This is a genomic window from Peribacillus sp. 05N428 (genome assembly GCF_056397085.1).
On sequence record NZ_JBFTMS010000001.1, the window covers coordinates 57672 to 115342 of the forward strand.

Annotated in this window: 49 protein-coding genes and 3 pseudogenes (1 of these 52 only partly in view); 40 read left to right on the plus strand and 12 right to left on the minus strand. The window is 39.2% G+C overall.

Translation table 11 applies throughout. The features are described from left to right. Positions 1-15: 15 nt before the first annotated feature. The 8 genes and pseudogenes from AC1DIV_RS00245 to AC1DIV_RS00280 all read left to right on the plus strand — a co-directional run. Positions 16-249 (plus strand): annotated as a pseudogene (locus AC1DIV_RS00245) (electron transfer flavoprotein subunit alpha/FixB family protein); the annotation flags it as partial. A gap of 116 nt (positions 250-365) precedes the next feature. After that, positions 366-1721, plus strand: a complete 1356-nt coding sequence (accC, locus tag AC1DIV_RS00250; RefSeq protein WP_340876126.1) for an acetyl-CoA carboxylase biotin carboxylase subunit — start codon at positions 366-368, stop codon at positions 1719-1721. A 175-nt stretch (positions 1722-1896) separates the two neighbouring features. Beyond that, positions 1897-2388, plus strand: a complete 492-nt coding sequence (gene accB / locus AC1DIV_RS00255; protein WP_340876127.1) for an acetyl-CoA carboxylase biotin carboxyl carrier protein — start codon at positions 1897-1899, stop codon at positions 2386-2388. Between the two features lie 38 nt (positions 2389-2426). Next, positions 2427-3977 (plus strand): acyl-CoA carboxylase subunit beta, encoded by a 1551-nt coding sequence (locus tag AC1DIV_RS00260; protein WP_340876128.1) that lies wholly within the window; start codon positions 2427-2429, stop codon positions 3975-3977. Between the two features lie 143 nt (positions 3978-4120). Then, positions 4121-6217 (plus strand): methylmalonyl-CoA mutase family protein, encoded by a 2097-nt coding sequence (locus AC1DIV_RS00265; protein ID WP_477575595.1) that lies wholly within the window; start codon positions 4121-4123, stop codon positions 6215-6217. Next, positions 6214-8343: a methylmalonyl-CoA mutase gene (scpA, locus tag AC1DIV_RS00270; protein WP_445670116.1), complete on the plus strand. Its 2130-nt coding sequence runs from the start codon at positions 6214-6216 to the stop codon at positions 8341-8343. The genes AC1DIV_RS00265 and scpA overlap by 4 nt, the downstream gene beginning before the upstream one ends. A 38-nt stretch (positions 8344-8381) precedes the next feature. Beyond that, positions 8382-9416, plus strand: a pseudogene (gene meaB, locus AC1DIV_RS00275) (methylmalonyl Co-A mutase-associated GTPase MeaB). A gap of 215 nt (positions 9417-9631) precedes the next feature. Beyond that, entirely contained in the window at positions 9632-10816 is a 1185-nt protein-coding gene (locus tag AC1DIV_RS00280) for an acetyl-CoA C-acetyltransferase (RefSeq protein WP_340876131.1), read from the plus strand. 474 nt (positions 10817-11290) lie between these two features. Here AC1DIV_RS00280 and AC1DIV_RS00285 read toward each other — a convergent pair whose 3' ends face one another. Beyond that, a complete protein-coding gene (locus AC1DIV_RS00285; RefSeq protein ID WP_158226102.1) occupies positions 11291-11467 on the minus strand; it encodes a hypothetical protein in 177 nt (58 codons plus the stop codon). Between the two features lie 383 nt (positions 11468-11850). Continuing rightward, positions 11851-12891, minus strand: coding sequence for a YeiH family protein (locus AC1DIV_RS00290; protein WP_445670117.1), 1041 nt, complete (start codon positions 12889-12891; stop codon positions 11851-11853). 119 nt (positions 12892-13010) lie between these two features. Here AC1DIV_RS00290 and AC1DIV_RS00295 point away from each other — a divergent pair, with 119 nt between their 5' ends. From AC1DIV_RS00295 to AC1DIV_RS00310, 4 genes are all read left to right on the plus strand, one after another. Further along, positions 13011-13907, plus strand: a complete 897-nt coding sequence (locus AC1DIV_RS00295) for a LysR family transcriptional regulator (protein ID WP_340876133.1) — start codon at positions 13011-13013, stop codon at positions 13905-13907. Positions 13908-14314: 407 nt separating this feature from the next. Next, entirely contained in the window at positions 14315-14653 is a 339-nt protein-coding gene (locus AC1DIV_RS00300) for a metal-sensitive transcriptional regulator (protein WP_340878505.1), read from the plus strand. Positions 14654-14669: 16 nt separating this feature from the next. Next, complete coding sequence (gene copZ / locus AC1DIV_RS00305; protein ID WP_230156554.1) at positions 14670-14876, plus strand: copper chaperone CopZ; 207 nt, start codon at positions 14670-14672, stop codon at positions 14874-14876. Positions 14877-14951: 75 nt separating this feature from the next. Further along, positions 14952-17366, plus strand: a complete 2415-nt coding sequence (locus AC1DIV_RS00310; protein WP_340876136.1) for a heavy metal translocating P-type ATPase — start codon at positions 14952-14954, stop codon at positions 17364-17366. Between the two features lie 157 nt (positions 17367-17523). Here AC1DIV_RS00310 and AC1DIV_RS00315 read toward each other — a convergent pair whose 3' ends face one another. Beyond that, positions 17524-18027, minus strand: a complete 504-nt coding sequence (locus AC1DIV_RS00315) for a DinB family protein (protein WP_340876137.1) — start codon at positions 18025-18027, stop codon at positions 17524-17526. A gap of 249 nt (positions 18028-18276) precedes the next feature. Here AC1DIV_RS00315 and AC1DIV_RS00320 point away from each other — a divergent pair, with 249 nt between their 5' ends. From AC1DIV_RS00320 to AC1DIV_RS00330, 3 genes are all read left to right on the plus strand, one after another. Continuing rightward, complete coding sequence (locus AC1DIV_RS00320) at positions 18277-19197, plus strand: patatin-like phospholipase family protein (RefSeq protein ID WP_340876140.1); 921 nt, start codon at positions 18277-18279, stop codon at positions 19195-19197. A 708-nt stretch (positions 19198-19905) separates the two neighbouring features. Continuing rightward, positions 19906-20487: a hypothetical protein gene (locus AC1DIV_RS00325; RefSeq protein WP_340876142.1), complete on the plus strand. Its 582-nt coding sequence runs from the start codon at positions 19906-19908 to the stop codon at positions 20485-20487. 24 nt (positions 20488-20511) lie between these two features. Next, a complete protein-coding gene (locus AC1DIV_RS00330) occupies positions 20512-20868 on the plus strand; it encodes a hypothetical protein (RefSeq protein ID WP_340876144.1) in 357 nt (118 codons plus the stop codon). Here the strand turns inward: AC1DIV_RS00330 and AC1DIV_RS00335 are convergent. The 3 genes and pseudogenes from AC1DIV_RS00335 to AC1DIV_RS00345 all read right to left on the minus strand — a co-directional run bounded on the left by AC1DIV_RS00335 (position 20771) and on the right by AC1DIV_RS00345 (position 21873). Then, complete coding sequence (locus AC1DIV_RS00335) at positions 20771-21067, minus strand: Spo0E family sporulation regulatory protein-aspartic acid phosphatase (RefSeq protein ID WP_445670118.1); 297 nt, start codon at positions 21065-21067, stop codon at positions 20771-20773. The two genes, AC1DIV_RS00330 and AC1DIV_RS00335, sit on opposite strands and share 98 nt — an antisense overlap. Positions 21068-21072: 5 nt before the next feature. After that, positions 21073-21228: pseudogene (locus tag AC1DIV_RS00340) on the minus strand (transposase); the annotation flags it as partial. Between the two features lie 477 nt (positions 21229-21705). Then, entirely contained in the window at positions 21706-21873 is a 168-nt protein-coding gene (locus tag AC1DIV_RS00345) for an aspartyl-phosphate phosphatase Spo0E family protein (protein WP_340878506.1), read from the minus strand. Positions 21874-22414: 541 nt separating this feature from the next. Here AC1DIV_RS00345 and AC1DIV_RS00350 point away from each other — a divergent pair. From AC1DIV_RS00350 to AC1DIV_RS00405, 12 genes are all read left to right on the plus strand, one after another. Continuing rightward, positions 22415-24157, plus strand: a complete 1743-nt coding sequence (locus AC1DIV_RS00350; protein WP_340876145.1) for an alkaline phosphatase D family protein — start codon at positions 22415-22417, stop codon at positions 24155-24157. Positions 24158-24227: 70 nt separating this feature from the next. Continuing rightward, the gene (locus AC1DIV_RS00355) at positions 24228-24440 is read left to right on the plus strand and encodes a twin-arginine translocase TatA/TatE family subunit (protein ID WP_034312740.1); all 213 of its coding nucleotides are present in this window, start codon (positions 24228-24230) and stop codon (positions 24438-24440) included. Between the two features lie 148 nt (positions 24441-24588). Then, entirely contained in the window at positions 24589-25290 is a 702-nt protein-coding gene (tatC, locus tag AC1DIV_RS00360; RefSeq protein WP_439126777.1) for a twin-arginine translocase subunit TatC, read from the plus strand. 544 nt (positions 25291-25834) lie between these two features. After that, on the plus strand, positions 25835-26467 hold the full coding sequence (locus tag AC1DIV_RS00365) for a YitT family protein (RefSeq protein ID WP_318290944.1): 633 nt from the start codon (positions 25835-25837) through the stop codon (positions 26465-26467). A gap of 368 nt (positions 26468-26835) precedes the next feature. Next, a complete protein-coding gene (locus AC1DIV_RS00370; RefSeq protein WP_034312733.1) occupies positions 26836-28248 on the plus strand; it encodes an amino acid permease in 1413 nt (470 codons plus the stop codon). A gap of 167 nt (positions 28249-28415) precedes the next feature. Continuing rightward, entirely contained in the window at positions 28416-28871 is a 456-nt protein-coding gene (locus AC1DIV_RS00375; protein ID WP_477575597.1) for a hypothetical protein, read from the plus strand. Between the two features lie 69 nt (positions 28872-28940). Next, positions 28941-29771, plus strand: coding sequence for a phosphonoacetaldehyde hydrolase (gene phnX / locus AC1DIV_RS00380; RefSeq protein ID WP_340876148.1), 831 nt, complete (start codon positions 28941-28943; stop codon positions 29769-29771). Between the two features lie 174 nt (positions 29772-29945). Further along, positions 29946-31709 (plus strand): sulfoacetaldehyde acetyltransferase, encoded by a 1764-nt coding sequence (gene xsc, locus AC1DIV_RS00385; protein ID WP_054396365.1) that lies wholly within the window; start codon positions 29946-29948, stop codon positions 31707-31709. A 144-nt stretch (positions 31710-31853) separates the two neighbouring features. Then, positions 31854-33206, plus strand: a complete 1353-nt coding sequence (locus tag AC1DIV_RS00390; RefSeq protein ID WP_268564840.1) for an aminotransferase — start codon at positions 31854-31856, stop codon at positions 33204-33206. A 152-nt stretch (positions 33207-33358) separates the two neighbouring features. Next, on the plus strand, positions 33359-34108 hold the full coding sequence (locus AC1DIV_RS00395) for a PIG-L family deacetylase (RefSeq protein WP_340876150.1): 750 nt from the start codon (positions 33359-33361) through the stop codon (positions 34106-34108). 33 nt (positions 34109-34141) lie between these two features. Continuing rightward, on the plus strand, positions 34142-35194 hold the full coding sequence (locus tag AC1DIV_RS00400; protein WP_340876151.1) for a YeiH family protein: 1053 nt from the start codon (positions 34142-34144) through the stop codon (positions 35192-35194). 251 nt (positions 35195-35445) lie between these two features. Further along, positions 35446-36153 (plus strand): GntR family transcriptional regulator, encoded by a 708-nt coding sequence (locus AC1DIV_RS00405; protein WP_034312712.1) that lies wholly within the window; start codon positions 35446-35448, stop codon positions 36151-36153. Positions 36154-36355: 202 nt separating this feature from the next. Here AC1DIV_RS00405 and AC1DIV_RS00410 read toward each other — a convergent pair whose 3' ends face one another. Further along, positions 36356-36844, minus strand: a complete 489-nt coding sequence (locus tag AC1DIV_RS00410) for a divergent PAP2 family protein (protein WP_134782410.1) — start codon at positions 36842-36844, stop codon at positions 36356-36358. A gap of 304 nt (positions 36845-37148) precedes the next feature. Here AC1DIV_RS00410 and AC1DIV_RS00415 point away from each other — a divergent pair, with 304 nt between their 5' ends. Further along, positions 37149-37502 carry a hypothetical protein gene (locus AC1DIV_RS00415; protein ID WP_323598157.1) on the plus strand — a complete coding sequence of 118 codons (354 nt, stop codon included), beginning with the start codon at positions 37149-37151 and terminating at the stop codon, positions 37500-37502. A 29-nt stretch (positions 37503-37531) separates the two neighbouring features. Further along, positions 37532-38800, plus strand: a complete 1269-nt coding sequence (locus AC1DIV_RS00420; protein ID WP_340876152.1) for an erythromycin esterase family protein — start codon at positions 37532-37534, stop codon at positions 38798-38800. Between the two features lie 345 nt (positions 38801-39145). Here the strand turns inward: AC1DIV_RS00420 and AC1DIV_RS00425 are convergent, their stop codons facing one another. Beyond that, the gene (locus tag AC1DIV_RS00425; protein WP_340876153.1) at positions 39146-39586 is read right to left on the minus strand and encodes a GNAT family N-acetyltransferase; all 441 of its coding nucleotides are present in this window, start codon (positions 39584-39586) and stop codon (positions 39146-39148) included. A 122-nt stretch (positions 39587-39708) separates the two neighbouring features. Here AC1DIV_RS00425 and AC1DIV_RS00430 point away from each other — a divergent pair, with 122 nt between their 5' ends. Continuing rightward, the gene (locus tag AC1DIV_RS00430) at positions 39709-40161 is read left to right on the plus strand and encodes a MarR family winged helix-turn-helix transcriptional regulator (RefSeq protein ID WP_048682413.1); all 453 of its coding nucleotides are present in this window, start codon (positions 39709-39711) and stop codon (positions 40159-40161) included. Positions 40162-40213: 52 nt separating this feature from the next. Here the strand turns inward: AC1DIV_RS00430 and AC1DIV_RS00435 are convergent, their stop codons facing one another. Genes AC1DIV_RS00435 through AC1DIV_RS00445 form a run of 3 tightly spaced genes read right to left on the minus strand, consistent with a single transcriptional unit; the run spans position 40214 to position 44270 of the window. Then, positions 40214-42073, minus strand: coding sequence for an ABC transporter ATP-binding protein (locus tag AC1DIV_RS00435; RefSeq protein ID WP_340876154.1), 1860 nt, complete (start codon positions 42071-42073; stop codon positions 40214-40216). Continuing rightward, positions 42070-43794, minus strand: coding sequence for an ABC transporter ATP-binding protein (locus AC1DIV_RS00440; RefSeq protein WP_340876155.1), 1725 nt, complete (start codon positions 43792-43794; stop codon positions 42070-42072). Before AC1DIV_RS00440 ends, AC1DIV_RS00435 begins: the two co-directional genes overlap by 4 nt. Beyond that, the gene (locus AC1DIV_RS00445; protein ID WP_202310400.1) at positions 43791-44270 is read right to left on the minus strand and encodes a MarR family winged helix-turn-helix transcriptional regulator; all 480 of its coding nucleotides are present in this window, start codon (positions 44268-44270) and stop codon (positions 43791-43793) included. Before AC1DIV_RS00445 ends, AC1DIV_RS00440 begins: the two co-directional genes overlap by 4 nt. A 531-nt stretch (positions 44271-44801) precedes the next feature. Here AC1DIV_RS00445 and AC1DIV_RS00450 point away from each other — a divergent pair. From AC1DIV_RS00450 to AC1DIV_RS00495, 10 genes are all read left to right on the plus strand, one after another. Beyond that, positions 44802-45797, plus strand: a complete 996-nt coding sequence (locus AC1DIV_RS00450; protein WP_072272874.1) for a thiamine pyrophosphate-dependent dehydrogenase E1 component subunit alpha — start codon at positions 44802-44804, stop codon at positions 45795-45797. Positions 45798-45809: 12 nt separating this feature from the next. After that, positions 45810-46793, plus strand: coding sequence for an alpha-ketoacid dehydrogenase subunit beta (locus AC1DIV_RS00455; RefSeq protein ID WP_048682397.1), 984 nt, complete (start codon positions 45810-45812; stop codon positions 46791-46793). A gap of 273 nt (positions 46794-47066) precedes the next feature. Then, positions 47067-48437, plus strand: a complete 1371-nt coding sequence (locus tag AC1DIV_RS00460; protein ID WP_477575598.1) for a sigma-54 interaction domain-containing protein — start codon at positions 47067-47069, stop codon at positions 48435-48437. A 361-nt stretch (positions 48438-48798) separates the two neighbouring features. Then, entirely contained in the window at positions 48799-50352 is a 1554-nt protein-coding gene (locus tag AC1DIV_RS00465; protein WP_477575599.1) for an AMP-binding protein, read from the plus strand. A 187-nt stretch (positions 50353-50539) separates the two neighbouring features. Further along, on the plus strand, positions 50540-51334 hold the full coding sequence (locus tag AC1DIV_RS00470) for an enoyl-CoA hydratase/isomerase family protein (RefSeq protein ID WP_336862552.1): 795 nt from the start codon (positions 50540-50542) through the stop codon (positions 51332-51334). A 249-nt stretch (positions 51335-51583) separates the two neighbouring features. Beyond that, positions 51584-53050: a GntP family permease gene (locus AC1DIV_RS00475; RefSeq protein ID WP_406594511.1), complete on the plus strand. Its 1467-nt coding sequence runs from the start codon at positions 51584-51586 to the stop codon at positions 53048-53050. Between the two features lie 194 nt (positions 53051-53244). After that, on the plus strand, positions 53245-53688 hold the full coding sequence (locus tag AC1DIV_RS00480; RefSeq protein WP_336862549.1) for a MaoC/PaaZ C-terminal domain-containing protein: 444 nt from the start codon (positions 53245-53247) through the stop codon (positions 53686-53688). A 403-nt stretch (positions 53689-54091) separates the two neighbouring features. Next, positions 54092-55015 (plus strand): DMT family transporter, encoded by a 924-nt coding sequence (locus AC1DIV_RS00485; protein WP_340876163.1) that lies wholly within the window; start codon positions 54092-54094, stop codon positions 55013-55015. A 413-nt stretch (positions 55016-55428) separates the two neighbouring features. Next, a complete protein-coding gene (locus tag AC1DIV_RS00490; RefSeq protein ID WP_318291611.1) occupies positions 55429-56406 on the plus strand; it encodes a ring-cleaving dioxygenase in 978 nt (325 codons plus the stop codon). Between the two features lie 99 nt (positions 56407-56505). Then, positions 56506-57105, plus strand: coding sequence for a nitroreductase family protein (locus AC1DIV_RS00495; RefSeq protein WP_340876164.1), 600 nt, complete (start codon positions 56506-56508; stop codon positions 57103-57105). Between the two features lie 138 nt (positions 57106-57243). Here AC1DIV_RS00495 and AC1DIV_RS00500 read toward each other — a convergent pair whose 3' ends face one another. Beyond that, positions 57244-57671, minus strand: partial view of an aminotransferase-like domain-containing protein gene (locus AC1DIV_RS00500; protein WP_477575601.1) — the 3' portion only. The gene runs 916 nt beyond the window's last position; the window shows 428 of its 1344 coding nt (coding positions 917-1344); its start codon lies off the right edge, out of view — the gene reads right to left on this strand; it ends in the stop codon at positions 57244-57246.

Consider the following 57671-nt stretch of genomic DNA (forward strand, 5'->3'; position numbering starts at 1 on the left):
TATTGAGATTATTAACTTCAAATCGGACAGACTTGAAAAGTCGTAATCCTTGATTTGTCCATTGCTTACGGAAATTCAGGTGCCACTCAGCATTTAGCCGTGGTATCTAACTCTAAAGTTCTCGCTGCGATTAACAAAGATCCCGAAGCCTAAATTTTACAAGTAGCGGACTGCGGTATTGTGGGGGATTTGTTTGAGTTGATTCCGCTTCTAACGAGAGAAATTAGAAAAGTATTAGTAAATTCTTAAACAGATCTGGAATAGAACATGTATTACTCCTGATTAATAAGTGAATCTCTTCTCAATAAAAATTCTGCTATCAATGGAATAATTGATAGACAACACTTTTGGAAAGGAAACTGGATATGTTTAAAAAGGTTCTTATTGCTAATCGAGGAGAAATTGCTGTCCGTGTCATTAGGGCGTGTAAGGAAATGGGGATATCTACGGTCGCTGTATATTCTGAAGCAGATCGTGAAGCTTTGCATGTACGTCTAGCAGATGAAGCCTATTGCATTGGACCACACCTTTCATCCAAGAGCTACTTGAATATGACAAATTTGTTAATAGTTGCTCAAGTATCACATGCAGATGCTATCCATCCTGGCTACGGATTTTTAGCAGAAAGTGCGGAGTTTGCCAATATATGTATTGAAAACGATATCATTTTTATTGGACCATCACCTGAGGCAATCAGTAAGATGGGGGCGAAAGCGGTAGCGAGGGAAACGATGGAAGCCGCTGGCGTACCAATTGTTCCAGGTACGGATGGGATTATTGAAGACATTGAGGAAGCTGAGTTTATTGCAAGAAGTATCGGGTATCCCGTTATTGTTAAAGCCACTGCTGGTGGTGGTGGAAAAGGGATGCGAGTCGCTGAATGCGAGGAAGAATTAAAAAAAGCAATTTCAATGGCACAGCAAGAAGCAGCTACTGCTTTTGGTAATGCAGGTGTTTATTTAGAAAAGTACATTGAAGAGCCTCGACACATTGAAATCCAAATTATGGGTGATTCCTTTGGCAATGTCGTGCATTTAGGTGAACGTGATTGCTCAATCCAGAGACGTCATCAAAAGCTAATTGAAGAAGCGCCATCCCCTGCACTTGATGAAGAACTAAGGACGAAAATGGGTGAGGCGGCATTAAAAGCCGCGAAGGCCGTACAATATTCAGGTGCAGGGACGATTGAATTTTTACTAGATAAACATAAAAACTTTTACTTTATGGAAATGAATACCCGTATTCAAGTTGAACACCCAGTTACAGAACTTATAACAGGAGTAGACCTAATCAAAGAACAATTACTAGTTGCTTCAGGTCATAGGCTATCTGTCAAACAAGAAGATATTCATATCAATGGCTGGGCCATCGAATGCCGGATTAATGCAGAAAATCCTGATAAAAACTTTATGCCATCCCCTGGGAAAATTCGATTATACCTACCTCCAGGTGGATTTGGAATCCGAGTCGATAGCGCAGTTTATCCAGAATATACGATTTCACCATTTTATGATTCGATGATTGCCAAATTAATCGTACATGGAAAGAATCGGGAAGAAGCAATTGCAAGGATGAAGCGAGCCTTAAGCGAGTTCGTAATTGAAGGAATTGATACAACAATCGCTTTCCACCTTCGCTTATTAGAACATCGGGATTTTAAAGCTGGTAATTTTAACACGGAATTTTTAGAGATGAATGATTTAACGGCTTCCACTAAGTAACTAGAGGTGATTTGAAGTATTCAGTAGCACTAGATTATTTAGTAAAGTGAAGAGGTAATGGTGGAAAAACAATTTTTGGGAATTGTTGATGAGAATGACCGGATAATCGGGACTGAGAAATCTGAAATGAGTAAGAAAAAATAACAGAAAATAAATTATAGAAGGAGTTTTTATTATGTTTAAAATGAATGACATTAAAGAATTAATTCGGGCAGTGGACCGTTCTTCAATTGGAGAATTAACGATTAAAGGTGAAAATGAGCAGCAAATATCGATTAGTAAACAAGTGAATGTCGGACAAGTAACGCTTATCGAAGAAACACAAGTCCCAGCGACTATTCCTGTTGCACCTGTGAAAGTTGAAGCCGCCCCCATTCAAAAGCAGGAAGGAATACAAACACCATCGACAACTACTGAGGAAACATCGGTTCATAAAATTATTTCCCCAATGGTGGGAACATTTTATGCGGCTCCATCACCTGATTCTGATGTCTATGTAAGAGTGGGAGATCAAATAAAGGAAGACACAGTGCTATGTATTGTGGAAGCCATGAAGCTTATGAATGAGCTGGAAGCGGAAGTTAGTGGTGAAATTGTTGAAATCTTTGTGGAAAGCGGTCAGGTTGTTGAATATGGTCAGCCCTTGTTCCTCGTAAAAACAGCATAAGCAATAAAATTTAAACATGATAGGAGAGGACTCACAGCATGGATATGTTCGATAAAATCGAGATTATGGAAGAGCGACGGGAAAAAGTGAAGCTGGGGGGCGGTTATACACGGATTGATGCCCAGCATGAACGCGGGAAGCTTACTGCTAGAGAGCGTATCGAAATATTAGTGGATGAAGGAACATTTGTTGAAATAAACCCATTCATAGAAAATCGCGGCCTTGAATATGGATCAAGTGAGGCTCCTGGAGAAGGGGTTGTTACAGGATACGGTAAGGTTGGTGGGTGCCTCATTTTCCTTTTTGCTCAAGATTTTACTGTTTTCGGTGGAGCCCTTGGCGAAATGCATGCGACGAAGATTACCAAAATCATGGATTTAGCAGCAGAAAATGGAGCACCTATAGTCGGGTTAAATGACTCAGGTGGAGCACGAATTCAAGAAGGTGTTTTATCACTAGACGGATATGGACACATTTTCTATCGAAACTCCATTTATTCAGGCGTAATCCCACAAATATCCGTGATTATGGGACCCTGTGCCGGGGGGGCTGTTTATTCTCCTGCGATTACAGATTTCGTTTTCATGGTAGAAAAAACAAGTCAAATGTTTATTACAGGTCCAAAGGTAATTGAGTCGGTAACGGGAGCAAAAATTAATAGTGAGGATCTAGGTGGCGCGTCCGTTCATTCCACAATAAGTGGAAATGCCCATTTTACTGGACCAACAGAAGAAGATGTATTAAACCAAGTCAGGAGATTAATTGGCTACTTGCCATCAAACTATGAAGAAAAGCCACCTTACAAAGAGCCAGTAAATAAAATTCCTTTAGCTGAAAGAATCGATGAACTACTTGATGTTGTCCCGATTGATGGAACGAAGGTTTATGACGTGCGTAAGGTGATTCATTTAATTGTCGATGATCAAAATTTCATGGAAGTTCAGCCGAAATTCGCTAAAAACATTGTCGTTGGCTTTGGCCGTATAAACGGCGATACAGTCGGTATTATCGCAAATAATCCGAAGATGATGGCTGGTGGACTTGATATTGATTCATCTGACAAATGTGCTCGCTTTATCCGATTCTGTGATTGCTTTAAGATTCCTCTAATTACATTTGAAGACGTGAGTGGGTTTATCCCAGGAATTCAACAAGAGCATGGCGGGATAATCCGGCATGGAGCGAAAATTTTATATGCCTATTCGGAAGCTATGGTTCCCAAAATTACCGTGATTCTTCGAAAAGCATATGGTGGGGCTTACGTTGCCTTAAACAGTAAAGCAATCGGGGCAGACTTAGTATTTGCTTGGCCTAATGCAGAAATTGCGGTTATGGGACCAGCTGGAGCGGCCAATATCATTTTTGCAAAAGAGATTAGTGAAAGTATAGATCCGGAGGCCTTTAGGCAAGAAAAAATAAATGAATATCGCGAACGCTTTGCCAATCCTTACGTCGCATCAGCTAATGGCATTGTTGATGATGTAATTGACCCGAGGGATACGAGAAAAAGTATCGCTAGTGCATTGGAAATGCTAAAAAACAAGAAGAAAGCATTACCTAAGAAAAGGCATGGAAATATCCCTTTATAAATCTTTTCTTTAATAGGTTATGAACTACCTATATTAATAGAAGAAAAACGTGTAAAGACGACAAATGAAAAAAACGCCTACCGTTAAATGGTTTAGAAGGGAGAGAGCGATAGCATGGTGATTGATGCTTACCGCAACTTAAAATGGATAAAAAATTAGTGGACCAATTTTCAGAATTTGAGATCCCAAGTTATGAACAGTGGCGTGACCTAACAGAAAAATCTTTAAAAGGAGCTTCTTTTGAAAAAAGACTCATTACAGAAACATATGAAGGAATTTTACTTCAGCCGATGTATCGAAAGGAGGATGCCGCCAATCTTCCCTTTCTGCAGTCTTTGCCAGATATGGCTCCTTTTACTCGCGGCACTAAAACGCTTATAGATGGATGGGAAATCAATCAGGAAATCAATGTTGGAATACCTACTTCTTTTAATAAAGTAGCACGGCATGACCTTAGCAAGGGTCAAACCTCATTAAATATTGTCCTTGATACACCAACGAAACGTGGAATAAATGCGAGTGAAGCTACTTCAGAAGTAGGGAAAGCAGGACTATCGATTTCAGGGGTAACCGATATAGCCGATGCACTAAAAGATATTGACTTAAGTATAGTTCCTATTCACGTAGGTGCTGGGGCAAATTCATTGCCAATCCTTGCTTTGATTATCGCTCATCTAGAACAGTCCGGACGACAAGTGGAGGATTTACATGGGTGTATAGGAATGGATCCAATCTCGGAACTGGTAGCAAGTGGAACATTGGCTTACGAGTTGGAAGATTGTTATATATTGATGGCAGACATAACAAAATGGGCAAATGAGAATACCCCCCATTTACAAACAGTTCTAATCCATGGAAATGTCTATCATGACGGTGGAAGTAGTGCGGTTGAAGAATTAGCTTTTTCCTTATCAACAGGTGTTGGATATTTACAAGCACTAACTTCCCAAGGAATTGATATAAATAAAGCCGCCAGCAGTATTCGTTTTTCGTTCTCAATCGGATCCGGTTATTTTATGGAAATTGCCAAACTTCGGGCCGCAAGGACTCTTTGGGCCAGAATTGTAGAAACGTTTGGTGGGAATGAAGAAGCCCAGAAGATGACGATGCATGCCCGAACATCTGCATGGACAAAAACTGTTTTTGATCCCTATGTGAATATGCTGCGTGCTACAACAGAAGCATTTTCTGCAGCAGTCGGTGGAGCTGACAGCATTCATGTTAGTTGCTTTGATGAAGCGATTCAAAAGTCTACCGCTTTTTCGCGACGAATTGCACGGAATGCCTCCATTATTTTAAAAGAAGAAGCTCATATTGCGCAGACAATCGATCCAGCCGGTGGCTCTTGGTACGTAGAAGTACTGACAAATGAGGTGGCCAAAAAGGCATGGGAACTTTTCCAGGAAACAGAGCGAAAAGGTGGGATTATCCAGACATTAATAAAAGAATTCCCACAAAATGTGGTTCAACAAACAGCTTCAAAGCGAGTGAGGAACATCGCTCACCGAAAAGATATTTTCGTTGGCACCAATATGTATGTGAATTTGGCAGAAAAAGAGGTAGATTGGATAGCGTTAAATGAAACGCCCCAAATTAATGATCATATTAATCAAGTAGTTGGCCGAGCACATATATCGGTAGGAAGTTTATCCGTAAGCTCAAATAAAACAGAGACCGCGATCCGAGCAGCAAAACAAGGTGCATCGTTAGGTGAAATAGCCAAAGCAACAGGTAGGAAGTCAGAAGCTGCGGTTTGTGTTAAAGCAATCAAGCCAACCAGAGGTACACTTCAGTTTGAAGAACTTCGTCAATCCATTGATGAAATGGCACAGAAAACTGGAAAACGACCGATTATATTTCTAGCAAACTTAGGACCTATTTCAGATCATAAAGTGCGAGCAGATTTTGCTGCAGGATTTTTTGAAGTAGGTGGTTTCGATGTTATTCAAAACAATGGATTTGGTTCTATAAAAGAAGCAGCCGAGGCAGTCGTTGCGTCCATGGCAGATTTTGTAATCATTTGTGGAAAAGATGAAGACTATCAACAAGCTGCCATTCCACTTGCAATGTCTATAAAAAAAACAGATGCACAAATAACCGTATTATTAGCAGGAAAGCCTAGCGAAGTAGATGAAGTCAGATTTAAAGAGGCTGGAATAACTGAATTTGTTCATGTTGGCTCCAATTGCTATGACATATTAAGTCAACTTCTACAGAAGAAAGGTGTGGCTGTTTCATGACAAAACCAGATTTTACCCAAGTAGCATATACAGATGAAATAGAAGGAGAATTTAGCGAGTGGAGTAAACATGCCGAGAAAATTTCTGATATGCATTTTGATAATTTAGCTTTTCCGACTTATGAAAAAATTGATGTTAAACCTCTTTACACAAATATGGACACAATAGGAATGAATCATTTGGATTATATGGCAGGGATCGCACCATTCTTTCGAGGTCCCTACCTAGCTATGTATAAATCACAACCTTGGACGGTTCGTCAATATGCTGGCTTTTCTACGGCGGAAGAAAGTAATGCGTTTTACCGCAGAAACTTAGCTGCAGGACAAAAAGGGCTTTCGATCGCCTTTGATTTAGCTACACATCGTGGGTATGATTCGGATCATCCTAGAGTCGTTGGCGATGTGGGTAAAGCCGGCGTTGCCGTTGATTCCATACTAGACATGAAGATTTTGTTTGATGGAATTCCATTAGACCAAATGTCTGTTTCAATGACGATGAACGGAGCTGTCCTGCCAATCATGGCTTTTTACATCGTGGCTGCTGAAGAACAAGGAGTACCCCAAGAGAAGCTTTCTGGAACAATACAAAATGATATATTAAAAGAATATATGGTTCGTAATACGTACATTTATCCTCCAGAACCGTCAATGAAAATTATAGCAGATATCTTTGAATACACATCCAAGCATGTGCCGAAATTTAATTCAATTAGCATCTCCGGTTATCATATGCAAGAAGCGGGGGCTACGGCCGATATAGAGTTGGGCTATACCCTTGCAGATGGATTAGAGTATGTCAAAACAGGTTTAAAAGCAGGGATTGATATTGATCGATTTGCTCCACGTCTTTCCTTCTTCTGGGCAATCGGAATGAATTACTATATGGAAGTGGCTAAAATGCGCGCAGCTCGTTTAATTTGGGCGAAGCTAATGAAAAGGTTTTACCCGAAAAATGAAAAGTCGTTAGCACTTCGAACCCATTCGCAAACATCTGGATGGAGTTTAACAGAGCAAGACCCATTCAATAATGTTTCACGTACCTGTATTGAAGCGATGGCTGCTGCTCTTGGTCATACACAATCCCTGCATACGAACGCACTGGATGAGGCGATTGCCTTACCAACCGATTTTTCTGCCCGAATAGCTCGAAATACCCAATTATACCTTCAGGATGAAACGGGGTTAACCAACGTATTGGACCCATGGGGCGGCTCCTATTACGTAGAGTCACTTACGGCTGAATTACTTGAAAAAGCCTGGGAACATATTGAAGAAATCGAAGCACTTGGCGGAATGGCAAAAGCTATTGAAACAGGCCTGCCAAAGATGAGAATTGAAGAAGCAGCTGCTAGAAGACAGGCGCATATTGATTCTGGTAAAGAATCGATCATTGGAGTGAATAAATACCGTTTAGAAAAAGAGGATCCGCTTGAGATATTAGATATTGATAATACTGCTGTCCGTGAAGCGCAAATTCGCCGCTTAGAACAGCTCCGGGCGGAAAGAGATAAAGCAAAGGTAGAGGCAGCACTTCAAGCGATTACAAAAGCGGCTGAAACTGGAGAAGGCAACCTCTTAGAGCTAGCGGTAAATGCAGCTCGCGCTAGAGCGAGCCTAGGAGAAATTTCGAATGCATACGAACAAGTAGTAGGGAGACATAAAGCAATTATTCGTTCTATTAGCGGAGTGTACAGTGCAGACTTTGGGGAAGAGGAACAAGTGAAAATTGCCCGTGAAATGTCCGATCAATTTGAAGAGAATGAAGGCCGGCGCCCCCGGATTATGATTGCAAAGATGGGACAGGACGGACATGACCGTGGAGCTAAAGTGATTTCGACTGCATTTGCAGACCTTGGTTTTGATGTTGATATTGGTCCCTTATTCCAAATCCCAGAGGAAGCAGCCTTACAGGCCGTGGAAAATGATGTACATGTTCTAGGGATGAGCTCTCTTGCTGCTGGTCATAAAACATTACTTCCTCAAGTCGTGGAAGAGCTGAAGCGTTTAGGCCGTGAAGATATTGCCGTCGTGATTGGCGGTGTTATTCCTGCTCAAGATTACAGTTACTTAATAGAAAAAGGAGCAGTTGCCATATTTGGACCAGGAACGGTTAACAACAGGTGATAGAAGAATTAAATCGTCGCCTCGGATTGGTTACTTAAATGACAGAAAAAGAAAGCATTCAATCCAAACAACTCTTACCGTCAAGACGAATCCACCTTACGGTTGATGATTATGTGCAGGGTGTGATGAATGGAAATCGTGCAATTATTGCTCAAGCGATCACCTTAGTTGAAAGCAATTTACCCAAACACATGGAAATGGCACAAAAAGTGCTGAAAGAACTGATTCCATATACAGGGAAATCAATTCGAATCGGCTTTACAGGCGTTCCTGGGGCTGGTAAGAGCACGTTAATTGAATCCTTTGGTATGATGCTCTGTGAGCAAAATCACCGTGTAGCGGTTTTAGCCGTTGACCCAACTAGCAGTGTATTTAAAGGAAGTATTCTAGGTGACAAAACAAGAATGGAACATCTTTCTCGCCACCCACATGCATATGTTCGACCGTCACCGTCAAGCGGGACTTTAGGAGGGGTCACTAGAAAAAGCCGTGAAACCCTTCTTATTTGTGAGGCAGCAGGGTAAGACGTAATAATCGTCGAAACCATCGGAGTCGGCCAAAGTGAAATAACCGTCCGGTCCATGGTGGATTTTTTCCTAGTTATTATGCTGACTGGTGCAGGGGATGAGCTACAAGGAATGAAAAAAGGGGTGATGGAATTAGCTGATGCTATTTTCATTAATAAAGCGGATGGCGAAAACAAACAAGCTGCCATGAATGCAAAGGTGGAATACAATCGCCTCCTTCATTTCTTACAGCCAATTACCAAGGGTTGGGAAACCAAAGCATTTACTGTATCTGCCTTAACAGGGGAAGGCGTATCTCACATTTGGAAGGTCATTCAGAAATATAAACAAGTTACCAGTAGGAATGGATTCTTTGGAAAAAGAAGAAAAGAACAAATGATTGACTGGGTTCATTCTATGATAGAAGACCAATTAAAGGCGAGATTTTATGGTAATCCATCGATGAAAAAAAACATGACTAAAATGGAAGAATTGCTTTTTAACGGCCATACTTCTCCCACACTCGCAGTCCAACAATTATTCAACATTTATGATGAAAATGGCTAGGAAAAAGAAGGAATGGGTACGCAATCAATTGTACTCCTGCAACATTTATTTTGACGGTTAAAGTTAATTAACGGAACATTTAAAATATACAATATACCGTTGATTAATATCATGTCCGAACAATGGTATAAAGTCAGAAGGTAAAATAAAAATGGAAAAGATGTATTCGGTCCATCAAATCGAATCAAACAACCTTCAATAAAGGAGAATGAATTATGAGTCATGTTTATATTTTAGGTGGAGCCAGGACGCCATTCGGGAGTTTTGGAGGGGTATTAAAGGATGTTTCTGCCATCAATCTTGGAGTTATCGCAAGTAAAGGAGCCATTGAAAAAAGTAATATTTCAGTTGATGAGGTTGAGCATGTTTTTGCAGGGAATGTGATACATACTTCGAAAAATGCCTCCTATCTATCCAGGCATATTGCTTTGAAAGCTGGGGTTCCAATCGAGAGCCCCGCTTTAACTCTCAATCGTTTATGCGGTTCTGGATTGCAAGCGGTCGTATCGGCAGCTCAGTCGATTATTTTAAAGGATGCTGATGTCGCCCTAGCACTGGGCACCGAAAATATGAGCCAATCTCCTCACGTATTACGAGATGTCCGCTTTGGTACGGGTTTACAGGCTCCACAAATGGACGACATGCTTTGGGAGACTTTGAGCGATGAATATATAGGGTGTGGGATGGGAGTAACAGCGGAAACTCTTGCTGAAAAATATGAACTAACCCGAGACGATCAAGATAGTTTGGCTGTCCAATCACACCAAAAATCAGCAAAGGCCCAGCTGACGGGGCGATTTCAACAAGAGATTTCCCCTGTCACGATATTCACCAAAAAAGGAAAGGAAATAACCATTTTAGAAGATGAACATATTCGCCATAATGCTTCAATTGAAGCATTAGCGAAACTGAAACCAGCCTTTAAAAAGGATGGGACCGTAACGGCAGGTAATGCAAGTGGTATAAATGATGGGGCAGCTGCCTTAATACTTGGAAGTGAATCCTTCCTACAAAAAAATCACAATGTGAAACCACTGGCAAGAATCATATCCTGGGGGATTGCGGGGGTAGACCCAAATATTATGGGCATTGGACCAGTTCCTGCTAGTCAATTAGCTTTACGGAAAGTAGGACTCAATATTGAAGATATCGATTTGTTCGAAATCAATGAAGCATTCTCTGCCCAGTATCTTGCAGTAGAGAGAGAGCTTGGATTGAAACGGGAAAAAGTAAACGTCAATGGCGGAGCAATCGCATTAGGTCATCCAGTCGGGGCCAGTGGAGCTAGAATTATATATTCATTGGCCCAAGAGTTAAGGAATCGAGGAAAGAAATTTGGACTAGCCTCCCTCTGTATCGGAGGAGGACAAGGAATCTCAGTAATCATTGAGGCTCTATGAACATGTGAATAAAATAAAACGAGGTGATGGTTATGAATAGTTTACAGCTACAATTCAGAAATAAATTATTTGGAGCAGCCTCATAATTCTTAGATGAAAGGATAATGAGATTCTATGTTTCTAACAGGTCATATTTGCACCAGGATCTAATGGTAGGCCTAAAAGCTTAAAGGACCATCTCAGATGGTCCTTTAAGCTTTTAATAATCAAAGTTGATGATTTATACTCACATTATCCTTACAAATAGATTTAGGCTATTAGTTTGATTCCGCATTTGTGAGTTTTTATAGGTCTTTTGTCAAACAAGTATGGATAAGCATCTTTAAAATCATATAATTGATTTTTTTTGGAAGAGTTCGACATAAGATAACGACTCATCCTGAGTAGCCTTACTTATATTACTTAGATATGTCATCTATAGTAAGTTGATAAAACTTGTCTTACTAATAATTAATTTAGTGATTTTTTTTTGAATTAAAACAGATACCCATTTAAACCTGTGCCGAAAAGATCGAATTCAGGATCTTTTGACTGAGTTGTTGGAGGGGCGTCGTATCGCTCATTAGGAGAGTTGATAGCAGCTTCACCTTCAACTGACTCTACAGAGGTTTCACCATTCTCTTTATTCAATGGGTTTTCAATCATACTCATAATCATCTCCTTTTTTATCAGATTAACGAAATTATTAATTCACTAAATATTTTAATTTTATGCTAAAAAATATGACGACGGGATGCGGTGAAATGACCTGTTAAGACCTTGTATGCAACAAACAAGGAGTTACTCCCATTATCTAAGGTATACTTCAAGAAATCATGGTAAATTTTAATTCCAAAAATAGTGAAATAGCATTTAAATTTGAGTTAGTTGGGCAAAACCATACAGATATTATTCAAAATTCCAATAAGGAAAATTACGATATTGCTATGATCCATGAATCTTTAATGAGTTAAATAAAGAAAAAAATATTCGGTTTGAACATTTTCTGACGTATATGTATTGCAGTGTGTAAAAATTCACACTTTTATTCCTTGTTAAAGACTAATATACGATAACCATGATAAAAGAACTGATGTAATAATAATGGCAATAAGTGGACGTATTGCTTTTGTCCGTAATTCTTTCAAGCAAATATTTAATCCTAATCCAGTCATTGACATTGTTAACATAAAAGATGTGAAGTCTGATATATAAGACATCACTTTTTGTGATACTAATACCTTATTACCAATGATATAGCTTCCCACGAAACTCATAACGATAAAGCCAATTAAAAACCATGGAAACTCGAATCTTGCCTCCCCTTCCATTTTTCCTTTCTTTTTCATCCAAAGCATGAGGATAAAGCAAACCGGAATTAATAGGAATACTCGTGTAAGTTTGGCAAGTAATGCGTGAGCAAGAGCATCCTGTCCTGCCGGGGCAGCAGCTAATGCAACATGGCCTATCTCGTGCAGGCTGATTCCAACCCAATTTCCGTAGTTAATAGGACCAATTGATAAAAAAGGATATATTAACGTATAGATTATTGAAAACACTGTGCCGACTAATGCGATGATGCCTACTCCCATAGCCGTATCTTCATCTTTTGCTTTTATAATTGGCGATACGGCCGCGATGGCAGCCGCACCACAAATGCCTGTGCCGAGACTTAATAATAAAGAAAGATTAAAATCTGCCTTCAGCCATTTTGCAATGATCATAAGAACAGCAATTGAAAAAATGATCGTTATTGTCCCTCTTAGCAATAGGGGGAAACCCTGATGAAATATCACAATCATGTTAAGCTTTAAACCATAAAGTATGATGGCAAATCTCAATAGTATTTTTGATGAAAATTGAATACCAGTACGTAATTTTTGTGGATATCCAAAAACCTGTCTGTAAACCACAGCTAGTAAAATGGCACACGCAAGAGGACCAATATGATTTAGACCTGGCAACGCTGCCAAAATAAAACCTAACACAGCTATGATCAATGTAAAACCAATTCCAGAAATCAAAGAAACATTTAGCTTTTTTTTCGCTTTTTTTTGCTTATTTGGACTGGGAGTTATTAACGCTTTTTGTTCCAATCTTTTTCAACCCCTTAGTTGGATTATTTATAATTTATCGTAACTAATGTTTTACAATAAGGAAAATAAATGATTATTATAGTTATAATAAGTAAATACGATAGTGAGAAGGGGAACATATGGATCAACTATTATCTGTATTTATATCTGTAGCTGATAAAAGAAACTTTTCCAGAGCAGCGGAAGAGCTTCATTTGACTCAGCCTGCAGTCAGCCAGCAAATTCAACAGTTGGAAAAACATGTAGGGGCAAAATTACTTCTGCGAACAAACAAATCTGTCCAGCTAACTAAAGCAGGAGAAATAGTCTATTTACATGCTAAAGAAATAACAGGTTTATATAAACGAATGTCAATGTTAGTGAATGAATTAAATAACGAGCCAACAGGATCATTAAAAATTGGTGCCAGCTATACCTTTGGAGAGTATGTATTACCACATATACTTGCAAGAATGAAAAACCTATTTCCTAATATCTTCCCTTCGGTACAGATTGGCAACACAAGGGATATAGCCAAGGCAATCACAAGTCATGAGATTGATGTAGGAATTGTAGAGGGGGAAATTTCTCTTCGAAATATATATATAAAATCGGTTTCCACCGACAAAATGTATATCGTGGCAGGGGGGAAATATCCAATTTATTTCAATAAGGAAGTTACAAGGAGACAGGTGGAACAAGAGAATTGGATTGTCCGAGAAGAAGGTTCTGGTACAAGAGAGGCAACAGAAACATTATTTCAATCTTTACAAATATGTCCTTCCAAGCTAATGGAGTTCGGCAGCACACAACTTATAAAAGAAGCAGTTGAAGCCGGGCTTGGAATTAGTTACTTATCTGAACTTACTGTAAAAAAAGAAAGAATGCTTGGTACCATTCAAGTATTAAATGTAAAAGGGACACCGATAAAAAGAAATTTTTCAGTTATAACAGAATCTGAGGAATTGCATACGAAATCTATGAACTTATTTATTGAATTAATAGAAAAATATCTAGAGAACCAATTATTGCAATAGAACTATTTGATATATTAACAAAAATATAAAAACCCCGGATAAGGGACAAACATAAAAAAGTGTCCCTTATCCGGGGTTTTTTATGTTTCAATAAGTGTAATGAGAATGGACGGAGGGTTTCTATGAATAAGAATATATATACTGAATTTTTTCTTTAAGTTTGTCTTCAGTCTGGCTGAGGGTACATTAGTATCGCAGTGTTTTGTGTTAACTAATTGTATTCTTAAAAAGGTTCTTGGCGGGCAAGGATCTGGATTGTTCAACTCACAAAATGTGCGCTTCTTAGCTTAAGAATAGAAAATGTTAAAATACGGATAGTAATAAATGATGCACATAAATCTTTCTCTTTGCATAGGGTAGGAGGGTATGGTATATTAATTTTTGAGGAGGGATGGGCAATGGATGAAATGATGAATGGGCAAGATGCGATTAATGAAGAAGAATGCTGTACGACCTCTTCCCACGGCCGAAAGAGTCATCACTCAGAAGCAGTAAAAAAGAACTTAACGACCCGGTTAAATCGAATTGAAGGTCAAATCCGCGGTATAAAGGGTCTTATTGAAAAAGATACGTACTGTGATGATGTGATCACCCAAATAGCAGCTACACAAAGCGCGATGAATAGTGTGGCCAAGATTTTATTGGAAGGGCATCTAAGGAATTGTGTGGTTGAACGCCTGAATGAAGGAGATACAGAGGTTATAGATGAAGTGCTTGTAACGATACAAAAATTAATGAAAAAATAAAGGAGCAGTGGATAAAATGGAAAATGTAACATTGAATGTAAGTGGAATGTCTTGTGGTCATTGTGTGAATGCAGTTGAAGGGAATGTAGGAAAACTTTCGGGTGTTGAAAGCGTAAAGGTGCATTTGGATGCAGGAAAAGTAGATGTAGCGTTTGACAAGGAAAAAGTATCACTTGAGAAAATAAAAGAAACAATCGATGATCAAGGCTACGATGTCGAGTAAGTTATGAGAGTGCTGTTAAGCACTTCTTTTTTACAAAGAAATATACCCCATAGCGGTATAGGGAGGCGGGATGAAGTGAGCAGCCAAATAAAAGAAACAAGTTTACAGATTTCAGGAATGACTTGCGCTGCCTGTGCAAACCGAATTGAAAAAGGGTTAAACAAAATGGAAGGCGTTGAGGAAGCCACCGTTAATTTGGCTCTTGAGAAATCGGTTATTAAATATGATTCGGAAAAAGTAAGCAACCAGGACCTCGAAAAGAAAATTCAGGATCTTGGCTATGATGTAGTAAAAGAGAAAAAGGAATTTACGATTACTGGCATGACCTGCGCTGCCTGTGCAAACCGAATAGAAAAAGGGTTAAATAAGATGGATGGGGTGAGCATGGCTAATGTCAATCTAGCGCTTGAAAATGCGACCGTCGAATATGATCCTTCCCAAGCCTCCCCAATTGACATCATTCAACGGGTGGAGAAGCTGGGTTATGGGGCGATCATTAAGGAAGATAAAATGGAATCCGTGAATTTCCGGCAAAAAGAAATACAAAAACAAAAGAATACATTCATCTTTTCAGTCATTTTATCATTCCCATTGTTATGGGCGATGGTAAGCCATTTTAGTTTTACTTCGTTTATCTATATGCCTGATTTCCTCATGAATCCTTGGGTGCAGATGGCATTCGCAACCCCGGTGCAATTTTTGATTGGAAAGCAGTTCTATGTTGGAGCTTATAAAGCCTTGAGAAATAAAAGTGCCAATATGGATGTATTAGTCGCGATGGGAACATCCGCTGCCTATTTTTACAGTGTTTATCAGGCGATCATCTCGATGGGTTCCCATCACAATACGGCACAACTTTATTTCGAAACAAGTTCGATTCTTATCACCCTCATACTTTTGGGTAAGCTGTTTGAAGCAAAAGCAAAAGGACGTTCTTCCGAGGCCATCAAAAAATTGATGGGGCTTCAGGCCAAAACGGCATTGGTTCTAAGAAATGGGGAAGAACGGGAAATACCACTTGAAGAAGTCATCGTAGGGGATACGATTTTGGTGAAGCCGGGTGAAAAGATCCCTGTCGATGGCAAGGTAATCGAAGGGAACTCTGCCGTCGATGAATCCATGTTAACGGGTGAGAGCATCCCGGTCGATAAAACAAACGGGGATACTGTGATCGGTTCAACATTGAATAAGAATGGGTTTCTCAAAATGAAAGCGACTAAAATAGGAAGGGATACAGCTCTTTCCCAAATCATTAAAGTCGTCGAAGATGCTCAAGGTTCGAAAGCGCCGATTCAACGGCTTGCTGACCAAATTTCCGGTGTTTTCGTTCCCATTGTTGTCGGAATCGCCCTTTTAACTTTTCTGGTTTGGATGATTTGGGTTAACCCTGGAGAATTCACACCTGCTTTTGAAGCGATGATTGCAGTGCTAGTCATAGCCTGCCCATGTGCTTTAGGCCTGGCCACTCCCACCTCTATCATGGCAGGGTCTGGAAGGGCTGCCGAATTCGGGATCTTATTTAAAGGCGGGGAACATCTGGAAACCACCCACCATATTGATACGGTCATCTTGGATAAAACGGGAACGGTAACGAATGGTACCCCTGTGTTGACAGATGTCCTCATTGAGAATGGTATGGAGGAAGAACAGTTTTTATCATTAATCGGTGCAGCTGAAAAACAATCTGAACACCCTCTTGCTCAATCAATCGTTCAAGGAATTCAAGCAAGACAGATTTCACTTGCAGCTGTTGAGGAATTTGAAGCGATGCCTGGATACGGGATTAGAGCTGTGGCGGATCAAAAAGTGATATTCATCGGAACCCGTAAATTGATGAAGCAAAATAACGTGGATATTACTAAGGCGCTAACAGCGATGGGAGAATTTGAAGAGCAAGGGAAGACTGCAATGCTCGCTAGCATTGAAGGGGAATATGCAGGACTCATTGCTGTTGCGGATACGATAAAAGAGAGCTCACTAGCGGCGATTAAAAGGTTAAAAGCAATGGATATCCAGGTCATCATGATAACCGGGGATAATCAAAGAACAGCAAATGCCATCGGCCATCAAGTTGGCATTGACCATGTAATCGCAGAAGTCCTACCTGAAGGGAAAGCGGAAGAAGTGAAAAAACTGCAGGCCGCCGGTAAAACAGTGGCAATGGTCGGCGATGGGATAAATGATGCGCCCGCGCTGGCACTAGCCGATATAGGAATGGCAATAGGAACCGGGACGGACATAGCCATGGAAGCTGCCGATATCACTTTGATCCGGGGTGATTTGAACAGTATTGCAGATGCCATCCTCATGAGCAGGAAGACGATGAAAAACATCAAACAAAACCTATTCTGGGCATTTGCCTATAATGTAATCGGAATACCAATTGCGGCAATCGGACTGCTTGCCCCGTGGTTAGCGGGTGCTGCCATGGCCTTCAGTTCTGTGTCAGTCGTATTGAATGCACTTCGCCTTCAACGGATAAAGCTTTAAAGGTCATGTAACATATATAGAAGAAAGTTGTACTGACTACGGGCGTATGAATTTTAATCATCCAAATAAAGCCGATGATTCCTTCACAAGAGGACCATCGGCTTTCATCTGGAATGAGCGGCAATGTTACTGCAACTCCTAAAGGTTGTCAAACCGCTTATTTTAAACAGTAAAATACATAATCTGTTGGTGCCCCATTCTCACCTTGTTGATGGAGCATCGCTGATACATTACCGCGATGATAGGTCCCATGATTCACTACATGATGGATGAGGTCGGCAAGTACAAACTCACAAGCTCCCATTTTCGGATGTTCGGTTACAATGGTCCGTTCAAGATCAGGCTGCGAATTAAGAAAATTGTCATAATCCTTTGCAAGTTCATCATATGAGGATTCCAGTTCATTTAATGAGATTCCTTCCACTTCTTTCCGCCGCTGTTCAACTTTTTTAAAAGTTTCTTGAACTGTGCTTCCTTTCATTATCTCCAACCAGGTAATATCTGTTGCGTAAAGGTGAACAAGGACTTCCTTGATGGATGGAAAGACACTTTTTATCGTGTCTCCATAAACTCCGTCCGGTAATTGTTTTAGTTTTTGGAACACTTGCTGATTAGCCCAAACATGGTAATCATACATTTTCTTGGCACGGTTATTTTCCATTTTTTCACTCCCTTCAATTGTTACATTTCCTTTTCGACATCATTTAAAGAATTCCTTTATCAAAGGCTGCTTCCTAATCTGATAATTTGTCCATGCAAATGCTTCGTTTTCTACATACCATGATAATAGAAGCTATCCTACTATTGTTATTACGTTAGATTGCCATCAAAGGGTTAAAGAGTGTGAAAATTCACATTATTTTCAAATATTGTTAATATGATAATAACTCTTATCGAGAGGTGGAAAAAAATGAAAGCAGATGCCGTTTTTGAAGGTGGGGGGGTCAGGGGAATTGCTTTTATTGGAGCAATTCAAGCAATGGAAGAGGAAAATGTCGAATGGGAAAGACTTGCTGGGACATCAGCAGGAGCAGTAATAGCTGCACTTTTGGCTAGTGGCTATAAAAGCCATGAAATTAGAGAACGGTTTAGTGAAATCAATTACTCAAAGTTTCGAGGCAGGACAATTCTGAATCGAATTCCCATTTTGGGCTTCTTTTTGGAACTTATGGTTCATCTTGGGATTTACAAAAACGATTATTTGGAGACATGGGTAGATTCACTTCTTTCAGAAAAAGGGATAAAGACATTCGCGGATCTTCCAGATGGAAAGTTGAAGATCATTGCTTCTGATGTTTCGAATGGAAAGATGCTTATTTTGCCAGATGATTTGGACCGCTATGGTATGTCTCCTGCTGATTTAAAAGTTTCAACTGCTGTTATGATGAGTGCCTCCTTACCATTTTTCTTCCGTCCGGTTATTTGGAAATCAAAAGACCGGAAAAAATCCTACATTTTAGATGGTGGTTTACTTAGTAACTTCCCGATATGGATATTTGATACCGACAATCCTCGTTTTCCAACATTCGGATTCCATTTTGTGAAAGATGAAGTTAACATAGGCGGGGTTATCCCAACGCCCATCCACCTTTTCAAAAATATATTTAAAACGATGCTCCAAGCCCATGATTTACGACATATGAACGAAGAAACGATTGAACGCACGATTCAAATTCCTGTTGGCGGCATCAATGCAACGGATTTTGAACTGAATGAGGAAGAAATCAACTTTCTCTATAAATCAGGCTATACTTCTGCAAAAGAATTTTTGTCGAATTGGGATTTTGAACAATATAAGGTCAAACGCTTGCAAAGAGTCAAAAATGAGTAGGCGAAATATACCTCTATCATTCGTTCCAAAAGGGGGAAAGAGGGGACAAGGAGCTGTTACAACGGCTCTTTTTCTTATTGAATGAACGAATCAATCATTTTACATGAGGCATAATTGTCTTGAGCTTTTTAAAAGCAATAAGCGTTATTGCGATATCGTAAAATATTAATATTTTGATATTGCTTAACAAATATTATGAAAGTATTTAAATGATGAGGAAATGAGACATTTAAAAATTATTAGAAGTCATAATAAATAGTATCTTTTACGACGTCTATGTGAACCAGTAAAAGAATTGTCCGAACATAAAAAACTACTTCTTTCGAAAAAAATCTTGACCGAGACATATTCCAAGTTTGAATGAACTCGTAAAATCCCACAGCTTATAAAAGAGGTAATGATAATTTGAATAATGATTCTTCAGACCCCTGTTTTTTATATATTTTTATAAAAATATAATAAATATAGTTATATTTTCACACTCGTGTTAATATAAAGTGGTAGATAATACCTAATCATGGAAAGGAGAGGATTTTATAAACAGATACAGAAATCGGAACTGTTCCCGCCTCAGCCTTCAGCCTTAAACCTTTGTCCTTCAGTCTCTACTTAGATCACTCCATAAACAGCATCTTCTATGAGAGAATTTATTTCTTAAATGTAGGAAAAATGTTAAGAAAAAATCTACTAGAAGGGGAATAGAATATTATGAAATATATATATGCCTTTTCATTATCGTTGATTATTTTATTTAGTTTTGTAGCTCCTTCCTTTGCAAGTATAGAGGTTAGCAACGAGACATCGACACAAGAAGTAAACGAACATGCCTATTCTTTTAATGAACTAGAAATAATAAGTAATACAATTTTACCGGAGCAAGAGATTGAAAATCTATATAATGAAGTTATGAGTATTAATACACTTAACTCTAGTGGTATAACTGCATATGGACCTATTTCAGGTGGATCAACAAAAACTGAAATAGCTCCTATTTATAGAACCTACAAAAATACCGGTGTAAATGAAGCCAAAAATCTAATTTTTGCATATATGATGAAAAGGATTCCTGAAAAATTGACAGATAGTGTATTCGCTAATTGGCTTTTTGTAAAGTTAAATAGCTGGTCCAAAATTAGTCCAACTTACGTTGGTTCTTGGGTATCAAGTTCATATAGCATTGTAGAAAAGAAAAGAAATTATCATGCGACAGTGGTTCATTATGGCAAAAGTAATTACACATCACCTAAATCAGTTCAATATTTCCAATGCAATTACTGGTTTGGGAAATAATAAATCGAGGAAATGGGGAATAAGATGAATTTGAAAATATTATTGAGAATAGGTATCTTTTTATTATTTTCTTTTCTTATGATTTTTGATTATTTCCCTCATCTCGTTCTCAAAGACATTCCTAAAACTGCACTGACAATTGGAATGGTCCCATTAGCGGTTGTCTATATTGTCATTAATCGAAAGACTGAAAAAAATTGTGAAAATTCATTAATTGGAGAAGCAGTATTTATTTTTTTTATGTTAGTGCTAATAGGTGTATTAACGGTAATGGGCGGAAAATCTACTGTAGGAATCTCTTTGAATAATCCAATGTTGTGGTTTGTTTTATTATTGACAATCGTTGATATGACCGTAAGATATAGGAAAATGAATGCTTAGAAAACGCTAGACTTATGAAATTGGGGAATTTCCCGACGAAAAACAGCCAGTTTTCCAACAGTTTTTCTAGTTCCTGGCTTATATGTAAAGTTTTTGGTGAAGTGATCCAATGTTTAAATGCCGTATTTATTATTTCTTTCCTCATTGTCTCTATTTTTTTTTGTAGCAGTCCAATACTGTTCAATAAAAATCCCCTCAAAACCTAACTGGATTAATACTTCCTTTCTCTGAATACATATCTTTCACTAAATCATAAATGAAAGAGAAATCAATGGCAGTCTCCATTTTACGAACTCAATGGTTCGCTGGCACCAGTGGGTCTAAAGAAATCATTCCAGTTGATCTCGCTGAATGAATCATTTTTAGAAAGCAAACTCATCATCTCAAGTTTTAATAAATCTATTTTAAAACAAAAAAGACTGTAGGCAAAAGGAGTATTATACAAATTTTTAAACATAGTTGATTGGAGCGGGTGTGAGAGACTCCTGCGGGAATAACGAGTCCAAGGGAAACCCCACAGGCGCAAGTGCGCCGAGGGCGGACCGCCCACGGAAAGAGAGTGCCCTACGTTCCAATCAACTTCCAAATTTGTACAAGCAAAAAAAATTGTAGACAAATTCTCGAGTTTGTCTACAGTCTGAGGCATCCATTCATTTTGGATGCTTTTTAATTAGGAAGAGTGACGATGTTAAAAATTATCCTAATGATTTAACGGATAATACATAAAAATTAGACCACGAGTCCAAGAAAAATATAAGAGGTAAGAGAAGCATGAACTACATAGTGATGATTCCATGAAGTATTAGTAGAAAAATCAATCAGGCTTTATTCCGCTTTTTAGACATATTCTAAATCATTTGGTTCTTTTTCATATGTAAGTAAATTCAACAGTTCATCTAGTTTCTGGCTTTTATGTAATGTTTTTGGGGCAGTAAATCCATAAATCAATCCGGTGGTTATTAGTTCTTTCCTCAATATCTCAATTTTTTCAAATAATGCTTCCATACTCTCCAATGCAGAATCCTCAAGTGCTTTCTTTTTTTGTTATGAAACTATTATTACATAAATTAGGATGTTTTTAAACAAAAAGTGAGTATTCACTTATAAAAATATTGCTGAAGCATTATTGTCCGATTACAGATGACTATGATGAGTTCTAAACCTTCCTTTGAATCAAGGTTTCCTTACTGCGGTGGGATCCAACCAAGTAATGGCGATCTTTCTTTTATTCCATTATTTCGCTGTCTTCTTTAGGCTTTTATAGTTTTAAAGGTTTATTGTAAAAATAGCCCATGGAAGTTATTTGTAACGATTAAATAAATGATTCGTTAAGAGAACTAGGCTGAAAGACTGTCGTTATATGTAAAAGTTTGTAGGTCTATGTAAATGTATGAGTGAATCAAAACTCTTTTTGTATTCAATGGGTATCATAAGACCTGCCTAAAAATTCCTAATTTATTGATTTATTGATTTACACATCTTCATACACCTTTAAAAATGGCCTTCTATACTTGAACCAGATTCAAATAATAGGAGGGAAAGATCAATGAATAATGAAAGAGCAATGGATGATTTAATTAAGAATTGGAGCGAATTAGGTAAGAATATGGACCGCCGAAATTTTATCCAGGGAGCGAGTAAGCTTGCCGGACTTTCATTAGGTCTTGCTCTTGCCCAATCAATGGGCGGTATTGAAGTGAATGCTGCCCCGAAATTCAGTGATTATCCATTTACTCTCGGTGTTGCTTCAGGAGATCCGCTCTCGGACAGTGTCGTTTTATGGACAAGGTTGGCACCGGATCCGTTGAATGGAGGGGGAATGCCAAAAGAAGCCATTTCGGTTAAATGGGAAGTGGCAAAGGATGAGAATTTCAGAAAGATTGTCCAGCAAGGCAAGGAAATAGCCAGGCCGGAACTTGGCCACTCCATACATGTGGAAGTAAGCGGGTTAAAACCTGATAAAGTCTATTTTTACCGTTTTAAAAGCGGCGGGGAAGTAAGTCAGACTGGGAAAACGAAAACACTTCCGCCAATAGGTTCAAGTGTTTCGAGCTTGTCATTCGCGTTTGTTTCATGTCAGCAATTTGAGCATGGTTATTATACGGCCTATAAACATTTGGCAAAGGAAGATCTGGATATTGTCTTCCACCTTGGCGATTATATATATGAATATGGACCAAATGAATATGTTTCTTCTACAGGTAATGTCCGTGTACATAGTGGACCAGAGATCATTACACTTGAAGATTATCGGAATAGATACGCACAATATCGCTCTGATACCCATTTAAAAGCGGCACACGCAGCTTTCCCATGGGTGGTGACTTGGGATGATCATGAAGTTGAAAACAATTATGCAAATGTCATACCGGAAAAAGGACAATCGGTAGAAGCTTTCATCAAGAGAAGGGCCGCCGCTTATCAGGCTTACTATGAGCATATGCCCCTTCGTAAATCATCATTGCCTAAGGGAGCGGATATGAGGTTATACCGAAATTTCACATATGGCGACCTGGCCTCTTTCTTTGTATTGGATTCACGTCAATACCGGGATGATCAGGCAAACGGTGATGGAAGTTCACCGCAAACGCCTGAGTCACTTGATCCGAAACGGACATTACTAGGTCCAGAGCAGGAACAGTGGCTAACTGACAATCTATCAAATTCAAAAACGAAGTGGAATGTTCTGCCTCAGCAGATTTTCTTTGCACAACGAAATTATGGAACACCAACCGCCCCAAAATTCAGCATGGATTCCTGGGATGGTTACCCGGCTGCACGCGATCGCTTAATTGATGTAATCAAAAGCAACCACCTGGAAAATCTGGTCGTATTGACCGGTGATGTACATGCAAGCTGGGCCGCCAATTTAAAGGTGGATTTCGATGATCCAAATTCAAAGATTTTCGGAGTGGAGTTTGTCGGCACTTCGATCACATCTGGTGGAAATGGTGCGGATAAGCGTGCGGACACGGATAAAATACTAAGTCAGAATCCGCATATAAAGTTCTTTAATGATTACAGGGGATATGTACGGTGCAAAGTAACACCAGAACAATGGAAGGCGGATTACCGTGTAGTCCCATTCGTGACAGAACCAGGTGCGGATATATCGACAAGAGCATCTTTTGTTTTTGATAAGGATCAAACAGGGCTGCGAAAGGTTGCTTCAGCAGCGGTTATGGAAGGTGTACAAAAAACGAACGAAGTTGAGGAAGATCGAACACGTGCCCATAATCGCGCACATGAAAAACAAAGAATGAAAAGTCAGGGGAAAGTGACTAATTGATAGGGAATCCTTATGATGCTTGACAGGAATATAGTGAAGAAAAATGAGAAGATCAAAGGAGTGAGTAAGAATGCTTTCAAATATAGGAATACCCGGTTTGGTGATTGTCCTTGTGATTGCACTGATTATTTTTGGACCGTCCAAACTGCCGGAAATAGGCCGTGCATTTGGCCGGACATTGTCCGAATTCAAAAGTGCAACCAAAGGATTGGTGAATGATACAGAAAAAGAAGAAGAAAATGAGAATAAAGCTGCATTAAGAGCTGTTAAAAAAGAGGGATGAAGTAAATGAGATAGAGCGGGCGGAAAGACTCGCCTGCTTCTTTTCATGATAATGGTTAGAGGGGAAGCGCTATTTGCAAAATGGCAAATAATATGTCTAAAAAGGGGGAGTGAAAGTGGAGAGTAAGGATTTACACGTTATTGAGCATATGGAGGAACTCCGAAGCAGAATCATTAAAACACTGATAGGTTTTGTGGCTTTTTTCATAATGAGCTTCATATTCGTACAGGATATTTATAATTTACTTATTAAAGATTTGGAAGGAAAGCTTGCCGTACTCGGCCCGAGTGAGATCCTATGGGTATATATGATTATCGCTGGGGTTTGCGCAATTGCTGCAACGATTCCGTTAGCAGCCTATCAGTTATGGCGCTTTGTGGCTCCAGCTTTGAAACCGGAAGAGAGAAGGGTTACATTTCGCTTCATACCCGGACTGTTCATTCTATTCATCACAGGTATCTCATTTGGATATTTTGTGTTGTTTCCAATAGTGCTGGGTTTCCTAACTTCCCTATCGGCCGGGCAGTTCGAGATGATGTTCACTGCGGAAAAGTATTTTCGCTTCATGATTAATTTGATCTTACCTTTCGGAATTTTATTCGAGATGCCGCTTGTGGTCATGTTCCTGACCAGATTAGGCATCATCAATCCAACAGTGTTGAAAAAGTCTCGCAAGATTTCTTATTTCGTCCTGGTCATCATCTCGATCCTGATTACGCCTCCAGATATAATTTCGGACATTTTGGTTATCGTCCCTTTGCTTGTGCTTTATGAGGTGAGTGTACAGCTGTCCAATATGGTTTATCGCAAAAGGCTTATGAAAGATGAGTCAGCATTATCCGTGACATGAAAAGGATAATCACAGCCTATTGAAAGTAACATTTCTTGGGAAATAATTAATGGAACAATAAAAAGTTGAGGGGGGTCCCCTCAGCTTTTTATTGTGGGATAATACTTTTTGGGAATGATAGGGGGTATGCTTTTGCATATTTGCCTTCTAACCAATGTGATTATGTAAGGGGACGTAGTTTTACTATGTAAAAGCCTTCTACTTGTCCAACCCTGAGGAATTTTAATCATTTAAATCAAAGGTTTTGGGGTTTCAAGGTAATCACAAGTTACATGTACAGAAACTCTGCAATGTCTAAATGATTATGTAGTAGACATGAACATCTTCAAGTTTTAAGGGGATGTTTTATTTTTTTATTTTGAAGGAGAGAGGATTCTGGTTAGCGAATAATTGTAATCACTTGAACAGAATAATGGATTCTTCGTATTAGCATTCCAAAATATCGAAAGGTGAAAGGTTCGAATCTTATTATCGTTCAAGTATAAATATATATTTAGGGGGGGGAAGAGCATTATCAAAATATCGAACAGGATGGTGAGAATGTATGAAGGATTTATTGAAAATTATCGCAGGAAACATTTCCATGACCTTTGCTTATGCTTATTTAATCGTCCCCAATGAAATCATCAATGGCGGGGTAACTAGCTCGGCATTATTATTGAATGCGTTATTGGGTTATAACATTGCCATGCTCGCCAATTTGGTTACAGGATTACTGTTAATCATTTGTTTAGTTTTTCTAGGGAAAGAGTACTTTTTTAAGTCGATCGTAAGTTCCCTTAGCTATATGGTATTTTTTAATTTTTTTTATTCATTGAACATTCAGTTTAATATGAATATCGTTTTAGTGATCTTCATTTCGTCGATTTTGATAGCGATAGGATATTATTTATGTATAACTGCAAATGCCTCCACTGTTGGCTTTGACGTGATCGCCTTAATTTTACATCACAAAAATGAAAAAATAGATATTGCTGCGACAATAAGGATTATTAATCTTATCGTACTGATATTGGGCCTTCTGGTTTATGGTTATGCATCGATTGTTAAGGGAATTGCTTTTACATTGCTTTTTTCATATCTTTTAAAGAAAATGCTGGATAGGAAGCAAAAGGCAGTAACGTCAGCTACGGAAAGTGTGTTGGATGAAACACCAAAGGTAAATGAAGTAAAATAACTAAAATTGGAGACTTAATGGACATCGTTTTTTATTTGAAAATTTTCATTTTGTTATCTAAATATTCTGATTTTTAAATTGACTTTAAAAAAATCAGAGTGTATTATACACATAGAAAGTGGTACTAACATCATGACGTAGTGATGTTAGATCCGCTTCGTTTTTCAAAATAGCCTTAAGGAAGGAGGATTAGTGATATAGAATCTTAAGTTCATAGCGTCATACCCTGTGTTGTTTGAAAATGCCATGTTTCCAGTTCCCACTATCTTTGTGAAAGTGTAAAGGACAGGCAGCTGAAAAGCCTGCTTTACATTTAAGTAGCGATTATCTTAGTTGATTCCCCAAATTATTGAAAGTTGGTGGAGGGTATGAAACATCAACAGGAAGAACTGAAACCAGGTCTGAAACAAAGACATTTAACGATGATATCTTTGAGTGGTGTCATAGGAGCTGGTTTATTCGTAGGAAGCGGTATCATTATTGGTCAAACGGGCCCCGGGGCGATATTATCATATGTTTTGGCAGGCTTGATCGTTGTGTTAGTCATGAGGATGCTTGGGGAAATGGCCACAGTGAATCCTAATACTGGATCTTTTGCGGTTTATGCAAGAGAGGGGATAGGTGAATGGGCCGGTTTTACAACAGGTTGGTTATATTGGTTCTTTTGGGTTATCGTAATTGCTTTGGAAGCAACGGCTGGAGCAGCAATCATTCACAGCTGGCTTCCTTCCGTTCCCGTCTGGGTCATTAGTCTATCATTGATCATCCTATTGAAAATGACGAATATTTTTTCCGTAAAATCGTTTGGTGAGTTCGAATACTGGTTTTCAATCATTAAAATAATCAGTATCATACTATTCTTGTGCCTGGGGGTGGCCGTGATATTAGGGTTTATCCCTACGATAAAACCACCTGGCACTTCCAATCTTTTAAACTTTGGCGGGTTTATTCCAAATGGGCTAAGTTCTGTGCTTGTTGGTGTTGCAATCGTTTTTCATGCATTTGTTGGAGTGGAGATACCAGCGATTGCCGCGGGTGAAACCAGTGATCCGGTTAAATCAGTTAGAAGTGCATTGAATAGTGTGGTTTGGCGAATCCTGATTTTCTATATCGGGTCCATCGCCATACTGGTGACGCTATTACCTTGGAATTCGGCTTCTTTGCTGAAAAGTCCATTTGTTGCCGTACTTGAAATGCTGGGAATCCCTTCTGCTGCCCTGATCATGAATATAGTGATTCTCATTGCATTGCTATCTTGTTTGAATTCGGGATTATATACGAGTTCACGCATGTTATTTTCACTTGCACAAAAGGGTGACGCCCCAAAGCTATTTTCTAAAGTGAGCAAGAACGGTGTCCCTATATTTGCTGTAGTCGGCTCTACTATATTCGCCTTCATCAGCACCATTTTCAGTTATGTTTCACCAGATAAAATCTTTTTCTTTTTAGTGAATTCCTCGGGCGGAGTCGGAATTCTTGTTTATCTGGCCATTGCGGTTTCCCATCTCCGATTAAGGAAGAGAATGGAGAAAGAGAATCCCGGAATATTCAAGATCAAGATGTGGTTATTCCCGTATTTGACTTATGCAACCATCATTTCCATGATTTCCGTGTTAATATTAATGGCTTTTATCGATTCGCAGCGTCCGCAGTTCATCTTTACCATGCTATTTAGCTTGATCGTTATTTGTTCATTCTTTTTCATTCGGCGAAAAAAAGCGAAGTATTTGGAGAATGAATTAAATATTGCTTCTGGTTCCCCTAATTCTGAAAAGTTATAGCTTTGGCTCTACACCATTGGTTTAATTTAAGGTTACTTCTATGGAATTCCTCAGACAAAATTCTTCAATTCACTAATCAGCTAGAATATGATTCCAATAGAAAAAGAGAATTGTGCCAATAAGTGCTTGGTGCCATCTGTCTTTTAAATCATGAAGGAGGTATTATGTTGAATGATTTCCGTGTAATAACCAGTGGAGTTGTCCTTGGAGCCATGTTGCTGTCAGGCTGTGGCAATTCAGCTGAACCGGACGAGGCTCAACAAGAAAAAAGTCCAGTCATGAATGAAAATCCGGAATCAAATACGGGTGAAGCCCAAAATGCGGAGGTCATTAAAAAAGGTGTCGGCGATGTGATTCAATCCATAAAAGGATTGGAATCAGAATTAAGTGCGGAAGCGGATCCAGAGAGAATTCAAGAAATGGGAAAAGAAATGAGTTCTGTTTGGGATTCGATAGAAAAGCAAGTGGAAGATGAATACCCGGATTGGTATGAAAGGATTGAGAAAAACCTTTACCCATTAATTGGGGAGTCAGGGAATCCGGAAAAGGACCTTGAAAAGATTAAACGACTCTCTGAAGCTACAAAGGAAGATTTACAGTTATTTTTGGAAGAAGTTAATTGAATTCTCTTTATACCCTGGTTTAGCAAGTTAGGTGATTTTGGAGGAGGTAAGATGAGGAGGGGAGCATAGATGGAAAGGGCAAAAGAATGCAAAGAGGTTCAAGCAGTGATATTCGATTGGGCAGGAACGACGGTGGATTATGGTTGTTTTGCACCGGTCCAAGCATTTGTCGAGATATTCAGGATAAGGGGGATAGATATTACCGTTAAGGAAGCAAGGGAACCTATGGGTTTATTGAAAATGGATCATATTATGGAACTCCTGAAAATGAAACGAATCTCTAATTTGTGGAGTGCTAAATTCGGGAAAGAACCGGACGAAAGAGATCTAAATTCATTATATAATGACTTTGAGGCTTTGCTTTTTAAGGTTCTAAAGGATAACGCCAAGCCAATACCCGGGGTAATTGAATTAGTCAGCCGTTTAAGGCAGCAAGGAATAAAAATCGGTTCGACAACGGGGTATACTCGTGAAATGATTGATGTTGTTAAAGAAGAGGCGGAAAAATGGGGCTATCAACCCGATTCCATCGTTGCGTCCACCGAAGTGCCTACAGGTAGGCCTGCTCCTTGGATGTGCTTTAAGACGGCGATGAATCTCCAAGTGTATCCACTCAGCAAAATCGTTAAAGTGGGTGATACGATCAGTGACATCAAAGAAGGAATTTCTGCGGGAATGTGGACTGTTGCCGTATTGAAGGGCGGCAGTGAGATCGGCCTTTCAGAAGCAGAAATCAGTGAAATGGATCCTTATGATCTGCAAAAACGGATGAAGCATGCAGAAAACCGTTTTTTGAATGCAGGTGCCGATTTCGTAATTGATGAAATAGGTGATTTATTGGAGATCATCGATAGAATCAACTACAGATTGACTGAAAAAAAGGATATATTTATTGGTTAAAAAAGAGTCAAATACATGTGTTAGTGCCTATGACAGACAGAGATTTTAAATTAATTCTAAATATTCAAATTATTTATTGACTGTTACGCATAATGGTAGTATTATACATCTTATAACTGGTACGGACGTCGTAACGTCATTATCAGAAATAAATTTAATTAAGGAGAATGTGCTATGGTCGAAACAAAAATGTTAAGAGGTACGAAAGTAAAAATGACACCAAGTGAAGCCATCGTTGAGACATTAGTGGCCGAGGGAGTTAAACATATCTCGGGAATTTTGGGATCTGCTTTCATGGATATGCTTGATTTATTGCCAACTGCAGGCATTCGTTTCATTGGTGTCCGCCATGAACAAAGTGCAGCACATATGGAAGATGCTTATTGTCGTGTCTCTGGTGTTGCAGGAGTTGTCATCGGGCAAAACGGACCTGGAATGACGAATATGGTCACCTCTGTCGCAGCGGCCAATCAAGCTCATACTCCAATGGTGGTCATATCACCTTCAGCTGGTACACCAACAGTTGGATGGGATGGTTTTCAGGAATGCGATCAGGTTTCCATCTTCAAGGCAATCACGAAAGAAACGGTTAGAGTGACACACCCAGGACGGGTCGCTGATTGCCTAAGGACAGCGTTTCGGATTGCCTATGCCGAGAGGGGACCGGTTTTATTCGATATCCCTCGTGATTACTTCTATGGTGAAGTGGAAGATCAAATACTTCAACCACATCAATATCGCGTGGATGAAAGGGGCTGCGGGTCTTCTGAATCCTTGGATAGAGCGGCAGAAATTTTAGCCGAGGCACAGTATCCGGTGATCATTTCCGGTAGGGGAACGGTTGATTCAGATGGCATTGAGGAAATTAAGAATATGGCAGAATATTTAACGGCTCCGGTAGCTGTCTCATATATGCATAATGATGCTTTTCCTGCTGATCATCCATTGTCAGTCGGCCCAATCGGTTACATGGGTTCAAAGGCTGCCATGAATACACTTAAGAAAGCGGACGTCATATTGGCGGTAGGCACAAGATTATCGGTATTTGGAACGTTACCATGCTATGACATTGATTATTTCCCTAAAGATGCGCAAATCATCCAAATTGATATTAACCCAAGGCAAATAGCGAGGACGCACCCTGTGGAAGTGGGGATCATCGGAGATGCCCGCGAAGCGAGTCGTGAAATCTTGAAACGGTTGAAGGCTAATAAACCAAACCTAAAACAAGAAAAAGAGCGGATAGTAGAAGTTACGAATGAAAAACAAAAATGGGAAGAAGAATTGGTGAATCTTGCGATGATCGATGGAACCCCGATCAATCCGCGTCGGGCCCTATTGGAATTGACAAAAGTGTTGCCTGAAAATGCCATCGTTACTACAGATATCGGTAATGTATCTTCAACTGCAAACGCTTACTTGAAATTCAATCAGGGACGCAGGCATATCGCTGCGCTTACATTCGGGAATACTGGATTTGCATACCCATCTGCACTAGGTGCCAAATTAGCTGAGCCGAATACGCCTGTTATAGCCATTGTTGGAGATGGCGCGTGGGGCATGAGCTTACATGAAGTGAGTACGGCCGTTGAAGAAAACATACCGGTCATAGCATGTGTCTTCAATAATAATGCTTGGTGCGCAGAGAAAAAGAATCAGGTCGATTTTTATAATAACCGTTTTGTAGGGGCCGATATCCAAAATCCTGATTTTGCAGAAGTTGCCCGATCAATGGGTGCTGTAGGTATTAGGGTGGAAAAAGCAGACGAGTTAGGCGCTGTCATTGAAAAAGCAATAAAATCAAACAAACCGACTGTCATTGATATACAAGTGGATGGAACACAATTGGCTCCGCCATTTAGAAAAGATGCATTAAAAATGCCTACTAGATTATTAGAAAAATATTCTCATTTAGATCATAAAAACTGGGATAAATAAGAAAAGGTGATAGGACAGCTGCGATGACTTGATGAACGATTTGGGTCATCGCACCATCACCAATTCACTTTAAAAGGTCTGTAACAGCATGGGAACTTAACTTAGTTGCATTCAATGAATAATAAGGGGGTTTCAAAAGTGAAGATGGAAACTGAAACGAAAGACCTTGTTCAAATGGATAAAGACCATTTATGGCATGCGATGCATCGCTATAATGAGAAGGATGCTCCCATGATGGCTACAGAAGGATCCGGCTCATGGTTCACAGATACTAAAGGGGATAAATATTTAGATGGTGTCTCCGGATTATGGTGCTTGAACCTTGGTCACGGACGAAAAGAGATTGCCCAGGCAGCCTATGAACAAATGATTAACTTATCTTACTTCCCTTTAACATTAAGTCATAAGCCGGCAATCGAATTATCTGCAAAAATAAGTGAACATTTAAAGGGCCCTTATACAACTTTTTTTACGAACAGCGGCTCTGAGGCGAATGAGACAGCTTTTAAAATAGCCAGGCAATATCATTCCCAAAATGGAAATCAGGGTAAATACAAGTTCATCTCAAGGTATAGAGCTTATCATGGCAATACTTTTGGCGCGCTCAGCGCAACTGCACAGGCTAATCGGAGAGTGAAATATGATCCGGCGGTTCCAGGTTTCCTGCATGTTCCACCCCCGTACAGTTATCGAAGCCCGTTTGGGGAAAACGTTGAAAACTCCGATTTGCTTGCAGCTGAATATATCGATCAGGTCATTAACTTTGAAGGAGCTGAAACGGTAGCGGGTGTTATCCTTGAACCATTCATCTCTGGTGGCGGGGTCCTTATTCCTTCAAAAGAATATTTAACGAGGGTTTCGGAAATCTGTAAGAAGCATGATGTTCTATTAATTGTGGATGAAGTGGTTTCAGGTTTTGGAAGAACCGGAAAAATGTTTGGGTTCATGCACTCAGATGGGGTTCAACCGGATATTGTTACGATGGCAAAGGGTTTGACCAGCGGTTATCTTCCACTTGGAGCAACGGCAGTGAATTCCAGGATTTATGAGAAGTTCAAAGACAACGGAAATTTAAATCATTTCAGGCATGTGTCAACATATGGAGGCCACCCTGCATCTTGTGCAGTTGCGCTAAAGAACATTGAAATCTTGGAAAATGAAAACATCGTTCAACGAGTATCTGAACTTAGTGAATCGACACTAAGCGCGCTCTTTGAATTGACAGCCCTGGATAAAGTAGGGGAAGTTCGGGGAGTTGGGTTTTTATATGGCATTGAATTAGTGGAAGATAAAAAGACAAAAACGCCTGTTTCCGAAGAGTTCATGGGTAAAATAATCGGGGCTTGCAAGGCAAAGGGACTTATCATCGGACGTAATGGTGATACGGTTCCTGGATATGGTAATGTACTCATCATTGCACCGCCTTTATCTTCGACCGTTGAAGATTTACGCTTTGTCATAGAAACGGTTAAATCCGTTTTATGTGAATTATGCTAATCAAAAAGAGGATAAGGTTTAGGGTGCTATCTATATAGAAGAAAAAAATGAAGATGGGCATGATATGTCTAGCTGATTTGACATCCATGTCCATTTTTTCATTTTGAGTCTAACAGTGTGGGAAAACTGGGGAATCCAAAACAGGAGGAAATATGCAATCACAACTAAGGTTATTGGTGGTTCTGGCACATCCCGATGATGAGTCATTCCTGTGTGGGGGAACCATTGCTAAAATGTCTGAGCGAGGTGTTCAGATAACTTTACTATGTGCGACAAAAGGTGAAATGGGCAGACGAATGGGAAATCCCATTGTAACAACAAGGGAGGCATTGCCAGAACTAAGGGTGGAGGAGTTAAAAAGAGCTTGTGAAGAATTGGGGATCAGTGACCTGCGATTTTTAAACGTAAGGGATAAAACGATTGAATTTGAAAGCTTCGATTTATTGGCGGAGAGAATCGTAAAGGTGATTCGTGATGTTCAACCGGATGCACTAATTACATTCCATGAGAAATACGGGGGGCATCCAGACCATTGTGCGATTGGCCGTGCTGCCGCATTTGCTTTCTTAAACTCCGGTGATCCCGATTTTTATCCAGATCCATTATTTCCAGCTATTAAGGTTCATAGTTTGTACTTTGTCCTTTGGCATGCTTTTTATGATGAATGGTTAAAGGAAAACGGGCCGGGCAGTGTCACAGAAGTTAATATAGCAGGGACTTTAAAGAAAAAAATCCGTGCCTTAAGGTCACATCGTTCCCAGACTTTAGCGGTTCCTGAATTGTGGACGAATCAAAATCCAAGCTTGCCTTTTTTAAAGGAATCCGAGTATTTTATCAAAGGGAATTCACTTCCTAATCTAGAAGAAACCGATTTTTTTCAAACGATTGAAAGGATGGGATGATATTTAGTTTATCTGGAAAGGGGGAAGGAATGTATGGAATTAGAAAAATATGAGCCATTGGAAGAAACACCTCAGGTGCAGCAAAACCCACTTCAAAATAAGGTGCTTTTGTGGCTGAGCGGTATCGCTTTCACTTTTTTCATTGCCCTCTTAGGCTTGGGGCTGTCGAAGATTTCAGGATTCGATCGAATCGGTCCACTTGCATGCTCGATCATCATTGCCGTGATTTATCGTCAAATTGCGGGATATCCAGAAAAGTTCCGGACGGGAATCGAATTTTCCGCAAAAAAACTTTTGCGTTTTGCCATTATTTTATACGGATTGAAATTAAATATCGATGTGATTTTTAATCAGGGACTGCCATTATTGGTACGTGACATAGGGACAGTAACATTCGCCATAGTCGTGATGGTCCTGATTGCAAAGTGGATTAAGGCAGATTCTTCCATTTCCCTTCTTCTTGCTGTAGGAACCGGGATATGCGGTGCAGCAGCCATCGCGGCAATATCTCCAATCGTGAAAGCGAAGGAAGAGGATACAGCCATAGGCGTCGGGATAATCGCTTTAATGGGAACCCTTTTCTCCATTGTTTATACACTTTTACGTCCGATCCTTCCGCTATCTGCTTTGGATTATGGAATCTGGTCTGGAATCAGTCTTCATGAAATCGCCCATGTTGCTTTGGCAGGAGCACCGGCTGGTGAAGATGCGCTAGCGATTGCACTCCTCGCCAAATTGGGCCGTGTCTTTTTACTCATCCCTTTATGTTTCATTTTTATGTATTGGATGAAAAAGCGAACATCCGGGAAAATGGGCCATGATGCCAAAATTGATTTTCCATGGTTCCTCGTTGGTTTTATATTCATGAGCCTAATAGGAAGTTATGTGTTTGGAAGTTACATTACGGTTTCACCTCTCGTAATGGATGGCATTTCCAAAGCTACTACATTTATATTGACTATGGCCATGATCGGTCTTGGACTGAATGTTAGCCTGCAGGCACTGCGAACAAAAGCCATGCGTCCTCTTTTGGCCATGACCATTACCTCTTTGCTGCTTTCCATAATTTCGTACTTTATCATTTAATATATAAGCTTTCATATATGCCTGAAAATGTGATGAAGGTTGCATATAGGATAAGCCCTGAATACATAGAGCTATTCAGGTTTTTTTTATTCACTCGAAGGAAAACGGTATATGAACGCTGGAAACTCAACATAATCCTAATTTAAGGGAAAAATTGAACGCTGGCATGTTTGAATATTATAACTATTTGGTTTACAATATAAGAACTGATACGAACATTATGATGTCTTTTTCTGTTTGGAGGAAATTTTATGGAGCTAGACTTTAAAAATCCAATCCCTTTACATGCTCAATTGAAAACCATATTGGAAAATCAAATTTTGGAAGGTTATTATAAAGACAAAATCCCGAGTGAAAGGGAACTGATGGATATGTATTCTGTCAGCAGGAGCACTGTACGGGAAGCCGTTTCCATCCTGGTTCGTGAGGGAATATTGGAAAAGAGGCATGGGAAGGGAACGTTCGTCTCCCTTAAACCTGTGCAAGAATGGCTTAAGATGATAAGTTTTACGGAAACCACTAAAAGCATGGGGATTAAACTGCTAGATCATGGCCGTGTAATGACACCTGAAAATATAGCTGATGCAAATGGGTTTGAGGATGAATCTTACCATATTAAAAGGCTGCGGTTACAGGGGGATGTCCCAATAGCCATTGAATTGCATTATTATTCTTTGGACCTAGGAAAAAAATTGACGAAATTCGATTTAAGTACAACCGTATTGTATGATGCACTCGAAGGTGAATTGAACATTGACTTTTGTGAAGCGGAACAAATCATAACCTGCGGCTTTCCAACAAAAGAAGATGCAGAACATTTGGGTATAGCCGAAACGATGTGCTTACTGATTACAGAACGAATGATTTTTGATTCTGATGGTAACTTAGTAGAATATTATAAAGGGTTATTCCGATCGGATATGTATTCATTCGCAATGAAAATGTCCCGGAAGAATTGAATTCCGCATAAAATGACCTAAGCCTTTCTAAGAGAGTTGAGAGGCCTAGGTCATTTTCAAATCTACCGGGTTCCAATAATACGATTTTTATTGTAGAATATGCCGATGTTAATGATATAGGCATGTTTTAAATTAACCTATTGTTATATTCAAATTATGTACTTACCTCAAGAGCTAAAGGATTAAGGCTTGCCCACCGTTTTCAGCCGTTCGGTTTTGAGGGCTTGCCATCCTCCAATTTAGCCGAAATAAGCCCAAGGGCAACTCCCAGCAACGCACCTGCTCCCACTTCCACAGGCTGATGTCCGAGCAGTTCATTCAGTTCCTTCTCACGCTCAACATACTCAAAGCTCGGAAACTCTCCGGAAAATTTGGCCATATTATCTTCAAGATCATTCACGAGCTTAGCGATTTCGCCTGTATGGCGGCGAATCCCCTGAGCATCGTACATCACAATCACGCCAAAAACTGTCGCAAGCGATGTTTCCGTATGCAGCCATCCTTTATTCGCTGCCACATACGATGCCAGGGCGGCCACTCCCGCAGAGTGCGAACTAGGCATGCCACCTGTTGTGAAAGCCTGTTTCGAGTCCCACTTTCCCGTCAGCTTATAATGCGTTAAAATTTTCAGCCCTTGCGCAATGCCAATCGCCGACAGCGCCGTTAAAATTCCCCGATTCATCTTTTCCATGAGCAACTCCTCCACTCCAGACCAGTCCAACCCAACCCAATCCGGGAATTTATCTTCCCTCTTTTGATACCCCAAAAATATTTTTTATATGCACAGTTCCATGATGAATGAATCATGATATCACTTTTTGCTGTGTTCGAGTTCAGCTGAAGCATCATATCCGAGGTGGATTCAGGCTTGTTTTTTTAGGAAAAGGTCACTATTTCATATTAATATTTATAGGATGGGAACCTTAAGGAAAATATATAACGGAAGATAATTAACATGGTTTTAAGGTGGCAATGGAATGAACAAGATCAAGGATATGAATCCGAAAGAGATAAAAAAGATCATGACGGTAACCGAGAGAATGTCTTTCACAAAAAACTTCAGGTCCGCTACTGCAGAAGAATGGTTCGTTTTCATACCTGGCTTCAATGATCCAGGTACAGGGGGAGCTGCTGGAAAGGCTATAGTTCACTACAATCTATATGGAAACAAAGATATGTTCATTAACACCACGATCATACTGGATGACCCTGTTCTATTTGAGGAAGAAAATTTTCAGCTGGTTTACTCTATTTGTGATGAACTTATAAATCGTCTAGTGGGATACGCTGATACTTTACTGTCCGTACACGCAGGTTCCAATTCTTATAATGCCGAGTACAAACGATAATGTTCGTAAGATAATAAGGAGGATAAACGGTGAAACATAATCTTGTTCAGTCAATAGTCGAACAATCAGTCATGCTTACAAGTGAAGCAGATTGGGATAAGCTCATTCAACAAGTTCATAATGCAAAATTTGTTTTGCTGGGTGAGGCATCACATGGGACATCCGAGTTTTACACGGCCCGAGTTGAAATAACAAAAAAGCTGATTCAAGAAAAAAGGTTCACCTTTGTAGCAGTTGAAGGCGATTGGCCCGCTTGCCAGGCAATAAATAGGTATGTTAAAGGCTATGACCTAGTGACTAAATCCGCAAAGGATGTGCTAAAAAGTTTTGACCGCTGGCCGACCTGGATGTGGGCAAACGAGGAAATGATCGACCTGATTGAATGGATGAAAGAATACAATGAGTCTGGACAAAATCAAACGAAAGTTGGATTTTATGGGATAGATATCTACAGTCTTTGGGAATCCATGGATGAAGTTATCCGTTACTTAAAACAAATTGATTCAACTGACCTTGAAGCAGCCAGACAGGCGTTCACTTGTTTTGAGCCATTCAATCGGAATAACGAGGAGTATGCAGTTTCTGCAGGCATTTTTTCGGAAGACTGTATAGAGGAAGTAGCCAAATTACTGACGACTATTCAACGAAAAAAAGAAAAATACCCCCATCACGAAGAATTGAATTTGAATCTTCAAGTAAATGCATTGGTAGCATACAATGCCGAAAATTATTACAGGACCATGGTCGTCCATGATGATAGATCATGGAATATTCGAGATATGCATATGGTTGATGCACTTAATGAAATTATGGATTTTTACGGCTCTGAAGGCAAGGCCATTGTATGGGAACATAATACCCATGTTGGTGACGCCAGCGCTACTGATATGAAAGATTCCGGGATGATTAATGTCGGCCAGGTCATTCGTGAACAAAACCCGTCTGAAGATGTATTTATCACTGGTTTCGGAACCTATAGAGGAACTGTTATAGCAGCAGAGGAGTGGGGCATGGATTTCGAAATAAAAACGGTCCCCCCGGCAATGAAGGGAAGTTGGGAGGAGGCGATGCACCTTTCGGGGGCTTATGATAAGTTGCTCATTTTCACCGATGAAAATCGTCAGCTATTCCAAGGGAGGATTGGACATCGGGCGATTGGGGTTGTATACAGACCGGAATATGAACAATATGGTAACTATGTTCCTTCTGTAATGTCAGATAGATACGATGCTTTTATTTATATTGATGAAACCCAGGCCCTTCACCCGCTCGTTCAAGAAAAAGCACCCGTTCTGTAACAAAAAGACGAAGCCGTTTATGTTATAAACAGCTTCGTCTTTTTGTTCGTGTATATCTCTCATAAAATGAAAAATATGGCCGAGTAATTTTGGGGTTAAATGTAAATCTGAAACTTGTAAACCAAACTTTCCTTTTATTTAGAAGAGCCGAAAAGTGTGGGATAAGGGACACTTTTTATGTATTTCCCTTATCCGGGGTATAATTCACAATACAAAGTTAATAGAGTAATCATTCTGTTCTTTGCCCTTTTAAAAGAGAATTGTCTGTTGGATGGTTAAAGAACAACCTAGTGTTAATAGTATGATCCCCATCAAAGGTTATTTTTGTTCACTCACATTTAACACTTATTCGTTAACCAATTCCTTTATCATTAATAGATGTGGACCGCCATCTTCCATAAAGACTTCGGATGAAGTCCGATAGCCGAGTTTTTTATAAAAGCCCTCTGCCTGTGTTTGCCCATGTAATTTAACCTGAGTAATACCTTGTTCCTTTGCAATTTCTTCCAACGTTTTAAGTATTATTTTCCCGAGACCAAATTTACGGTAAGGCTCCAAGATGCAAATTCTCTCCAATTTACCTAACCCATCAACAACTCTTAATCTTCCAGTTCCGACTGGCTTTTCATTATAATAGACTAATATGTGTTCAGATAAAGCATTAAGTGTATCGAATTCATCAAATTCAAATTCTAATGGGAAACCTTGTTCCTCGACAAATACTTCTTTTCTGATATGAAAGGCTATTTTTAAATCATTTTCAGTAGTTATTCTTTTTGAATCCAATGTTCTTCATCCCTTTTCTAGATTTATTTAAAAAGACAAGTCATAATAAATGTATATCCTATATTAGTATAAATGAAATTATTTTTGTTGTAAATACAACAAAAAAGTCAGGGGCTTTTTGTATGAAGGAAATACTCCGTGAAATTGGAATGATAGCAAGGGCATTGGACTCTATAAGTAATATCGAATTTAAAGAATTTGACCTTACAAAAGGGCAGTATTTGTATCTTGTTCGAATATGTGAAAACCCAGGTATCATTCAGGAAAAGTTAGCAGAAATGATAAAGGTAGACCGAACGACAGCAGCTCGTGCCATTAAAAAACTTGAAATACAAGGGTTAATCGAGAAGAAAAATGATGAGGAAAACAAAAAAATTAAAAAGCTATATGCAACCGATAAAGGTGAAAAGGTCTATCCTTATTTGAAAAAAGAAGGGGAGTATACTGACAAGGTTGCGTTATCTGGATTTTCTTTGGAAGAAACGGAAACGATGCTTCATCTTCTTCAAAGGGTTAGAAAAAATATTGAGGTAGATTGGGAATTTGTGAAAAAGGGAAATAAAAGGGGGTATTGATACATAATAAAAAAGAGGCTCGACTCCGTTTAGGAATTGAGCCTCCTTCTTATTATCCAGCTACATTTTCAGTGAACTGACTATTGTATAGCTCTGCATAGAAACCATTCTCCCTTAAAAGGTCTGAATGCGTTCCTTTCTCTATCACTTTTCCTTGATCCATAACAAGAATCAAATCTGCATCCTTAATCGTTGAGAGACGATGGGCAATGACAAAGCTGGTTCTTCCTTCCATCAGTCGGTTCATGGCCTTTTGGATAAAGACTTCTGTCCGAGTGTCCACACTAGATGTCGCTTCATCCAATATCATGATTGGCGGATCTGCTAGAACAGCCCGGGCGATTGTCAAAAGCTGCTTTTGGCCTTGTGAGATGTTCGAAGCTTCTTCGTTTAAGATTGTCTCATAACCATCTGGCAGTGTCCGAATGAAATGGTCGGCATGTGCCGTGCGAGCAGCTGCAAAAATTTCTTCATCAGTTGCTCCATTTTTGCCATAAGCGATATTTTCTTTAATCGTACCATTAAAGAGCCAGGTATCTTGAAGTACCATACCAAAATTCTTTCGAAGATCATTACGTGACATATTCCGTGTATCAAGACCATCAATCGTAATCTTTCCGCCGATGAGTTCATAAAATCTCATCAAGAGATTTATCATGGTCGTTTTTCCCGCACCAGTCGGTCCAACGATTGCAACCGTCTGTCCAGGCAAGACATCGATGTTCATATCTTCAATTAACATTTCTTCCCCATATCCAAAGTCCACATGTTCAAAAGAGACAGCACCATTTGCCCTTTTTATATTAACTGTGGTTTGTTCTTTCATTTCCTCTTCTTCATCAAGTAGTTCAAAAACACGCTCAGCGGCTGCAACCGTCGACTGAATAATGTTAGCGATGTTAGCCGTTTGTGTGATTGGCTGGGTGAACTGCTTTGAATATGTGATGAATGCTTGAATGTCACCAATTGAAATCGAACGCTGAGTTACCAATATTCCGCCGACAACGCTGATGATGACATAGCTCAAATTTCCGATAAAGAACATTACGGGCATGATGATACCCGATATAAACTGGGCTTTGCTTCCCGCTTTATACAATTCTTCATTAACTTCAGTAAACTGGGCACTCGCCTTTTTTTCATATCCGAATGCTTTAACGACTTGATGGCCGGTATATATCTCTTCAATGTGGCCATTTAATTGTCCGAGTTTACGCTGTTGATCGGCAAAATGTTTTTGGGATCTTTTTAAAATAGGCCGGATTGCAAATATTGACAAAGGTAAGCTGATTATCGAGATTAATGTCAATAACGGGCTTATCGAAAGCATCATGATGATAATCCCCACAATCGTTACGATTGATGTTATGAATTGCGTTAAGCTTTGCTGAAGTGTGCTCCCGATTGTATCAATATCATTTGTCATTCGGCTAAGTGTTTCACCATTTGGACGTCCTTCAAAGTATTTGAGTGGAAGTTTCTCGAACTTTTTGTTCACATCTTCTCGAAGGTCATATACCGTGTCTTGTGCAACACTTGACATAATGTATTGTTGTACATAGTTGAAAAGGCTGCTTAAAGCATAAAGTCCGGCAAGGAGTAGAAGGATCTGGCCAATTTTATCAAAGTTAATGGCTGCTCCTGGTATTCCCTGGAACTTTCCATATGCTCCTTCGAATAATTCTGTAATTGCATTTCCCATGATCTTCGGTCCTACAATCATAAAAATCGTACTCATGATTGCAGCGAAGAACACGGAAATCAATTGGTTGCGCCTCGGTTTTAAATAGGTCAATAGACGTTTTAGTGTTCCTTTAAAATCTTTTGCTTTTTGACCCATCATCATCATGTTACCGCCACCAGGACCATGCCCGACCTGACCGCCGCCTTGAGGTTTCTTTTGATTACTCATGCAATTTCCTCCTCTGTAAGCTGTGATAAGGCAATTTCACGGTAAATGTCGTTTGTGCTAAGCAACTCTTGGTGTGTTCCCATGCCTACAATGTGGCCTTCGTCTAACACAAGGATTCGGTCAGCGTCTACGACGGTACTGACACGCTGGGCAACGAGTAGTACCGTCGAATTTTTCGTTTCATCTTTCAGGGCTGCGCGAAGGTTGGCATCCGTCTTGTAGTCCAGTGCAGAAAAACTATCATCGAATATATAAATATCCGGTTTTCGAATGAGTGCCCTTGCAATAGAAAGCCGTTGTTTTTGCCCTCCTGATAGGTTTGAACCGCCTTGATCGATTTCTGCCTCATAGCCGCCTTTCATGCTGCTGATAAAATCCTCCGCTTGCGCGATCCGAGCGGCATGCTCAACTTCATCTTGTGTGGCTGTTTGTTTTCCAAAGCAAATGTTTTCAGAGATAGTACCTGTAAAGAGGGAGGCCTTTTGTGGTACAAAGCCAATTTTTGAACGGACTTCATCTTGTGATGACTTACGTATATCAACACCATTGACGCGAATCGTTCCGCTTGAAATATCATAGAAGCGAGGGATCAAATTGACAAGCGTCGTTTTCCCGGAACCAGTTCCACCGATTATTGCGGTGATTTCACCAGGACTTGCAGAAAAACTAATATCCGATAATGCAGGTTCTTCTGCTCCTGGGTAACTGAACGTAACATGTTCAAATTCAAGGGTACCGTGTACACGATCTGCCTTTTCTGTCCCCTCATCCAGGAATGAAGGTTTCATGTCAAGGACTTCGTTTATCCTTGTTGCCGACACGGCAGCGCGTGGAACCATAACGAACATCATGGAAGCCATAACGAGAGCGAACATAATTTGCATAACATATTGGATAAATGCCATTAAGTCCCCGATTTGCATACCGCCGTTATCAATACGGACTCCACCAAACCAAATGATACCAACAACAGTCAAGTTCATGACAAGCATCATTACAGGCATCATGAAGGCCATGATTTTATTGACTTTGATTGAGATATCCGTTAATTCTTTATTCGCTTTCTTTAGACGTTCTTTCTCTTGTGTTTCACGATTGAAGGCACGAATGACGCGAATTCCAGTTAAATTTTCTCGTAATACAAGGTTCAACCGGTCTAATCGTTTTTGCACCGTTTGAAAGAGCGGCACACCTTTATATAGAATAAGCAAGATTGACCCAATCAAAAAAGGCATTGTGACAACAATGACAAGTGATAATTTTGCATCCATGGATACAGCCATGATTACTCCGCCGATTAACATGATAGGTGCACTGATAACCATACGAAGCATCATGATAACCACTTGCTGGACTTGTGTTATATCATTGGTCGTTCGTGTAATCAATGACGCCGTACCGACTTCATCAAATTCTTGTAACGAAAACTTTTCAACGTGATTAAAGACCTTCAGGCGGAGATCGCGTCCCATTCCCATTGCTGCTTTGGACGAATAGTAACTTGCGATTATGGATGCACAAGCGCCAAGTGCGGAAACCAACAGCATAAAACCACCGATTTTCCAAATATAAGAAGTGTCTCCTCGAACAACGCCTTTGTCAATAATATCAGCCATTAGTGTAGGCAAAAAGAGGTCCGACATGGACTGAATAAAGACCAGACCGATAACTGCTAAAATAATCCACTTATATACGGATAAATTTTTCAGTATTTTTATCATTTTGTACACTCTCCCTGTTCGGTTGCTTGTGCTTCTAAAAAGTTTGTAATTTGCAGATGCGTTTTTAGCAACTCTTCAAACTGTTCTTCGGAAAGCATTTCAATGGCCGTTTGAAAGACTTGGTGAATGCTTCCTTCGTGAAAATGAATCGTTTTTAATAAATTTTCCCCCTTATCGGTGATTGACAATTGAATCTCACGCCGGTTGCCCTCCACATGCTCACGATGGAGCATGCCTCCGCGAACTAGACCATCGACCGCTTGGCTCAAGGTGCTTTTTGGAAGAAATGTTTTCTCCCCAACATTTTTTTGGGAGGTCTCTTTGTAAAGGGTAATGGTCATCAAAATGGAATATTGAGGAACTGTTAATCCATTTTCTGCGGCTGTCTTTTGAACGAACCGCATGATATTTTTCTGTACGTTCCAAAATGAACGCAATAGTTGTACGGAACGCATTAATTGTTTTTCATTCTCCACTCAACATCACCATTCTTTCTGTATTGAACTGTTCCATTTCGAACATTTAATTTTATGAATCATTTTAATTTACAGCTATTCTTCCGCTTAGTCAATAACTTCAACCCACCGGCTTTTATCTAGTCTTGGTGCGTATATGGAAATGAGTTAAAGTCAGGTCAGGCCAAAACTGTTAAACCCATTGTATTTTTGTTAAAGAAAGGTTTTCTCGTGAAAACAACGATACAAAGTGAAATTAACTTGAAAATGTGAGATGAAAAGTGGTAGGATAATATTGCATTGAGTTAGTACCAGGTAATAATAGTAGATGATAACGCATTTGAGGGTGTTAAATGGCAAGCATGCATACATAAAAGAGCTTTCCCTTCCTTAGATACATAACAGGATTTAAGTTTGCGAGATAAACAAACAGCTAATAAGAAAGGTTAGTAATTTGTGATATATAGACCCATTTATATATTGGGTGACAGCGTGAGGAGAACATTCTGGTTTTAACAGAAAACCGTTTTAATTATTAGGAGGGATGAACATATGGTTGAAAACCGCCATCTACAGGCAGGTCTTAGTGATGAGCAGGTGCTTGAGATGTATAGAATTATGTTGTTGGCAAGAAGAGTGGATGAACGGATGTGGCTGTTGAACAGATCTGGAAAAATTCCATTTGTCGTTTCTTGTCAAGGGCAAGAAGCAGCTCAAGTGGGTGCAGCATTTGCGTTGAATCGTGAAAATGATTATGTCCTTCCTTATTATAGGGATCTAGGAGTGGTGCTCGCGTTTGGGATGACCGCCAGGGATTTAATGTTATCCAGTTTTGCCAAGGCAGAAGATCCAAATTCAGGCGGGCGTCAAATGCCTGGGCATTTTGGGCAAAAAAAGAATCGAATCGTGACGGGATCTTCGCCAGTTACGACTCAAGTGCCACATGCAGTGGGGATTGCACTCGCTGCAAAAATGGAAGGAAAAGATATTGTTTCATTCGTTACATTCGGTGAGGGGTCATCAAACCAAGGTGATTTTCATGAAGGAGCGAATTTCGCAGGTGTACATAAACTTCCGGTCATCTTGATGTGCGAAAATAATCAGTATGCCATATCCGTCCCTATTGAAAAGCAATTGGCTTGCGGGAAAGTGTCCGACCGGGCCATTGGTTACGGCATGCCAGGGGTAACGGTTGATGGAAATGATCCGATCGAAGTATACCGGGTGGTGAAAGAAGCTGCTGAGAGAGGAAGGCGTGGTGAGGGCCCAAGCTTAATCGAAACGGTTTCATACAGGCTTACACCACATTCAAGCGATGATGATGATAGTCAATACAGGTCGCCTGATGAAGTATCGGAGGCAAAAAAAATAGATTCAATCATTACTTTTGGTGCCTATTTAAAAGCAGTGGGAATCATGGATGATCAAATGGAGAAACAATTGAACGAGGAAATAATGGAAGTTGTGAACGAAGCGACGGATTATGCGGAAAATGCTCCATTTGCAAATGAAGACACGCTCTCAAAATACGTTTACGCAGAAAGGTAAGGAGGAAAGAAGATGGCAGTGATATCTTATATAGATGCCGTGATAATGGCGATGCGGGAAGAAATGGAACGTGATTCCCGTGTATTTGTATTAGGTGAGGACGTAGGGGTAAAGGGCGGCGTGTTTAAAGCGACTTCAGGGTTATACGAACAATTCGGTGAACAGCGTGTCATTGATACACCGCTTGCTGAATCCGCAATCGCAGGAGTCGGCATCGGCGCGGCCATGTATGGAATGAGGCCGATTGCGGAAATGCAATTCGCTGATTTTATCATGCCAGCAATCAACCAAATCATTTCGGAAGCTGCAAAAATCCGTTATCGCTCCAATAATGACTGGCATTGTCCTATCGTCATCAGAGCTCCATACGGCGGTGGTGTACATGGGGCGTTATACCATTCACAATCCGTTGAAGCCATTTTTGCCAATCAACCGGGACTTAAAATTGTCATGCCCTCTACACCCTATGACGTGAAAGGGTTATTGAAAGCCGCCATTCGCGATGATGACCCTGTCCTTTTCTTTGAACATAAAAGAGCCTATCGCCTAATTAAAGAAGAAGTGCCGAATGATGATTATGTTTTACCGATTGGTAAGGCGGATGTAAAACGTGAAGGCGAGGACGTTACAGTGATTACTTATGGCCTTTGTGTTCATTTTGCGCTTCAGGCAGCTGAAAGGCTGGCCAGTGATGGCATATCCGTTCATATACTTGATTTACGAACCGTTTATCCATTAGATCAAGAAGCCATAATGGAAGCTGCATCTAAAACAGGAAAAGTCCTATTGATTACTGAAGATAATAAGGAAGGAAGCATCATTAGTGAAGTATCGGCGATCATTGCAGAAAACTGCCTCTTCGATCTTGATGCCCCAATCATGAGACTCGCGGGCCCGGATGTTCCTGCTATGCCATATTCACCATCATTAGAGAAATCATTCATGGTGAATCCTGAAAAAGTGGAAAAGGCACTCCGGGACCTGGCTGCCTATTAAATGGTCTGCATGGAGGAACGAACCTTGCGCATCCGTTTAAATTGGTGTTTATATTGGGATTGATCTTAAAAATGAACGTAAGTCTAGCAACTATAATAAAGGTTGCCAGGCTTTTTTTTTGCGGTAAATAAATCATCTATAGTGAAAAAATATTCCTAGGCTAGAGAGGGCATATAAAACTCAGTGATTTTTAGGGAATTTTCACTTCGTAAATATATATTGAATGGATTGCGTGGTATTATATGGTAAAGCATTCTAGGTAAAGGAGAACTAATGATGAATACTGGACAATTATCCAATAATAAACTATTAGATATGGTGTTTGAAAGTACATATTATGGAATTGTAATTGTCGATAGTCACGCAAAAATTCAATATATTAGCAATAAATATTGTGAATTTTTAAATGTTGAACGCAGTACAGTGATTGGTGAACATGTGACGAATATAATTGAAAATACAAGGCTACACCTAGTGGTGCAAATAGGTAAATCGGAAATCGCTGATATACATTTTCTTCGTGGTGATTTTGTTATAGCTAATCGCATTCCTATTATCGAGAATAAGGAAATAATTGGTGCGATTGGGACAATAATGTTTCGTGATCTTGATGACTGGAACAAAATGAATAGCCACATTAAGGAGATACTGACAAAACATAATTTTTACAAAAATGAAAGAGATGTTACAAATGGAGTAAAGTATTCCTTACACAATTTAATTGGAAATTCACAAGAAGTACAACAGTTAAAAGAACTTGTGAAAAGGGTTGCTAGAGGTGATATCTCTGTACTAATTAGAGGAGAAAGCGGTACAGGCAAGGAAATAATAGCACATAGCATTCATCAGTTAAGTGGGAGAAGTGACAAACCACTTGTGAAAATAAATTGTACTTCAATTCCGGAACACTTATTAGAATCTGAACTTTTCGGTTATGAAGAAGGTGCCTTTACAGGGGCAAACAAGGGAGGGAAAATAGGAAAGTTTCAATTTGCTGATGGTGGAACTGTTTTCCTTGACGAAATTGGTGATATGCCTCAGCATATGCAAGTCAAGTTATTAAGGGTTCTTCAGGAAAAGGAATTTGAGCCTGTAGGTTCGCTTTATCCAAAAAAACTAAATGTTCGAGTGATTGCTGCAACAAATCGCCCTTTAGAAAAATTGGTGGAAGAAAAGCTATTTCGTGAAGACCTATTTTATAGAATTAATGCAGTCCAATTATTTGTTCCCCCTTTAAGAGATAGAATTGAAGATATCCCTGTACTTGTTGATTATTTTTTAAAAAAAGTCACAGCTCGAATAGGAAAACGAGTAACTTCTGTACATCCTGAGGTGCTTTCAGTAATAGAGCAATATAACTGGCCAGGGAATATCAGAGAACTAGAGAATGTGATTGATGCAGGTGTTCACCTATCAAATGACGAAGTAATCGGAAAAGATGCTTTACCTGATTATCTAAAACGTCATAACGTTAAAATGAAAGAAGAAAGTTTAAAGGATATTGTGGAGGAAACAGAAAAGAAGGCAATCGAAAGAGCGTTAAGAAGGTTTAAGTTTGATAAAAAACGGGTTGCGGAAACTCTTGGAATAGGGAATTCCACCCTTTACGATAAAATAAAAAAATATCAGATTTCTGACCAATAAAAATTAATCCGGGATTTCAGAATTCATTCCGAAATCCCGGATAAATATTTTAATTTCAATATTAGTGTAGGTAAAGTTCACATTAAAGGAGAAAAAGACTATAGAACAGATTTAAATTTTATTTAAATTATGAAAATTAATGAATAAAAAATCAACTGATCTAAATTCAGTTGATTTTTTTTAATTCTTTTCTGAAAAATCAGAAAATAAATAATTGAATATTCCTCGATAATTAGAAAAAGTAAGTCAGTATAGAGGGGTTACGTGTTGGAATGAATCTTGCATTCAAATTTGAAGAAAGGAGGAAAGGAATCGATAAACTATAATTTGAATCTGCTTAAACTGAAAAGGAGGAATTTCATTGGATGTCGGTTTTATAACAAGAAAAATGGCAAATGATTTAAATAATTTAAATCCTAGAAAAATAGYAATAAAAGAAGAAGTAGGAAAGTCAATGACGTACATGGATCTCCACCATATATCAAATGCGTATGCAAACAAGTTTTACGAATTAGGAGTTCGAAAAGGGGATCGTGTCGGTATTTTACTTTACAACTGTCTCGAATATTTTAGTCTATATTTTGCCATTGCGAAAATCGGCGCAATTGCCGTTCGACTTAATTTTAGGCTATCAAGTGCTGAGCTTGAGTATGCATTAAATGATTCACAGACAAAAATATTGTGCTTCCATTCGAACTTAGCCAGTCAGCTGGAATCAGTTTGTAATCATGTTTCGGTTGAGCGTTATTTTTGTCTTCCTCATAGAAATGGCTCAATCCCAGGTTGGTCTGAGTCATGGAGTGTTTTAGAAAGTGGTTCGGTAGATGAGGTCAAAGTCGATAACATTAAATTAAACGATCCGGTCATGCTGATGTACACATCAGGCACAACGGGAAGACCTAAAGGTGCGATTTGGACTCATGATACAACTTTCTGGTTTTCTACGATTCAAGCGCTGAAATGGAAATTTACAGGGATAGAAGTTGCGATGACGACAGGACCACTATACCATGTTGGGGCGATGGAAGATATCGCACTTCCTATTCTTATGATGGGTGGAAGCGTAATAATTACAAAAAGCCAAGAATTCGAGATTGGAAGAATTCTTTCCGTTATTGAACAGGAAAATGTGACTGATGCTTTTTTATTCCCTTTTATGATTTATGAAATGCTAAATTTGCCTGAAATTGAAGAGTATCAGCTAAAATCTTTAAAAACTATATATACAGGTGGTGACCCGCTAATGCCATGGGCATTGGAACAATTAAAAAAGAGGTTTCCTCATATTGGAGTTGTTCAAGTTTACGGGTTAACTGAAGGACAACCAATTGCGGCATCGCTTGAACCACAGGATGCTTTTACAAAAGGCCATACCGTTGGAAAGCCGATGCCGCTTACAGAAATTAATATTATTGATGAAGATGGAACGCCCATGCCTGTTGGTGAAATTGGTGAAATCGCTATTAAAAGTCCAGCGGTTTCTGAGGGGTATTGGAGGAAACCTGATGCCACAATGGAAACATTTGTGAATGGTTGGTGTAAAACAGGAGACATGGGAAAATTCGATCATGATGGGTATCTATCAATTGCAGGCAGAAAAAAAGATATGATCCGAAGCGGTGGTGAAAACATTTACTCAGCGGAAATTGAAGACGTCTTATACCGCCATGAGGAGGTGAAGGAAGTTTCTATAATTGGTATTCCTGATCCGAAATACATTGAGGCTGTATGTGCTGTTATTGTTAAAAAAGAAGGAGCCAAACTTACGGAAGAAGATGTTGTTAATTACTGTAAGGAACATCTTGCTAGCTACAAAAAACCTAGAAAGGTCACATTTGTTGATGAAATTCCACGTACCCCATCCGGAAAGGTTCAAAAGTTTATTCTTCGAAAACAGTTTAGTGGTATGGAATAAATAAGGAATTTCCCATAGGTTAAAAAGGTACAGGTTTTTTAAATACATTATTTCAATTTGTTTATAAAATGCACATAACCACAAAGGATTCTATAAAGATAACTGGTTTATCCACTGATGCACGTTTTCAGCAATGCAAGAACATCTGGAACCCCACAAGTTCATTTAAGGTTGAGGAGGAAAGCCGATGAAGAATAAAAATCAAGTTGTTTCATGGTCGAAACAGGGTAATATTGCAAAAATTATTATTGATAATCCACCTGTTAATGTATTAAGCGCAGATGTTATAGAACAATTGAATTTTGTGGTGGATGAAATTGAAAGCGATTACAATGTTAAGGTCATTATCCTTACAGGTGAAGGCGAAAGAGCTTTTGTTGCTGGTGGAGATATTAAAGAATTTCCAGCATGGATAGGAAAAGGAGTCGAAGAAGGAAAGGGGAAATCACTTTGGCTTCAGGAACCACTTAATAAAATTGAACGTCTATCTCGACCAACCATTGCTGCAATCAACGGATTAGCATTAGGTGGAGGATGTGAACTTGCCTTAAGTTGTGACATTCGGATTGCGGAGGAACAAATTAGGATTGGGCTTCCAGAAATTAAATTGGGGTTGTTCCCAGGAGCAGGGGGAACTCAAAGACTTCCTAGACTGATAGGTAAAGCAAAAGCAAAAGAATTGATCTTTACTGGTGAGCCACTGAATGCAGAAGAGGCCAAACAAATAGGGCTTGTTAATCATGTCGTGCCAAAGGGGGAATCCATAAATAAAGCAATGGAAATCGCAAAATGTATTTGCAATTATTCGTTACAATCTTTAACTTTTGCAAAGCATTCTATTGATTATGGCTATGAACAAACACTTGAAGATGGACTCGTGATTGAAGCTGAAAACTTTGGTCATGTTTTTCAGACGAAGGATGTTAAGGAAGGCGTTGAAGCCTTTATTAGTAAAAGAGAGCCGAACTTCGTTGATCAGTAATCCAGCATGACAAAACCAGAGTGAAGTCCAATTTTTGAAAAAAGAAGATTCTGCAGTTAAATAATTTTTGTTAATAAACTAAATAGATAATGTTATTTTTAAAAAAATCTATTCGGGAAATTAATTAGAGTTCTTTACTTTATGTTCACTAGAAAAGTGAACTATGATGCCAAAGAAGTCTTGGGGCAATGCATTCTAACCAGCAACAAATGTAACATATTATATTTTGAGAAAAAGGGGGAAATCAATATGGATGTAATGATAATTATTATTTCACTTGGATTACTTATGTTTCTAGCATATCGAGGATTTTCTGTTATTCTTTTTGCACCATTGTGCGCTTTGTTTGCTGTATTTTTAACGGATCCTGGACATGTTTTACCTTTCTTCTCTAATATATTTATGGTTAAGTTGGTTGAATTTGTTAAATTATACTTCCCGGTTTTTCTACTAGGTGCTATTTTTGGGAAATTGGTTGAAATAAGCGGTGTTGCAAAGAGCATAGCTAAAATTATTGTCCGTTTTATCGGGGCTAAACAAGCCATTCTAGCCATAGTGATAATGGGCGCAATCCTGACATATAGCGGAGTTAGTTTGTTTGTTGCAGTGTTTGCCATATATCCATTTGCTGCTCAGCTGTTTCGCGAAGCTAATATTCCAAAGCGTTTAATTCCTGCGACAATTGCAGTTAGTGCTTTTACCTTTTCAATGGATTCACTTCCAGGGTCTCCGCAAATTCAGAATGTCATTCCAACGGGATTCTTTAAAACTGATATCTATGCTGCACCGACATTGGGGATTATTGGGGCAATATTTATCATTTCCTTGAGCCTTTTATATTTAAATCATTGTCGACATAAGGCAGCTAGAAATGGTGAAGGGTATTTTGGAATTGGGGATAAAGCTATTGATAAGGAAGCTGCTGAAGCAGAAATGGCAGCTAGTTCTGCTTTATCGGTGGAAACGACTAATAAGTTGGGGATGGATTCTGAAAAAGCTATAAGTAGAAAAGACTGGCTTGCTTTTATTCCGTTAGCGTTAGTTGGAGTAATGAATAAGTTTTTTACTGAGTCGTTTCCTCTTTGGTATGCCAAAGGATTTGATTTTGCTAATATTGGGTTAAAAGATTATGGAAATGTTGATATGTCTAAAGTTATTGGTGTTTGGTCTGTAGAGATGGCTCTTATTCTCGGAATAATAGCAACCGTCTTATTAAACTTAAAAGCTGTCAAATTAAATTTCAATTCGAGTATTAATATAGGGATTAGTGGGGCATTGCTTGCAACCATGAATACGGCAACCGAATATGGTTTTGGGGGTGTGATTGCTGCTTTACCCGGCTTTACTGTGATACAAGACTATCTTACTGGTATGTTTTCGAATCCTTTAATTAATGGGGCGATCATGACAAATGTTTTGTGCGGCATTACTGGTTCTGGATCTGGTGGGATGAGCATTACGTTGAGCCTAATGGCGGATACGTATATACAAACAGCTGCTCATTTTGACATTCCGTTGGAAGTTTTACATCGTGTCATTGCTATGTCAGCTGGTGGATTTGATACTTTGCCACATAATGGAGCTATAATTACTCTTCTGGCTGTTACGGGACTCACTCATCGCCAGGCATATAAAGACATTTTTGTTATTACCATTATAAAGACACTTGCTGTATTCTTTGTAATTGGTATATTCAGCTTGTTTGCCATCGTTTAAATATTTGCCGGTGAGCATTGGAAAATAAGTTCGATTTCTAGCTTTAAACGCTTTTTACATCAGATAGTACGTCTTCAAAACATTTTTTATAGTTGTTGATTTTAAAAACTATCACTAAATTATATATTCTATAGTATTTAATATCTGAATTTTCCGCCTGCTAATTTAAGCCCAAGTAGAAGGAGATTGGAAAAATGTTTAATAAATATTTCCATCAATATGAAATCGGAGAAACATGGGTGTCGAAAGGACGTACTATAACCGAAGCAGATCTAGTAATGTTTTCTGCATTTAGCGGTGACTGGTTTCCTCTCCATACTGATAAGGAGTATGCAGCAAATACACAATTTAAGCAAAGGATAGCCCACGGAATGCTTATACTTTCGGCTGCAACCGGCTTATTTCAATTTGAACCAGGAATCGTCGTTGCATTTTATGGTTTGGAGAAAGTACGATTTACAAACCCTACTTTTATTGGGGACACGATACATGTAGAATTAAAGGTGATTGATCTTTTTGAAAAGGGCTATCAAGGTGTTGTAACAGTCAACCAAGAAATAAAAAAACAAAATGGAGAAACTGTAGCCATCGCCAATATGAAAATAATGGTCAATTCTGATGCCGATGTAAAAATATAATAATCACTTGATTTATTAGGCGACAAACGTAAATATTTGAGCAGATAAAACGTACTTATTACTAATATCAATATCAAATTAGCTTAAGGGTATAAGAGAAAATTCTAAGTAAAAGGTATTATCCCAAACTTTAGCACAGAAATTTAAACGGGCGGTAGGCAGAAGAAACGAAATAATAAGCTGCGTTTTTTACATCATTTTTAGATGAAGGCAAGCCTGCACAGTGGCTTGCCTTCTTTAATGAACTCAAGCCACTTTTTTTTTAGACATCTTTATCTTGCCTTTATAGGGTGTTGTTTCATTTTGGCTGAAAAAAATTTCAAGTTCATCTTATATAGCAAGATTTTTTTATGAAATCCCTAACAATGTTTGTCATAATAGGAAAGTAGGAAGGGGGAGCATCATGCTTCGATTATACGGGGCTTTAATCGGCCTTAGTTTGATATGGGGTTTATCGTTTGTTTTTATGAAGTGGCTGCTACCGCCTGCGGGCATTTGGGGGATTGTATTTCTCCGCTGTTTGGCGGGTGCTGTTGTTCTGCTTCCCATCTTATGGTGGAAGCGCAGGGAAATCAATTGGAAATTGCCATGGAAAGCACTGGTCGTTGTCGGAATCTTCAATTGCGGATTAGCATGGGGATTAATACCTTTAAGTGAAACGGAGATTAACAGCAGCACGGCATCGATTCTAAATGCAACCACTCCGATCTGGACGGGGATCATCGGATTTATCATTTTTTCATACGTTCTAACCCCCCGACAATGGATGGGCATTCTAATTGGTTTCTTCGGAATTCTAGTATTGATGGATTTTCAAATCGGTCAGCTTTTCGGAAGGGAATTCATCGGGATTGGGACAATGCTGTTAGCGTCCATCTGTTATGGTTTTGCCGGTCATTTTACGAAAAGATTTCTTTCCAGTACCAGCATATTGATCATTACGACGTTTACGCTGCTCACGGGTGCCGTTATCGGTTTGATCGGGATGCTACTAACAGAGCCGTTTAAGCCAGTGATGCTGATGGAACCGCTGACGATTTTCGCCATAGTCGGACTTGGTTGCTTTGGCTCTGGGGTCGGCCAGCTGACCTATTTCTACATCAATAAAAATGGCAGCCCTGAGTTAGCCGCATCTGTTACATACCTTATTCCTGCTACCGCTATGGTTTGGGGGTATATCCTCCTTGGAGAAGCGATTAATCCTAATGTAATCATTGGCCTGCTGATTATTTTCGCAGGAGTTTATCTTTCCTCTAAGAGGTCAAAAGAAAATGATGGCACAAACTCTTCATCTGGAAAACAAGCTGATTTGCATCAAGTAAAATAAGTAATCAAAACGAAATAGCCCTCACGTAAAGAGTTTGCTTTATGTTGGGGGCTTTCGTATGGGAACACATTAATAGTGTTACTTCATTATTGCCAAAGAATTGATTGTCTTTGCCGCTATTTATAGCTATGACATTAACCCAATACAGAATGGTCTTTACTTTAAGGAAAAAAGTTTTTTTGTCTGAAATTATTTTTATTTTGAGATATATTAATTTGAGACAATGTTATTGACAGTGAAGGGTATTCATGATAAATTATCTTTAAATAAAGATATATTAATTCAAGATAATAAGAAACACCTTATCAAACCCCTTTAATGAATAGCCACTCTTTTTTGAAGGAAAAATATAGGGGATTAAGGAAAACGCTGAATATCCATAAATTGAATCGTTTTAATGGGAGGAATAATGTATGAATGGTTTAAAAGGTATACACCACGTAACGGCCATAACAAGTAGTGCTGAAAAAAATTATGAATTTTTCACAAATATATTAGGCATGCGTTTAGTCAAGAAAACTGTTAACCAAGATGATATCCAAACCTATCACCTGTTTTTTGCCGACGATGTTGGCGGTGCGGGTACTGACATGACATTCTTCGATTTTCCTGGTATTCCTAAAGGAGAGCATGGGACTAATGAGATTTCCAAAACATCCTTCCGTGTACCGACTGATGCGGCATTGGAGTATTGGGTTAAACGCTTTGACCGATTAGAGGTAAAGAATACAGGAATCCAAGAACAATTTGGTAAAAAGATCATTTCATTTGTGGATTTTGATGATCAGCAATATCAATTGATCTCAGATGAAAATAATGAAGGGGTTGCAGCTGGAATCCCTTGGCAAAAAGGGCCGATTCCTCTTGAATACGCTATTACAGGATTAGGACCAATTTTCATTCGGATCGCCAATTTCGATTACTTTAAAGAAATGATGGAAAAAGTCCTATTATTCAAAGAAATAGACAAGGAAGGATCATTTCACCTATTTGAGGTAGGGGAAGGCGGGAATGGTGCACAAGTGATCGTCGAGCATAATTCGATCCTTCCTCAGGCACGGCAGGGTTTTGGGACTGTTCACCATACAGCCTTCCGTGTTGAAGACCGTTCCGTTCTGGAAGAATGGATCAAACGAATGGAAAGCTTCCAATTTCATACGTCCGGTTATGTCGATCGTCACTTCTTTGAGTCGCTTTACGTAAGAGTGGCGCCGCAAATTTTATTCGAGTTTGCCACGGATGGTCCTGGATTCATGGGGGATGAGCCGTATGAAACGCTTGGGGAAAAGTTATCTTTACCACCGTTCTTGGAACCGAAAAGGGATCAAATCGAAAAGTTGGTCCGTCCCATTGATACAGTAAGAAGCACCAAGGAATACATTAAAGAATAATTGCGAATGATATATTGGTTTATGCCCATACTAAAATAGGTAGAAATAAAAAATGGAATAATTATTTGAAATAGAAAAAATGTTCTGGAGGAATGAATCATGACTAAAGATTTTTACACAGCCATTAAAGAGAGACGTTCATATTATGGAATCAATAAAGAAGTCCATGTATCGGATGAGAAAATTAAAGAAATAGTTGAATTTGCGGTAAAACACACGCCATCGGCTTTTAATTCCCAATCCTCCCGCCTTGTTGTTTTAACAGGATCGGCACATGATAAATTATGGGATATTACGACGCAGGCTTTAAGGAAAGCGGTTGGTGAGGGAGATTTCTCTGGCACTCAACAAAAAATGGATTCCTTCAAAGCGGGATATGGGTCAATATTATTCTTTGAAGATGAATCTGTAGTGAAATCACTTCAAGAACAATTTGCAACGTATGCCGATAACTTCCCAATCTGGTCACAACAAACATCAGGCATGCATCAATTAGTTGTTTGGACGGCACTTGAAGCAGAAGGATTGGGAGCAACTTTACAGCATTATAATCCTCTAATTGATGATGAAGTGAAAAAAGAATGGAATGTTCCAAGCAATTGGAAATTGATTGCGCAAATGCCATTTGGAAATCCAACAGCTCAACCGGGTGATAAAGAATTCAAACCACTTGAGGATCGTATCAAATTTTATAAATAAAGCTTTGTTGAGAGCCAATTCTAATTGGCTCTTTTTTGTTTGTGCTCATTTTCCCATATTTTTTCAGTTCTACAATAAGAAAAAATATTTTCACTATTTTTTGTTGTGTGGAAAGTGACTTTACCTTATGTAAAAGTTTTATAAGTAATAATTCTCCTTTTTATTCAATTCATTGAAAATAAGAGCTATTCCTTGCTCAAGTTTTTGTATATTTGTATTGGACACGTTTAGTTTTAATATTTTTTCCTGGTGAAAGCCATCTATATAATTTTGACCCATCGTCTCTACCAGTACTTGTTGATTCTGTAAGTTATTGATGAGGTGAGTACTATTTAAACGATGAGGCAGTACGATATGAGCGTTCATACATATGGATGCTGGGCGATAAAAGCCTGGAGCAGAGTACTTTTCTAGAGCATCATATAGCATGTTTGCACGCAATGAATAGGAAAGTCGCACTTTGTTTCTATGGTGTTTAAACATACCGCTTTTTATGTAGATTTCCAAGGCTGCTTGTGAAATCATGGAACTATCAATATCAGCTGTTCTTTTATATAGTTGGAAGC

Excerpts from the sequence above, each read along its gene's own strand:
- accC (WP_340876126.1), top strand. The coding sequence starts at position 366 with ATGTTTAAAAAGGTTCTTATTGCTAATCGAGGAGAAATTGCTGTCCGT.
- accB (WP_340876127.1), top strand. The coding sequence starts at position 1,897 with ATGTTTAAAATGAATGACATTAAAGAATTAATTCGGGCAGTGGACCGT.
- AC1DIV_RS00260 (WP_340876128.1), top strand. The coding sequence starts at position 2,427 with ATGGATATGTTCGATAAAATCGAGATTATGGAAGAGCGACGGGAAAAA.
- AC1DIV_RS00265 (WP_477575595.1), top strand. The coding sequence starts at position 4,121 with ATGGATAAAAAATTAGTGGACCAATTTTCAGAATTTGAGATCCCAAGT.
- scpA (WP_445670116.1), top strand. The coding sequence starts at position 6,214 with ATGACAAAACCAGATTTTACCCAAGTAGCATATACAGATGAAATAGAA.
- AC1DIV_RS00280 (WP_340876131.1), top strand. The coding sequence starts at position 9,632 with ATGAGTCATGTTTATATTTTAGGTGGAGCCAGGACGCCATTCGGGAGT.
- AC1DIV_RS00285 (WP_158226102.1), bottom strand. The coding sequence starts at position 11,467 with ATGAGTATGATTGAAAACCCATTGAATAAAGAGAATGGTGAAACCTCT.
- AC1DIV_RS00295 (WP_340876133.1), top strand. The coding sequence starts at position 13,011 with ATGGATCAACTATTATCTGTATTTATATCTGTAGCTGATAAAAGAAAC.
- AC1DIV_RS00300 (WP_340878505.1), top strand. The coding sequence starts at position 14,315 with ATGATGAATGGGCAAGATGCGATTAATGAAGAAGAATGCTGTACGACC.
- copZ (WP_230156554.1), top strand. The coding sequence starts at position 14,670 with ATGGAAAATGTAACATTGAATGTAAGTGGAATGTCTTGTGGTCATTGT.
- AC1DIV_RS00315 (WP_340876137.1), bottom strand. The coding sequence starts at position 18,027 with ATGGAAAATAACCGTGCCAAGAAAATGTATGATTACCATGTTTGGGCT.
- AC1DIV_RS00320 (WP_340876140.1), top strand. The coding sequence starts at position 18,277 with ATGAAAGCAGATGCCGTTTTTGAAGGTGGGGGGGTCAGGGGAATTGCT.
- AC1DIV_RS00325 (WP_340876142.1), top strand. The coding sequence starts at position 19,906 with ATGAAATATATATATGCCTTTTCATTATCGTTGATTATTTTATTTAGT.
- AC1DIV_RS00330 (WP_340876144.1), top strand. The coding sequence starts at position 20,512 with ATGAATTTGAAAATATTATTGAGAATAGGTATCTTTTTATTATTTTCT.
- AC1DIV_RS00345 (WP_340878506.1), bottom strand. The coding sequence starts at position 21,873 with ATGGAAGCATTATTTGAAAAAATTGAGATATTGAGGAAAGAACTAATA.
- AC1DIV_RS00350 (WP_340876145.1), top strand. The coding sequence starts at position 22,415 with ATGAATAATGAAAGAGCAATGGATGATTTAATTAAGAATTGGAGCGAA.
- AC1DIV_RS00355 (WP_034312740.1), top strand. The coding sequence starts at position 24,228 with ATGCTTTCAAATATAGGAATACCCGGTTTGGTGATTGTCCTTGTGATT.
- tatC (WP_439126777.1), top strand. The coding sequence starts at position 24,589 with ATGGAGGAACTCCGAAGCAGAATCATTAAAACACTGATAGGTTTTGTG.
- AC1DIV_RS00365 (WP_318290944.1), top strand. The coding sequence starts at position 25,835 with ATGAAGGATTTATTGAAAATTATCGCAGGAAACATTTCCATGACCTTT.
- AC1DIV_RS00370 (WP_034312733.1), top strand. The coding sequence starts at position 26,836 with ATGAAACATCAACAGGAAGAACTGAAACCAGGTCTGAAACAAAGACAT.
- phnX (WP_340876148.1), top strand. The coding sequence starts at position 28,941 with ATGGAAAGGGCAAAAGAATGCAAAGAGGTTCAAGCAGTGATATTCGAT.
- xsc (WP_054396365.1), top strand. The coding sequence starts at position 29,946 with ATGGTCGAAACAAAAATGTTAAGAGGTACGAAAGTAAAAATGACACCA.
- AC1DIV_RS00390 (WP_268564840.1), top strand. The coding sequence starts at position 31,854 with ATGGAAACTGAAACGAAAGACCTTGTTCAAATGGATAAAGACCATTTA.
- AC1DIV_RS00395 (WP_340876150.1), top strand. The coding sequence starts at position 33,359 with ATGCAATCACAACTAAGGTTATTGGTGGTTCTGGCACATCCCGATGAT.
- AC1DIV_RS00400 (WP_340876151.1), top strand. The coding sequence starts at position 34,142 with ATGGAATTAGAAAAATATGAGCCATTGGAAGAAACACCTCAGGTGCAG.
- AC1DIV_RS00405 (WP_034312712.1), top strand. The coding sequence starts at position 35,446 with ATGGAGCTAGACTTTAAAAATCCAATCCCTTTACATGCTCAATTGAAA.
- AC1DIV_RS00410 (WP_134782410.1), bottom strand. The coding sequence starts at position 36,844 with ATGGAAAAGATGAATCGGGGAATTTTAACGGCGCTGTCGGCGATTGGC.
- AC1DIV_RS00415 (WP_323598157.1), top strand. The coding sequence starts at position 37,149 with ATGAATCCGAAAGAGATAAAAAAGATCATGACGGTAACCGAGAGAATG.
- AC1DIV_RS00430 (WP_048682413.1), top strand. The coding sequence starts at position 39,709 with ATGAAGGAAATACTCCGTGAAATTGGAATGATAGCAAGGGCATTGGAC.
- AC1DIV_RS00435 (WP_340876154.1), bottom strand. The coding sequence starts at position 42,073 with ATGAGTAATCAAAAGAAACCTCAAGGCGGCGGTCAGGTCGGGCATGGT.
- AC1DIV_RS00440 (WP_340876155.1), bottom strand. The coding sequence starts at position 43,794 with ATGATAAAAATACTGAAAAATTTATCCGTATATAAGTGGATTATTTTA.
- AC1DIV_RS00450 (WP_072272874.1), top strand. The coding sequence starts at position 44,802 with ATGGTTGAAAACCGCCATCTACAGGCAGGTCTTAGTGATGAGCAGGTG.
- AC1DIV_RS00455 (WP_048682397.1), top strand. The coding sequence starts at position 45,810 with ATGGCAGTGATATCTTATATAGATGCCGTGATAATGGCGATGCGGGAA.
- AC1DIV_RS00460 (WP_477575598.1), top strand. The coding sequence starts at position 47,067 with ATGATGAATACTGGACAATTATCCAATAATAAACTATTAGATATGGTG.
- AC1DIV_RS00470 (WP_336862552.1), top strand. The coding sequence starts at position 50,540 with ATGAAGAATAAAAATCAAGTTGTTTCATGGTCGAAACAGGGTAATATT.
- AC1DIV_RS00475 (WP_406594511.1), top strand. The coding sequence starts at position 51,584 with ATGGATGTAATGATAATTATTATTTCACTTGGATTACTTATGTTTCTA.
- AC1DIV_RS00480 (WP_336862549.1), top strand. The coding sequence starts at position 53,245 with ATGTTTAATAAATATTTCCATCAATATGAAATCGGAGAAACATGGGTG.
- AC1DIV_RS00485 (WP_340876163.1), top strand. The coding sequence starts at position 54,092 with ATGCTTCGATTATACGGGGCTTTAATCGGCCTTAGTTTGATATGGGGT.
- AC1DIV_RS00490 (WP_318291611.1), top strand. The coding sequence starts at position 55,429 with ATGAATGGTTTAAAAGGTATACACCACGTAACGGCCATAACAAGTAGT.
- AC1DIV_RS00495 (WP_340876164.1), top strand. The coding sequence starts at position 56,506 with ATGACTAAAGATTTTTACACAGCCATTAAAGAGAGACGTTCATATTAT.